General features: G+C 42.1%; 41 protein-coding genes (1 of these 41 only partly in view). 30 read left to right on the forward strand and 11 right to left on the reverse strand.

Features of this window, described 5'->3' with window-relative positions; all coding sequences use genetic code 11:
* From RMZ41_RS13740 to devC, 6 genes are all read left to right on the forward strand, one after another.
* Positions 1-3203, forward strand: a 3203-nt coding sequence (locus tag RMZ41_RS13740; RefSeq protein WP_409875292.1) for an SDR family NAD(P)-dependent oxidoreductase, incomplete at its 5' end; no start/stop codon positions are given.
* Position 3204: 1 nt separating this feature from the next.
* A complete protein-coding gene (locus RMZ41_RS13745; RefSeq protein WP_322644620.1) occupies positions 3205-8916 on the forward strand; it encodes a type I polyketide synthase in 5712 nt (1903 codons plus the stop codon).
* Entirely contained in the window at positions 8913-13106 is a 4194-nt protein-coding gene (locus tag RMZ41_RS13750; RefSeq protein ID WP_322644619.1) for an amino acid adenylation domain-containing protein, read from the forward strand. Before RMZ41_RS13745 ends, RMZ41_RS13750 begins: the two co-directional genes overlap by 4 nt.
* A 246-nt stretch (positions 13107-13352) precedes the next feature.
* Positions 13353-14027, forward strand: a complete 675-nt coding sequence (locus RMZ41_RS13755) for an isoprenylcysteine carboxylmethyltransferase family protein (RefSeq protein WP_322644618.1) — start codon at positions 13353-13355, stop codon at positions 14025-14027.
* Between the two features lie 96 nt (positions 14028-14123).
* Positions 14124-15440 carry an ABC exporter membrane fusion protein gene (locus RMZ41_RS13760; RefSeq protein ID WP_322644617.1) on the forward strand — a complete coding sequence of 439 codons (1317 nt, stop codon included), beginning with the start codon at positions 14124-14126 and terminating at the stop codon, positions 15438-15440.
* Positions 15441-15732: 292 nt separating this feature from the next.
* Positions 15733-16905, forward strand: a complete 1173-nt coding sequence (gene devC, locus RMZ41_RS13765; RefSeq protein WP_322644624.1) for an ABC transporter permease DevC — start codon at positions 15733-15735, stop codon at positions 16903-16905.
* 63 nt (positions 16906-16968) lie between these two features.
* On the opposite strand, the gene RMZ41_RS13770 is transcribed toward devC, so the two are convergent.
* A complete protein-coding gene (locus tag RMZ41_RS13770) occupies positions 16969-17418 on the reverse strand; it encodes an SRPBCC family protein (protein ID WP_322644616.1) in 450 nt (149 codons plus the stop codon).
* Between the two features lie 49 nt (positions 17419-17467).
* On the reverse strand, positions 17468-17911 hold the full coding sequence (locus RMZ41_RS13775) for a YdhR family protein (RefSeq protein ID WP_322644615.1): 444 nt from the start codon (positions 17909-17911) through the stop codon (positions 17468-17470).
* A 121-nt stretch (positions 17912-18032) separates the two neighbouring features.
* Here RMZ41_RS13775 and RMZ41_RS13780 point away from each other — a divergent pair, with 121 nt between their 5' ends.
* Positions 18033-18638, forward strand: a complete 606-nt coding sequence (locus tag RMZ41_RS13780; protein WP_322644614.1) for a TetR/AcrR family transcriptional regulator — start codon at positions 18033-18035, stop codon at positions 18636-18638.
* 320 nt (positions 18639-18958) lie between these two features.
* Here the strand turns inward: RMZ41_RS13780 and treS are convergent, their stop codons facing one another.
* The gene (gene treS / locus RMZ41_RS13785) at positions 18959-22351 is read right to left on the reverse strand and encodes a maltose alpha-D-glucosyltransferase (RefSeq protein WP_322644613.1); all 3393 of its coding nucleotides are present in this window, start codon (positions 22349-22351) and stop codon (positions 18959-18961) included.
* A gap of 408 nt (positions 22352-22759) precedes the next feature.
* On the opposite strand from treS, the gene RMZ41_RS13790 reads away from it, so the two are divergent.
* From RMZ41_RS13790 to RMZ41_RS13890, 21 genes are all read left to right on the forward strand, one after another.
* Positions 22760-28819, forward strand: a complete 6060-nt coding sequence (locus tag RMZ41_RS13790) for an AAA family ATPase (RefSeq protein WP_322644612.1) — start codon at positions 22760-22762, stop codon at positions 28817-28819.
* Positions 28820-28843: 24 nt separating this feature from the next.
* On the forward strand, positions 28844-29212 hold the full coding sequence (locus RMZ41_RS13795) for a four helix bundle protein (protein ID WP_322644611.1): 369 nt from the start codon (positions 28844-28846) through the stop codon (positions 29210-29212).
* Positions 29209-29868, forward strand: coding sequence for a response regulator transcription factor (locus RMZ41_RS13800; protein WP_322644610.1), 660 nt, complete (start codon positions 29209-29211; stop codon positions 29866-29868). Before RMZ41_RS13795 ends, RMZ41_RS13800 begins: the two co-directional genes overlap by 4 nt.
* Positions 29869-30287: 419 nt before the next feature.
* Complete coding sequence (locus RMZ41_RS13805; RefSeq protein WP_322644609.1) at positions 30288-32297, forward strand: AAA-like domain-containing protein; 2010 nt, start codon at positions 30288-30290, stop codon at positions 32295-32297.
* Positions 32298-32683: 386 nt separating this feature from the next.
* Complete coding sequence (locus RMZ41_RS13810) at positions 32684-33241, forward strand: DsbA family protein (protein ID WP_322644608.1); 558 nt, start codon at positions 32684-32686, stop codon at positions 33239-33241.
* Complete coding sequence (locus tag RMZ41_RS13815; protein WP_322644607.1) at positions 33234-34106, forward strand: alpha/beta hydrolase; 873 nt, start codon at positions 33234-33236, stop codon at positions 34104-34106. Before RMZ41_RS13810 ends, RMZ41_RS13815 begins: the two co-directional genes overlap by 8 nt.
* Before the next feature lie 8 nt (positions 34107-34114).
* Positions 34115-34654 carry an SgcJ/EcaC family oxidoreductase gene (locus RMZ41_RS13820; protein WP_322644606.1) on the forward strand — a complete coding sequence of 180 codons (540 nt, stop codon included), beginning with the start codon at positions 34115-34117 and terminating at the stop codon, positions 34652-34654.
* Positions 34655-34915: 261 nt separating this feature from the next.
* Complete coding sequence (locus RMZ41_RS13825; RefSeq protein ID WP_322644623.1) at positions 34916-35665, forward strand: glucose 1-dehydrogenase; 750 nt, start codon at positions 34916-34918, stop codon at positions 35663-35665.
* A gap of 692 nt (positions 35666-36357) precedes the next feature.
* The gene (locus RMZ41_RS13830; protein ID WP_322644605.1) at positions 36358-37797 is read left to right on the forward strand and encodes an FAD-dependent oxidoreductase; all 1440 of its coding nucleotides are present in this window, start codon (positions 36358-36360) and stop codon (positions 37795-37797) included.
* A gap of 162 nt (positions 37798-37959) precedes the next feature.
* Positions 37960-38952, forward strand: coding sequence for an alpha/beta hydrolase (locus RMZ41_RS13835; protein ID WP_322644604.1), 993 nt, complete (start codon positions 37960-37962; stop codon positions 38950-38952).
* 333 nt (positions 38953-39285) lie between these two features.
* Complete coding sequence (locus tag RMZ41_RS13840) at positions 39286-39681, forward strand: DUF6130 family protein (protein WP_322644603.1); 396 nt, start codon at positions 39286-39288, stop codon at positions 39679-39681.
* 114 nt (positions 39682-39795) lie between these two features.
* Entirely contained in the window at positions 39796-40287 is a 492-nt protein-coding gene (locus tag RMZ41_RS13845; RefSeq protein ID WP_322644602.1) for a hypothetical protein, read from the forward strand.
* 161 nt (positions 40288-40448) lie between these two features.
* Positions 40449-41843, forward strand: coding sequence for a mercuric reductase (locus RMZ41_RS13850; protein ID WP_322644601.1), 1395 nt, complete (start codon positions 40449-40451; stop codon positions 41841-41843).
* A gap of 72 nt (positions 41844-41915) precedes the next feature.
* A complete protein-coding gene (locus RMZ41_RS13855) occupies positions 41916-42314 on the forward strand; it encodes a lactate/malate family dehydrogenase (protein WP_322644600.1) in 399 nt (132 codons plus the stop codon).
* Between the two features lie 48 nt (positions 42315-42362).
* Positions 42363-42887: a hypothetical protein gene (locus tag RMZ41_RS13860; RefSeq protein WP_322734423.1), complete on the forward strand. Its 525-nt coding sequence runs from the start codon at positions 42363-42365 to the stop codon at positions 42885-42887.
* 1889 nt (positions 42888-44776) lie between these two features.
* Positions 44777-45109, forward strand: coding sequence for a hypothetical protein (locus RMZ41_RS13865; protein ID WP_322644599.1), 333 nt, complete (start codon positions 44777-44779; stop codon positions 45107-45109).
* A 78-nt stretch (positions 45110-45187) separates the two neighbouring features.
* On the forward strand, positions 45188-45658 hold the full coding sequence (locus RMZ41_RS13870) for a saccharopine dehydrogenase NADP-binding domain-containing protein (RefSeq protein ID WP_322644598.1): 471 nt from the start codon (positions 45188-45190) through the stop codon (positions 45656-45658).
* Positions 45636-45845, forward strand: coding sequence for a hypothetical protein (locus RMZ41_RS13875; RefSeq protein WP_322644597.1), 210 nt, complete (start codon positions 45636-45638; stop codon positions 45843-45845). Before RMZ41_RS13870 ends, RMZ41_RS13875 begins: the two co-directional genes overlap by 23 nt.
* Before the next feature lie 6 nt (positions 45846-45851).
* Positions 45852-46061, forward strand: coding sequence for a hypothetical protein (locus RMZ41_RS13880; protein WP_322644596.1), 210 nt, complete (start codon positions 45852-45854; stop codon positions 46059-46061).
* Positions 46062-46144: 83 nt separating this feature from the next.
* Positions 46145-46357 carry a rhodanese-like domain-containing protein gene (locus tag RMZ41_RS13885; protein WP_322644595.1) on the forward strand — a complete coding sequence of 71 codons (213 nt, stop codon included), beginning with the start codon at positions 46145-46147 and terminating at the stop codon, positions 46355-46357.
* A 5-nt stretch (positions 46358-46362) separates the two neighbouring features.
* Positions 46363-46530 (forward strand): hypothetical protein, encoded by a 168-nt coding sequence (locus RMZ41_RS13890; RefSeq protein WP_322644594.1) that lies wholly within the window; start codon positions 46363-46365, stop codon positions 46528-46530.
* Here the strand turns inward: RMZ41_RS13890 and RMZ41_RS13895 are convergent.
* From RMZ41_RS13895 to RMZ41_RS13915, 5 genes are read right to left on the reverse strand one after another with little or no spacing between them, the layout of a single operon-like run.
* Entirely contained in the window at positions 46503-47735 is a 1233-nt protein-coding gene (locus tag RMZ41_RS13895; protein WP_322644593.1) for a DUF1501 domain-containing protein, read from the reverse strand. The two genes, RMZ41_RS13890 and RMZ41_RS13895, sit on opposite strands and share 28 nt — an antisense overlap.
* A gap of 41 nt (positions 47736-47776) precedes the next feature.
* Positions 47777-49330, reverse strand: a complete 1554-nt coding sequence (locus RMZ41_RS13900) for a DUF1800 domain-containing protein (RefSeq protein WP_322644592.1) — start codon at positions 49328-49330, stop codon at positions 47777-47779.
* A gap of 4 nt (positions 49331-49334) precedes the next feature.
* Positions 49335-49796, reverse strand: a complete 462-nt coding sequence (locus tag RMZ41_RS13905; RefSeq protein WP_322644591.1) for a Spy/CpxP family protein refolding chaperone — start codon at positions 49794-49796, stop codon at positions 49335-49337.
* Positions 49797-49808: 12 nt separating this feature from the next.
* A complete protein-coding gene (locus RMZ41_RS13910; RefSeq protein WP_322644590.1) occupies positions 49809-50153 on the reverse strand; it encodes a hypothetical protein in 345 nt (114 codons plus the stop codon).
* Positions 50150-50746 carry a sigma-70 family RNA polymerase sigma factor gene (locus RMZ41_RS13915; protein WP_322644589.1) on the reverse strand — a complete coding sequence of 199 codons (597 nt, stop codon included), beginning with the start codon at positions 50744-50746 and terminating at the stop codon, positions 50150-50152. The genes RMZ41_RS13910 and RMZ41_RS13915 overlap by 4 nt, the downstream gene beginning before the upstream one ends.
* Positions 50747-51035: 289 nt before the next feature.
* Between RMZ41_RS13915 and RMZ41_RS13920 the strand changes: the two genes are divergently transcribed.
* Positions 51036-51287: a hypothetical protein gene (locus RMZ41_RS13920; protein WP_322644588.1), complete on the forward strand. Its 252-nt coding sequence runs from the start codon at positions 51036-51038 to the stop codon at positions 51285-51287.
* A 566-nt stretch (positions 51288-51853) separates the two neighbouring features.
* Positions 51854-54325, forward strand: a complete 2472-nt coding sequence (locus tag RMZ41_RS13925; RefSeq protein ID WP_322644587.1) for a hypothetical protein — start codon at positions 51854-51856, stop codon at positions 54323-54325.
* A gap of 205 nt (positions 54326-54530) precedes the next feature.
* Here the strand turns inward: RMZ41_RS13925 and RMZ41_RS13930 are convergent, their stop codons facing one another.
* The 3 genes in view from RMZ41_RS13930 to RMZ41_RS13940 are tightly spaced (at most 37 nt apart) and all read right to left on the reverse strand, a layout consistent with a single transcriptional unit that may run on beyond the window.
* The gene (locus RMZ41_RS13930) at positions 54531-54941 is read right to left on the reverse strand and encodes a hypothetical protein (protein WP_322644586.1); all 411 of its coding nucleotides are present in this window, start codon (positions 54939-54941) and stop codon (positions 54531-54533) included.
* Positions 54942-54978: 37 nt separating this feature from the next.
* Positions 54979-56661, reverse strand: coding sequence for a GUN4 domain-containing protein (locus RMZ41_RS13935; protein ID WP_322644585.1), 1683 nt, complete (start codon positions 56659-56661; stop codon positions 54979-54981).
* Between the two features lie 28 nt (positions 56662-56689).
* Positions 56690-57671, reverse strand: partial view of an ABC transporter ATP-binding protein/permease gene (locus RMZ41_RS13940; protein ID WP_322644584.1) — the final stretch only. Its footprint extends 1037 nt past the window's final position; 982 of the gene's 2019 nt are visible here — the last part of the coding sequence; its start codon lies beyond the right edge, outside the window; the stop codon is at positions 56690-56692.

Raw genomic sequence — 57671 nt, forward strand, 5'->3', positions numbered from 1 at the left:
TCTCCAATGTCACAGGCAAGATTGTCAGACAACAGGAAATGTCTAATGCGGCTTACTGGGTAGAACATATCCGAGCGAGTGTGCAATTTGCTGCCAGTATGCAGGCATTGTATGAAGCAGGATATGAGGTGTTTGTGGAGGTTGGGCCGCATCCAACGTTGTTGGGGATGGCACGGCGCGAATGTCCAGAAGTATTGGACGAACAAGGGTTATGGCTGGCTTCCCTACGAAGAAATAAAGAAGATTGGCAGCAGTTATTAGATTCGGTGGCGCAGTTGTATGTAGCTGGGGTGGAGATTGATTGGCAGGGATTTGAGGCTGATTATCTGCATAATAAGGTAATTTTGCCCAATTATCCTTGGCAGCGTCAACGCTATTGGTTGCCTACTACTACCAGCAAGCCAATAGTTAGAGAAATCAGCGAAAACTTGCTGCATCCTTTATTGGGTTATCAATTGCGATCGCCATCTCTTAAGGATATTGTTTTTGAAACTCATTTGAACACAGCTAGTTTACCTTTCCTCGATGACCATCGAATTTATGACACGGTGGTAGTACCGGGAGCTTCGCATATTTCTATGTTGTTGCTTGCAGGTCAAGAAATTCTGGGAACAGGGGCAATTTCGCTGAGTAATATTACATTTAGGGAAGCGCTGACGGTTGGCGATCGCCAGATTATCAATGTACAACTTATTTTGCAACCTGAAGCCGCAGGTAAATATAAATTTGAACTCTTTAGTTTTAATAAACAAATAGATAACTGGTTGGTACACGCTACAGGACGACTCAGCCAAGATGCAGGAGATATTGAAAAACCTTTATCTTGGACTGAGTTACAGACACGCTGTTCCCAAATACTGGCTGGTTCAGATTTCTATGCCCAAGTTAGAGAACAAGGACTGCAACTCGGTCAGCGTTTTCAATGGGTAGAATCTATGTGGCGGTGTGATGGTGAAGCATTGTGCCAAATGCAATTTCCCCAAGAATTTGCAGATGAAATTAACACCTACCTCTTGTATCCGGGATTAATCGATTCCTGTTTTCAGTTCTTAGGCTTTGCTTTACCCCAAGAACAACGAGATAACCAAGTTTACGTACCCTTTAGCATAAATCACTTTTATTTTTGCCAGTCGCCAGATTTTAACAGCCGTTTGTGGTGTTACGGAAAGCTAAATTCTCAAACAAATTCAACAGCAGGAATGTTCACAGGAGATATCTGGCTGCTGAATGAAGCGGGAGAACTAGTAGCCTACATTGAGGGACTTTGCTTAAAGCAAGCACCGCGTCAAGCTTTGCTCAGAACCAACCAAGCACCGACTCAGGAATGGCTGTATCAAATTCAGTGGCAACCAAAATCTAGATTATCAGAACAATTACTTACTATTCCCGGTCGTTGGCTAATTTTCACCGATGCTAATGGTATTGGTAAAGCATTGGCACAAAAATTAGAATATCAAGGCAAAGTTTGCATCCTTGTTTCTGTTGGTGAAATTTATCAACAAATTGGTGAAAGTCAGTTTCAAATCGACCCCAGTCAACCGCAACATTTCCATCAACTCTTGCAAGATGTGGGGTCAGATAATGCACCATTGCACGGTATTATTCATCTCTGGAGTCTGCTGGAAACTCAACAAACAAACTACCTAACTAGTTGCGGTAGTACTATCTACCTGTTGCAAGCCTTATCCAAATTATCAAACTGCCAAGCACGATTGTGGCTGTTCACCCAAGGCAGTCAACCTGTTGGTGATAAATTGACAATGAACAGTCTGACTCAAGCGCCTCTGTGGGGACTTGGGCGAGTAATTGCCATTGAGTATCCAGCAATTTGGGGCGGCTTGATAGATATTGATACTAATAATTCTCCAGAACAGACAGCATTAGTACTAGGGGATATCTTACAACCAGAGTCAGAAGATCATCTGGCTTTTCGCAATGATGAACGTTATGTGGCTCGTTTAGTTCGGGCAAAACCTCAAGTATCAACACAACCTGTAATATTTTCTGCTGATGCTACTTACCTAATTACTGGGGGATTAGGCGCACTGGGGCTAGAAGTTGCTCATTGGATGTGTCAGCAGGGAGTACAAAACTTAGTTTTAGTTGGTCGTCGTTCGCCTTCTGCAACTGCGTTGGATGCTATTCACCAGATGGAACAGGCAGGGGTTCAAGTGCAGGTAATACAGGTAGATATTACCGATTTCAACCAAGTTAAACAACTGCTGGAACCTTGCAAGTCTAGACTACGCGGCATTATCCATGCAGCTGGAGTGTTAAGCGATCGCATTATCTTACAGCAAACCTGGGAAAGTTTGACTCAAGTAATGGCTCCCAAAATTCAAGGAGCCTGGAATTTACACCATTTAACTCAGGATATATCGCTGGATTTCTTTGTAATGTTTTCCTCAGCGGCCTCTTTGTTGGGTGCAGCCGCACAGGGGAACTATGCAGCTGCAAATGCCTTTTTAGATGCCTTCGCCCACTACCGCCATTCTCAAGGACTACCTGCACTCAGTATCAACTGGGGAGCTTGGGCAGAAGTAGGGATGGCAGCAAACTTAGACCACAGTCAGTCTGTAGGAGTGGAACGGATTGGAATTGAACAGGGATTACAGATATTAGAATCGTTGCTGAGTCGAGCCGATATGCCACAAGTAGGTGTGATTCCTGTCAATTGGCAAACCTTCCTCAAACAGTATCGTCCAGGTGAAGTACCGCCACTGCTGCAAGATTTTGCTGAGTATACCCAACCCGAAGAAAAATCACAAACCACCCAAGGCACAATTCTGGAAAAATTGCAACAAGTTTCTGATGACAAACGACAATCTTTGCTGTTAACCCACATCCGCAAACTGGCGGCAAAAGTGTTGCGACTCAACTCTGGGCAAAACCTCGATGCCGACAAACCCTTAATTGAAATGGGTCTCGACTCGCTCATGGCGCTGGAGTTACGAAACGTTCTCGAAAATAGTTTGGCTTGTTCCTTACCAGCCACATTGTTATTTGATTATCCGAGTCTGCAAACTTTAGTGAATCATTTAATCCAAGATGTGCTGTCGTTATCCAAATTAGAGGACTCATCACCTGCACCATCACTAGAGGAGAGTGAACCATTAATCTCCCTAGAGGATTTAACCAGGATGTCGGAAGCAGAAACAGAATTGCTACTCCTGAAAAAACTAGAACTGATAGATGGTAACTGAGATGAGCAAAAGCAACGAGCGAGTTGAGGAATTATCCCCTTTAAAAAGAGCTTTACTGGCACTGGAAACAATGCAAGGCAAGCTGAACCGCCTGGAATCGAAAAAGACAGAACCAATTGCGATCGTTGGGATGGGATGCCGTTTTCCTGGCGGTGTTAATAATCCTCAGACTTTTTGGCAGTGCTTGCGCGATGGTGTGGATGCAATGCAAGAAATTCCTGGCGATCGCTGGGATTTGGAAACATACTACAATGCCGATGCTGATGCTGTTGGCAAAATGTACACTCGTCACGGTGCTTTCGTTGATGACGTTGATAAATTTGATGCTGATTTTTTCAGTATTTCTCCCAGAGAAGCCGCATTTATTGACCCGCAGCAGCGCTTGTTTTTAGAGGTATGTTGGGAAGCCCTAGAGCAGTCAGGAGAACGACCAGACCAACTAGCAGGTAGTCGTACAGGGGTATTTGTCGGTGTGATGTACGCCGATTACTCGCGGTTACAGGGCACTGTCATCGATGCCTACAGTAGTACTGGCAACAGTATGAGTGTGGTATCAGGACGGGTTTCTTACCTGCTGGGTTTGCAAGGGCCTAGTGTAACTTTAGATACAGCTTGTTCTTCTTCCTTGGTGGCGGTACATCTAGCTTGTCAAAGTTTGCGCTCCGGTGAATGTAATTTGGCTTTGGCGGGTGGGGTGAGTCTGATGTTGATTCCCGACAACAACATTACCCTGTGTCGCACCCGCGCTTTATCGCCTACGGGACGTTGTAAAACCTTTGATGCTGATGCTGACGGCTTCGCCCGTGGTGAGGGATGCGGTACGATCGCTCTCAAACGTTTATCAGATGCGATCGCAGATGGCAACCCAATCTTAGCAGTGATTCGCGGTTCTGCCGTTAATCAAGATGGACGCAGCAATGGTTTGACTGCACCCAATGGCCCGGCTCAACAGGCAGTATTACGCGAAGCTTTAGCCAACGCTGGGGTGAAGCCGCATCAAGTCAGTTATGTAGAAGCTCACGGTACAGGTACGCCTTTGGGAGATCCGATTGAGGTGAGTTCGCTGGCGGCTGTTTTGGGTGAAGGGCGATCGCCAGATCATCCCCTAGCTTTGGGTTCAGTTAAAACCAATATTGGACATTTAGAATCAGCAGCTGGTGTGGCAGGTTTAATCAAAGTTGTCCTGGCAATGCAGCATCAGCAGATTCCGCCCCACCTCCACTTCCAAAAATTGAATCCTTACATTTCTTGGGGGAATTTACCAATTTCGATTCCCACAGAACTTACCCCCTGGAATAGTGGTACAGAACGACGCATTGCTGGGGTAAGTTCCTTTGGCTTTAGCGGTACAAATGCTCATGTGATACTCGAAGAAGCACCGCTTTTGCCCACAGAGCCAGCTTTAGCATCAGTAAAAGATTATCTTTTACCTCTATCTGCTAAAAATCCCGCCGCACTCTTGGATATGGCGCAAGCTTACCGAGCTTTTCTTCCAGGTAAAACTAACTTGCTGGATATTGCTTATACTACTAGTGTGCGCCGTCCTCATCACAAGCATCGCATCGCTTTGGTAGGGCAGTCTATCGAGCAATTGACAGCAGCACTTGACGCTTTTATACAAGACCCCAATTTAGTATCTAATCCAGATGATTTATCTGGCCTTGTTTTCGTGTTTTCTGGACAGGGCGCGCAGTGGGTAGGAATGGGACGGCAACTTTTGGCACAGGAGCCTGTGTTTCGAGAGACTATGCAAGAGTGCGATCGCATCTTAAAATCCCTTACTAATTGGTCGCTACTCCAAGAACTAGCAGCACCAGAGAATATTTCTCGCCTCCAAGATACTGAGGTTGCCCAACCTGCAATTTTAGCGATCCAAGTTGCCCTAACTGCCTTATGGCGTTCTTGGGGCATTGAACCTGCGGCGGTTGTGGGTCATAGTCTCGGTGAAATCACTGCTGCTTATGTAGCAGGTGTCTTTACTTTAGAAACAGCTTTGCGGATTGTTGTGCAACGAGCTTCCTTGATGCAGCAGGCTACAGGCAAAGGCAAAATGGCAGCGATTGGGATGCCTTGGCAAGAACTCAAACCCTGGCTAGAGGAATTTCCTGGTTTAGCGATCGCCGCTATCAACAGCCCCACTTCTACCGTCGTTGCTGGTGATGCCACTGCCCTAGAAACTTTGTGTCAACAACTACAAGCCCAGGAAATATTCTGCCGATTACTGCGGGTGAATTATGCCTTTCACTGTCCGCAGATGGATGCCTACAGTCGAGAATTAGAGAAAATTATCCAAGATATTCAGCCAAAATCGCCATATTTGCAGATTTTCTCCACCGTTAGCTGTCAACCAGAAGATTCCCCTCCGCCCCTCTGCCCCCCAGCCCCCCAGCCTCTTTTTGATGCTGCTTATTGGGGGCGGAATATGCGATCGCCTGTGCAATTCAGTCAAGCAATTGAAAACTTGGTATATGAAGGATACACCTGTTTTGTTGAGGTCAGCCCTCACCCCGTCTTATCCCAGAATATTCAAGAATGTTTGCAGCACACAGGCAAAGCCGGAATTGTCCTTGCCTCTATGCACAGAGAGCGACAAGAGCGTTATTTTTTACTCAGCGAACTAGGTCGCCTCTACACCTTGGGCTATCAACCACGATGGCAGGCTTTCTATCCAGAAAATAGAAGGTGCGTTTTACTACCGACTTATCCCTGGCAACATCAACGCTATTGGTTAGAAGGTAGCAATTCTTTACCACCAAGAAAAACATTACAACAGCCCTTATTAGGGGAAGCCTTGCCAAGTCTGGCACACCTGCCAGAAATGCGGATTTGGCAAACACAATTGGATTTGCGATCGCTTCCTTACCTCAACGACCATCGGGTACAAGGTGTGATGGTGTTACCGGGGTCAGCTTATGTAGAAATGGTATTAGCTGCTGCGGCTGAGATATTTGGGGCAGGTAAACATACCCTAGAAGTTTTGCACTTTCAACAAGGTTTATTCATTCCCGAAGCAGAAACTCAGACTGTACAAATTTGCTTGCAACCAGGAAACACACCAGACACTCTCAACTTTGATTGTTACAGCCGTCCTAGTATAAACACACAAGCGAAATGGCGGCATCATGCCAGTGGTACAGTGCGCCGAGGCGACGGGGAAATTACACCCAGCATTCCCGCAATGGTGGCAGAAATTCAAGCCCGTTGTCAGGAAATTATCTCTGGCACACAGCACTATCAACAAATGGCGGAACAAGGTTTACTTTATGGAGCCAGCTTTCAAGGCGTAGAGCAAATCTGGCGACGCGAAGGGGAAGCCCTCGGACGCATCCATTTACCAGCATCTTTACACGCAGAAATCGCCAACTACCAAATTCATCCCGTTCTTTTGGATGCCTGTTTCCAAGTCATAGCTTTGGCCACTCCCTTAGCTAACCCTGATGCTGAGGCAGAAGGAGCTTATTTGCCAGTACGTCTAGACAAACTCCGAATTTATCAGCAACCGGATGCCGCAGGTTTATGGGCACACTTGCAGTTAAAACCTGTAGTAGAAACAGATGCCTTTGCTGCCGAGTTAGTCCTGTTCAACGACCAAGGGCAAAGAATATTAGATGCTGAATGTTTGCGTATTCAGAAACTTGATAGTCAAAGTGAAAATAATTCTAGCGATTGGTTCTATGAGATTGGCTGGGAACGGCTTTTAGAACCCAAGGACACAGCGCCAAGACGCAGCGAAAACCAAGGCTATTGGCTGATATTGGCAGACAGACAGGGAATTGGAGAAAATCTCAGCCAACAATTGCAGCAGCAAGGCGAAAATTGCATCTTGGCTTTTGCAGGTGAAACTTATCAAAAACAGGATTCACAGCATTATCAAATTCAGCCAAATTGTTTAGATGACTTCAAGCAACTTCTACAAACTGTTTCTAGTGAATGCTTGGGAGTAGTGCATCTGTGGAGTTTAGATATCACTCCAGCAGAATTGACTACCCTAGCTTCACTCGCTGGTGAAAGTATAGAAAGTCGGCCACTTAGCGATCGCAATTTGGGATGTATCAGCACTCTCCATTTAGTCCAAGCATTGGCAGAAACAGGTTGGCAAAATACACCCCGTCTCTGGCTAGTTACCCGTGGCGTACAACCTATAGATTCGAGTCCTAGTAGTTCGCCAAGCAAGTTTGGCGGGGAAAAGGGTAAGGGGGAAGGGGGAAAGGGTTTAAATCCCTTACCCTTTTCCCTTTCCCCTTTCCCCAGCCCTCACCCAGCATTTTTGGGTTGCCAGACTACCAGTATTGCCCAATCGCCTCTGTGGGGATTGGGACGCGTGATTGCTCAAGAACATCCAGACTGGCGTTGCTCAATGGTGGATTTAGCATCAGTGCCTAAACCATCAGAAATTGCATCACTTTTACAGCTACTACAAGCAGACGATGTAGAAAATCAAATCGCTCTGCGTGGGGATGTGTCCTACGTTGCTAGACTGAAGCGATATTTACCCAGTTATTCCGAACTACCAAACTTCCACCACCAAGCAACCTACCTCATTGTTGGAGGTTTGCGGGGTCTAGGTTTACAAGTAGCTACTTGGATGGTGGAGAGGGGAGCTAGATATTTGGCACTGATGGCGAGAAGTCAGCCGACACCCGCAGCCTTAGAAGTTTTACAAACTCTGGAAACTGCTGGAGCAAAAATTAAGGTGCTTCAGGCGGATATCAGTCAGTCTGAGGAAGTAGCTAGAGCGATCGCTCAATTAGACCAAGATACGCCACCATTACGGGGTGTAATTCACAGCGCTGCTGTTTTGGATGATGGCATTCTCTTACAATTAACACCGGAACGGTTGCACAAAGTCATGCAACCCAAGATAGAAGGGGCATGGAATCTCCACACACACACCCTCAATAAATCCCTAGATTTCTTTGTGCTGTTTTCTTCAGCTGCTTCACTCCTGGGTTCCGCCGGACAAGGAAACTATGCGGCGGCCAATGCCTTTTTAGATGGGTTAGCTCATTATCGCCAAAGCCAAAATCTGCCTGCACTCAGTATCAACTGGGGTGCGTGGGCAGAAGTAGGTTTAGCAGCAGCCCAGACAAATCGGGGTGATCGCATGGCATCTCTGGGGTTTGGTAGCATTCTTCCACAGCAAGGCTTAGAGATTTTAGGACACCTGCTAACGGATAAAACTGCACAATTAGGTGTGATTCCCATCAATTGGGCAAAAGTCTTGCGTGCTAATCCAGCCGTTATCAAGATACCTTTGTTTCAATTGCTGACGGAGTTCTTTAGTAACTCTGGAGAAATCGAAACTGACGAAAGCACAAATTTTCTTTCCCGTCAAGAACTTTTAGCAACTCCATCAGATGAGCGTCAACTACTTTTGGAAACCTACTTCCACGAACAAGTAGCTAGGGTGCTGCGAATGCCAGCCTCGAAACTCGATCGCCATCAGCCCCTCAACAGCCAAGGATTAGATTCATTAGTGGCGGTGGAGTTAAAGAACAAACTTAAAAACGACTTGGGCGTTGATTTACCGATGATTCGCTTCATTCAAGGCCCTAGTATTGCCCAGTTATCTGCACAAGTACTCACTCAAATTACACAAGAAATGTCGTCAGTATCATCTGTCCTTGTATCTCCTCCTCATCTGAGGAGCAATTCTGCTAAACCTATTGAATTAGCCACCAGTAATCAAGAATGGGAGGACGGCGAACTATGAGCGCGAGTCAACTTCTGGATGATTTGACGCAAAATGGAGTGTATTTGTGGGCTGAAGGCGACAAATTGCGTTTTCGTGCCCCCAAAGGTGTGTTAACGGAAGAACTGCGCGATCGCTTGACTGCTCACAAGTTAGAATTGCTGGCAATTTTGCAAACGCCCATTTCAACGGCAGAATTTACCCTAGTTCACGCGCCAGAGGAACGTTATCAGCCATTCCCGCTCACTGACTTACAACAAGCTTATGCTTTGGGTGGTAGCAATTTTTTCGATTTGGGTAACGTGTCTGCTCATTTCTACGTAGAATTTGCCGTCACTAATCTCGACATCGAGCGATTGAATTTGGCTTGGCAACGTTTAATTGAGCGTCATGAGATGCTGCGGGCGGTAATTTTACCTGATGCCCAACAGCAGATTCTCGAAACTGTGCCTCCCTTTGCTGTGGAAGTCATCGACTTACGCGGTCAAAAAGAGGCAAAGGAGCAAATAGCAGCGATGCGCCAGCAAATGAAGGATAATGGCCCATCACTCGATAAATATCCTTTATTTGAGGTGCGCGTACAATTATTGGATGAGGAGCGATCGCAACTCCACATCAGCATCAGTTTATTAATCTGTGACGCTTTAAGTGGTGGATTTGTCTTCCAAGATTTGTATCAGTTTTACCTCAACCCCCAAGTACAGTTATCAGCCCTGAATCTCTCTTTCCGAGATTACATCCTGACGCTGAATCAACGCCGTCAAACAGCAGCCTACCAAAAAGCCCGTGATTACTGGTGGCCAAGGTTAGCTGAAATTCCCCCAGCCCCGGAATTGCCCCTAGCCAAAAATCCGAGTGCTATTGAGAAACCCACTTTTACCCGTTGGCAAGGGCAATTAGCACCAGCAGTTTGGCAGCAATTCAAAACACGAGTCAGTCAGCTGGGATTAACACCGGCGGCGGCGATTTGTGCTGCTTATGCCACGATCCTCACCACTTGGAGCAAAAACCAAAAACTCACAGTTAATATCCTCTACTTTAACCGCGAACCACTGCATCCACAGGTGTATCAGGTTTTAGGTAACTGTAGTTCTACCCTACTGCTGACAGTTGACCACACCCAAAGCGAAAGCTTCGCCGCCCAAGCCAAACGCTTACAAGAGCAGTTGTGGAGTGATTTGGAACATACTGCGGTGACTGGTGTGGAAGTATTGGGCGAACTCAATCGGATGCAAGGGGGAACTGCTAGAGCCGCCATGCCTTGTACCTTTGCCAGTGCTTTGGGTTTAGGAAACCGCGATACTCAAACTAATGCTGCGGGCGAGCAGGATTGGCAGGTAATTTGTAATGGCTTGTTGCAAACGCCTTTCGTCCTCCTCGACCACCAAATTGTTGAAGAAAACGGCGCTTTGCTCCTGAATTGGGATGCTGTAGAAGAAGCTTTTCCCCCTGATTTAATGGCCCAAATGTTTGATGCTTACCAACTGCTGCTGCATCGTTTGGCTGAGTCAGATAATACTTGGCAAACTACCACAGAATGGTTGATACCTGAAGCACAACTACAACAACGAGCAGCCGTCAATGCTACTAACACCACCATTCCCACCCGGTTGTTGCATGAGTTGTTTGTTGAACAGGCGACTCAACAGCCACAAAAATTAGCGATCGCAACTTCTCAATTGACTTTAACTTACACTGAACTCGATCGCCTATCTAACTACATCGGTAGACAACTGCGAGACTTAGGCGCTCGTCCCAATCAGTTGGTAGCCGTGGTGATGGAAAAAGGTTGGGAGCAGTTAGTCGCTGTTTTGGGAATTCTCAAATCAGGTGCAGCTTACCTACCAATCGACCCCAGCCTACCCCAAGAACGTCTTAACTGGCTGCTCGATAATGCTGAAGTAGCGATCGCTTTTACCCAACCTCGGCTAGAAGCAAATCTCAGCTTCGCCACTCAAGTCAAATGGCTAACAATTGATGACTCAACCCTGGTACAAACCTCTACCAGTCAACCTTTAACATCAATACAAACCCCAAAAGATTTAGCCTACGTCATCTACACCTCTGGCTCAACTGGCACACCCAAAGGTGTCACCATCGACCATCTCGGTGCAGCTAACACCATCCTCGATATCAATCAACGGTTTGGCGTGACAGCAGAGGATCGGGTATTTGCCATTTCCTCCTTGAGCTTTGACTTGTCAGTATATGACATCTTCGGAACGCTCGCAGCTGGTGGTACAATTATCATGCCCGATGCTCAAGGCGGCCGCGACCCGGCGCATTGGCTGGATGTTCTCCAACGGGAGCAGGTGACAATCTGGAACTCTGCACCAGCGTTAATGAAATTGTTAGTCGAATATGCAGGCGATCGCTGCGATCGCTTACCATCTTCCCTCCGGTTGGTGATGATGAGTGGCGATTGGATTCCGGTAACTCTACCGGAGCAAATTCACTCCTTGGGTAACGATGTCCAAGTAATCAGTTTGGGAGGAGCCACAGAAGCTTCCATCTGGTCAATTTTCTATCCTATTGAAACAATTGACCCTAGCTGGACTAGCATCCCCTACGGTAAACCCCTGAGTAACCAAAGCTTCCACATCCTTGATGAAGCCTTGCAACCCCGTCCTGATTGGGTTCCAGGACAAATTTACATTGGTGGTATCGGTTTAGCTCAGGGATATTGGCGAGATGCAGCCAAGACCCAAGCCAGCTTTATTCAGCATCCCCGCACGGGAGAGCGTCTTTATCGCACGGGGGACTTGGGGCGCTATCTGCCGGATGGTAACATCGAGTTTTTAGGAAGAATTGATTTTCAGGTTAAAATTCGCGGTTATCGGATAGAAATAGGCGAAATTGAAACTGTCTTGCAGCAACACCCAGCCATCCGTTCTGTTGCTGTTTCAGCCGTTGGCAAACAACGGGATGAGAAGCAATTGGTAGCTTATATCGTTTTTGAGCAGGAACAATCAATTACTTCATTAGAATTGCGTAACTACCTCCAGCAGAAGTTACCAGAATACATGATTCCCTCAATGTTCATGTTTATGGACAGCTTGCCCTTGTCATCCAACGGTAAAGTCGATCGCCGTGCTTTACCTGACCCAGAACAAAATCAAGCAGATTTAGGGGCAATTGTCGCACCCAGAGACAGCTTAGAGTTACAACTCGTACAAATTTGGCAAGAAATCTTGAACTTGCCGGAGGTAGGTATTACTAATAATTTCTTTGAATTGGGTGGAACTTCTATTCAAGCTGTGCGCTTGATGACGCAAATTCACAAACTCTTTGCTCAGAATTTACCGTTGTCTACGTTGTTCCAAGGCGGGACTGTTGAGCATTTAGCGCGGACTCTGCGGGAATCGTCAGATAGTTCTGTGCCTTGGTCGCCTTTAGTCAGTATCCAGCCTTCTGGTTCTCAGCCGCCTTTCTTCTGCGTTCATCCAGCTGGTGGTAATGTGCTTTGCTATATGGATCTCTCCCGTCGCTTGGGTATAGATCAGCCGTTCTACGGTCTTCAGGCTGTGGGGATGAATGGAGAACAACCACCATTTACCACTATCGAAGATATGGCAGCTTATTATATTGCAGCCATCCGCACCGTTCAACCACAAGGGCCATACTCTATCGGTGGCTGGTCTTTTGGGGGAATTGCGGCCTTAGAAATTGCCCAGCAATTGCGCCAGCAAGGTGAAGAAGTCAATATGCTGGTACTTATCGACTGTCCCGCGCCCTTATCTAGCGAAGATTTGGACGAAGCCACCTTAGCAGCTTGGTTTATCCAAGACTTAGAAGGTCGATTTGATGTTGATGCTACTAGATTGCAGCAGTTGCAGCAGCTAGATACCGCACAACAATTGAACTACATTCTAGAACAAGCCAGACTACTGCACTTAGTTCCGCCAGATGCCGGAGTTGAACAAATCAACTACTTGTTCGAGGTGTTCAAATGCAATATGCGAGCGATCGAATCCTACACACCGCGTCCCTACGAGGGGCTAGTAACATTGCTGCGGGCAGAAAACCAACCACCAGAAAATCCTACCAACCCAGCTTTAGATTGGCACGAATTACTCACCAATCTGGAAGTGCGTTGGATTCCAGGCAACCACTACACGATGGTCAGAGAACCAGATGTACAAACATTGGCAACCCAATTGAGGGCTTGTCTGGCAGTTATGAACAACTGGCAGCCAGGAAAATACAACTAACCCTATCAATTTCTCTGTGCCCTCTGCGTCTCTGTGGTTCAAAAACTCTTTTTTTAACCACAGAGGCACGGAGAACGCAGAGACTAGTAGTACGCCAAGGGAACTTGGCGGGGGAAAGGGTTTAAATCCCTTACCCTTTTCCCTTTCCCCTTTCCCCAGCCCTCACTTAGCATTTTTGGGTTGCCAGACTACTAGAAAGTTATTTGACAGAACTCACGTTACTTTAGGAGTTAACTTGTGGAACTAATGACACAATTTCAGTTTGCAGTGGCTTTCCCAGAACAACTACCACAAGTAGATGTCAAAGCCATTCTCTGCTTGGTTCATTCACTGTATTGGCTATTAATTGTCAATGCATCCATCATTAGACGGCGCAAACTCAATAACCCAGAGTCATTTGTTGACACCTCCACAAAAGAACCAGTTGCTAGTGAGTCATCTATCACTCCTCAAGGCCCACCAGCCCTATTTCTCACTAGTGCTACCTACGGTATCTTTTACATTTTGCTAGCAATTTGGTGGGCAAATCCCGATGCGCTAGGATTTTTTGTATTTCAACCGACTTTTCCGATTCAAGCTCTAGGAATTGCTATTCTTGGTTTGGCATTAATTGTAAAAGTATGGTCTTTTTGGGTTTTTCGCAGTTGGCGGTTATTTCCTCACATCGATCCCGGTCATCAACTTGTGACCAAAGGGCCTTATAGTTTTGTTAGACATCCACTTTACTTCGCTTTTCAACTTCTGTTTTTTGGTTCGTTTCTAATTGTTCCAAGACTAGGATTTTTACTGCAAGTAATTGCTAACTTTTTAGCTCATGACTTTCGCTGCCGAGTTGAAGAAAGAATCTTGCTGCAAGCTTTTGATAATGCATACGAGGCATATAAAAAACGCACTCGTCGTTTATTGCCTTGGGTGTATTAATATAGTCTAATGGTGTAGGGATATATTTTTAAAAATATATCCCTTGACTAAGTTATTAGCTTTGTCAGAGTAGACTTTATAGATTTAAGTTAAATTATGAAATATCAGTTTTTTACCAAACCTCTAGACTGGAGATTTGTTGTAATTTTAGGCGTTGCGGCTTTAGCTACTTGTGCTACTTCATTTTATTTAGTTTTAAATAATCAACTAGAAAATCAAAAGCGATCGCAACAGGCTATTGCAGCTAATAATAAAATTCAAGCAAGTCCCAGTGCGGTTGCTGCTAGAGGATATCTAGAGCCTAAAGGAGAAGTAATTAAGCTATCTGCTCCTACTTCTATACAAGGTGAAGGTGTACGAGTTGCAAAGCTACTTGTCAAACAAGGAGACAAGGTAAAAATAGGTCAAGTAGTGGCAATTCTAGATAACCAAGAACGCCTGCAAGCAGCTTTGGAACAGGCAAAAACTGAAGTTAATGTTGCTCAAGCTAAACTAGAACAAACTAAAGCAGGTGCGAAAACAGGAGATATTAACGCTCAAACGGCAAAATATCAACAAACAAGAGCAGAATTAGAAGGTCAACTCACAATTCAAAGGGCAACTATTGCTAATTTAGCGGCTCAGTTACAAGGAGAAAAGAATTCTCAAGCCGCAACAATTAAGAGGATTCAAGCTGAATTGCAATATGCTCAAACTGAATGCGATCGCTATAATTCTTTGTATCAAAAAGGAGTAGTTTCAGCTTCTCAACGAGATAGCACTTGTTTACAAAACAATACTGCTCAAGAACAACTTGCAGAAGCCGAATCTAATTTACAGAAAATTATTAGTACTAGAACGGAACAAGTCAAAGAAGCACAAGCCAATTTCAATCGCACATTAGCAACCTTAAAAAAGGAAGTTGAAGAAGCCAAAGCGACTCTAAATGCTACCGCAGAAGTCCGTCCTGTAGATGTCAGTGTAGCAGAATCAGAGGTAGAAAATGCCCAGGCTGCTGTGAAAAAAGCTCAAGCAGATTTAAATTTGGCTTATGTGCGATCGCCTAAAAATGGACAAGTTTTAAAAATTCACACATGGGCTGGCGAAGTGATTAACAACGATGGAATTATTGAGTTAGGTCAGACAGAACAAATGTACGCGATCGCAGAAGTTTATGAAACCGATATTAGTAAAGTTCGTTTTGGTCAACAAGCAACTGTTACCAGTGGTGGATTAATCGAAGAACTTAAAGGCAATGTAGATGAAGTTGGTTTAAAAGTTGGCGTTTTAAATGCTTTAGGAACCGATCCTGTTGCGGATGCAGATACTAGAGTTGTCGAAGTGAAAATTCGTCTGTCTCCACAAGATAGCCGAAGAGTTGCTAACCTAACTAATTTAGAAGTCAATGTCATGATTAATACTGAATCACCATAAAAAGGAGTCAGGAGTCAGAATACTCCACCCATGAAGGGATGAAGTTTTAAGGCGACAATATTTTAATTTTTGCTCACTATTTCACTCGCTTTTAACCAATATTCAGACGCTCGTGAACTCGCACTCTGCAAGCTATCAACCACTCGTACAGAATTAATGCTGTTAGCGATTAGCTAAGGTTTAGCCCATTCTGACCGGAGGCGAAGCGTCTCCGGCTCCGCTCCTGAATTCTTATTATAAATCTTACGTTTATCTCTTTTTTAAGTTCTTGTAAACTTTAAATATAAACATGATGCGTAGCAAAAAAATACCAGTAGCTTGGTTGCAACTTAGATATCAGAAAGCAAGATTAATTATTGCTTTATTAGGAGTAATTTTTGCTGTAGTAATTGTCTTCATCCAATTAGGCATTCGAGATGCTTTATTTGACAGTGCTGTTCGTTTGCACCAAGGTTTACAAGGAGATTGTTTTTTAATTAGTCCTCGCTCTACAGCTTTAATTGCTATGGAAAGTTTTCCAGAACGACGTTTATCTCAGTCTTTAGCATTTCCAGAAGTTAATTATGTTGCACCGATATATTTAGGCTTTGGTCAATGGAAAAATCCTGAAACTAAAGATTATTGGCGAAATATATTTGTGATTGGTTTTGATATTCGTTATCAGGTCGTAGATTTTGCTGGAGTTGAGGAAAATATCAACAAACTAAAAATTCCAAATGTGGTTTTATTTGATCGCAGTTCTCGCGCTGAATTTGGGCCTGTAGTTGCAGATTTTGAGCAAAAAGGTAATGTAGAAACAGAAATTGGAAATCGTTCTTCAAATCGCCGGGTTAAAGTAGTTGGGCTATTTAATCTAGGTACATCTTTTGGTTCTGATGGAAATTTAGTCACCAGTCATCTTAACTTCTTAAGGATTTTTAGCTCTCGTTATAAAGGATTAATTGATATTGGTTTAATCAAATTAAAACCAGGATATAATGTCCAAGAGTTTACAGAAAAATTAAAAACCTTTTTACCTAAAGATGTAAAAGTATTATCAAAAGAACAATTTATTGCTTTTGAAAAAAATTACTGGCAAACTAGTACAGCTATTGGATTTATTTTTAACTTAGGGGTAGGATTGGGAATTGTTGTAGGTATTGTAGTCGTATATCAAATTCTCTATACCAATGTTTCTGAACATTTACCCCAATATGCCACTTTAAAAGCAATTGGTTATCAACAAAGATACCTTTTATCTATAGTTTTACAGCAAGCATTATTAATTGCAATTTTAGGCTACATACCGGGTTTTTTAATTTCTATTATTCAGTATGAATTTGCTAAAAAAGCAACACTTCTACCTATTGTAATGACAATAGATAGAGCTGGTTTTGTGTTGATAGCAACTGTTATTATGTGTTTTGTTTCGGGTGCAACAGCTGTGAGAAAACTCAAACAAGCAGATCCGGCTGATATTTTTTAGTAGAGATGTTACAATGCAACATCTCTACAGGATTTATACGCATCGTGATTAATGTGAAATAGATTAGTCTGCTGTTTTTTCTAAGTAACCTTGTCCAATACTTTCAGCTTCAGCTATTTCTCTGATATTCTCCATAACTCTCGGTAAAACTTTTTTAAACTTTTTGCCGAGAAGCCAACTAAATAAAAATGCCAAGGCTCCTTTAAATGACACTTCATGAGTAAATGATGTACTACCTACATAGGTATTCAAGTAGCGATGTACATTTAACTTGCAAAATGGTAACTGAATTGTGAATGTATAACTCTTACCTGGGCTAAACTGCGAAATTGTAAATTTAGAAGTTGTACCCGTTTTCGGTGTTAATTTACCTATCGCACCAAGCTTAAAAGGACTCTCAAGATATGAATCACATAGTTCGGTATCCCATGCTGACCAATTATCTACATCAGTCCAAATCGCCCAAATTTTTTCAGGTGTGGCAAACGTTGTGACAGTATTGCTAAACTTCATCTTACTCTCTCATTTGGTTAGATACAATGCAGCATGCAAGTTTTTGAGATTATTTAAGCTGACTGATAGGGCCTCGTGTAACGATCGTAGGATCTTCAAGAATATTGAACTTTTTGACTACGATATTACTAATTGCTGAGTTATTTCTCATTCCAACATTGAAAATATTTTCGACATAGTTGTTCAGAGATTTTTCATCTTCAAACAGATAAAACCCACTAGCTTCTTTGTTACCTTCATCAATTGACCAAATTTTCCAGCGTAGTCCTGGAGCTTTGGCGATACGAGGCGCAACATCCTTCATCTGCTTTTTAAAGTCAGACGTGGAATTGTTGTATTTGAAATTAATCTGAAGGATACGACTAGAAGTTGATGGAGTTGTCTGATTTTGGGCCAATAAATTTTGCGAAGTGACACTCGTCGCACCAGCAAAAGATCCTGCTAGTCCAACTGTACCAACCACAAACATTAAGCGAAGCAATCTCTTTAGCATATTTTTTGCCTTTTAATCGAGATTTGGCAACATTTTAGACACAAAGAACAAACTGTCGTGAAAAAGTACTATATTGACATTGCCAATATGACATTAAATATTGTCACTGTCAATATGAGCTATGAAACCAACAGATAAATATCATCACGGTAATTTACGTAACAAATTAATTGCAATTGCAACAGAACTTCTGTCAGAAGAAGGCGCTCATAGTTTGAGTTTGCGGAAGATTTCTCAAAGAGCAGGAGTCAGCCATAACGCTCCGTATATGCACTTTGCAGATAAAGAGGCAGTTTTAGCAGCGATCGCAGAAGAAGGTTTTCGGTTGCTGTCAACACAAGTAGAAACAGCAGTAGACAAAGTTAATAAAAATACTAAGCAGCAGTTAATTGCCGCTAGCAGTGCATACGTTAACTTCGCATTACAGCATTCAAATCATTTACAAGTAATGTTCTGTTACTACAATCCAGAGAAATATCCTAGTTTGATCGAGGTTTCACAGGCATCCCTAGATCAATTATTTAAAATTGTCCAAGCAGGACAGAAAGACGGAACGCTGATTGCGGGCAATCCCCATGAAATAACCAAAACAATTTGGGCATTGGTACATGGCGTAGCAGCGATTTCTATTGCTTATGAATCAAAAATTCTACTTCCAGAAAAAAATTCAGCACAAGAGGTAGTATCCACATTTGTGACGCTGTTGCTGAATGGATTAGCCACATGAAGTAACCAACCGAGGGTGTCATATCATGTCCGCCTAATTAGTTATAATGCCCGCATCTGTGCAAAAAGCGCAAAAGCCTCTTTCTCCCAGCTAATAGCCCCCAGCAAGAACTGCGGTCTAAATAATAACCCGGATTTCTCACCACATCTCGATTAAACCTTGTGCAGGGCAGCAGGGGAGAGTTCAATTGCCAAGTTCAATCTCCTCTGCTCCCCTGCCCCCCTGCCCCTAGAGCCGCCACCCTTCAGCTTAACTTAGTGCCATTCCAGTCCGAACTGAATGTCTTACGAATGGGTTAAATCTGATTTAGGATTGCGATCTCAAAAACTGTGATTAGCAGTTTTACTTAATAATTGCATAATAAATTGGAGTGGAATTTCTACCCGATCAGAGCGATTATTTAATTCATAGCCTAGTGCATCAATCGCTTGTTCTAGAAGATAGGCAAAAAGCAGCACATCTAGTTCTTGTGTTGTCTTGGGAAGGAAAGATTCTTGACTAGCAGTTTCTAAATAAGAATTCAAAAAGCTAGTACTAACCCAGGTATACCAAAACTGTCCCCATTGTTCTATAAGGGGTAAATTTTCAGCCCGGATCATTCCAGATTTTTTTTGATAGCCCAGAGCTTCGTTAACTGCGTAGTTGAAAGATAGCAACATTCCTGCTACATCTTGTAGAGGCGATCGCTTTATGCGTCGTTCGCTAAAACTACGATCTGCTTTGCCTTCAAAATCAGGAATAATAAAGTCTTTTCCTGTGTAAAATACTTGCGATAAATGGTAGTTTCCATGATGACGAGTACGCAATGCAGTAATTTTTTGCCCGACAACTAACTGAAAGCATTCTAAGATTTTCTCTTGGCTATTCAGAACTTCTAATGCTAATGGTTGAGTATCGGTTGGCAAAGATTTTAATCGTTCTTTTAACAACCGAAATACTTGTCCGGTTAAGTTACGTGCATTTTGATATATTGAACGTTGATAAAGTGATGAAAAAGATTCTGGAGCCAAGTCTGAGCTATCTATATTTGTAGCCAGCGCTATATGGAATTCTGCTGTGGATTTACCCAATAGCTCAACACTTTGCAAGTAAGAAGTGATAGTTGCAATTGCCAATTCTGGAATCTCAATTCTCTGTAAATCAAACAAGTAACCTGATGGCAGAGGCACTTCGGTAATAGTGGCGTGTTCTGTGGTAACTAAATCAAAGTACTTTTGCAAACTATCAAGGGTGTAATCCCAACCACTGCGGATATCTGGAATAAACTCTTGTAATATGCCTATAGTCGTGGCTTGGGCAGTTTTATTGCTTGTTTTATTTCCACGGCGGTACTCTAAAGCACCAGCTAGGAAAACTGACTGTTGCAAGCGTTTTTTCTGGTATAGTAAACGCCGGATTTCTAAATCTGGGTGCAAACCCTCCTCGACTTTGCGGAAGAGTTTTAACAACAAGCGATCGCCATAAATTATATAAGTATTGGTTTGTTCTTCTTTATTCAGAACAGTCGGCTCATGATTGGTTAACTGTCGGCGCAATTCGGAGAATGAATCAGTAGTAGTGCCAAATAATTCTCCGGTTATCCCTTTATAAGAGTGATGATTAGCGATCGCATCTAGCAGTGAGGTGAGAAAGTTTTTGTCTGCTAAAGCATCAAATAAAATTCCAACTTCTTGAGTATCGGGCAAAGAAGTATCTATTTTGCCTTGCACCCCAAGGCGCGCAATCACAGCTTGCGGCATTTCTGCTAAAAGATGTGTTGCTTGCTCACCTTCTGCATAGGCGAGAAACAACAGGTAAGTTTCGTGGTTTCCCTGGATATAATCTACCTGCAACCAAACAATTTGAGCTATCTGCTGGTTATAGGGTAAAGAAATCGCTTCAATGATTTGTACTGATTGTATCTGAGTTTTGCCGCCAAACCAGCTACAGGTATAGAGGTAATTCCGCAGTGTTGATTCTAGAATGCTTTGTGACTCTCGTTGCCAAATCACATTCTGCCATGAACCATTTACCGACAGATAGCTCAAGTCTGCTTGGGGTTTAGGGGGTTGAGTTGAACTAAGTTTACCTTGTAAGGTGAACCAGTAAAACCCGTAAGGACTTAAGCTAAGGAAATAGGGCGATTCTGTTATCGGCGGGAACTCAGTGGAACCAAAAATTTCTACTGGTACTAGCCCATTGAAGGCTGATAAATCTAAAGTCACCGTTTGCACGTAACGAGATAAATTTGCTACTACCAAGACATATTCTTCAGAGGTAATACGGCTGAAGGCAAAAACTTTACGATTATTAGACTGTAGCAATTCAAAACGCCCTTCACCCAATGCCGTAAACCGTTTGCGAGTAGCGAGTAAACGTTTCATCCAATACCAAAGAGAATTGCTATTAGTCCGTTGTGCCTCGACGTTGAGTGCTTCGTAATGATATTCTGAGTCAACGATGACGGGTAGATACATGCGTTGCGGGTTGGCGCGACTAAAACCAGCGTTGCGGTCAGAACTCCACTGCATAGGTGTGCGAACACCATTGCGATCGCCTAGATAAACATTATCTCCCATGCCAATTTCATCACCGTAGTAAAGTACGGGGGTTCCTGGTAGAGATAATAGTAAACTATTGAGTAACTCAATTTGGCGGCGATCGTTACCCAAAAGCGGCGCTAATCGGCGACGGATGCCTAAATTTACCCGCATCATCGGGTCTTGTGCGTAGGCCCCATACATAAAATCGCGGTCTTCATCTGTCACCATTTCTAGAGTCAGTTCGTCATGGTTGCGGAGGAACAATGCCCACTGACAGTTATCAGGAATCGATGGAGTTTGCTGGAGAATATCTACAATCGGGAAATTATCTTCCATCCGCACTGCCATAAACAAGCGCGGCATTAGGGGAAAATGAAAGTTCATGTGACACTCATCTCCCGCACCGTAATACTCGGCTGCATCTTCAGGCCATTGGTTTGCCTCAGCTAGTAACATCCGGTTAGGAAATTTCGCGTCGATGTGCGATCGCAACTCCTTCAAAAACGCATGGGTTTCGGGTAAGTTTTCGCAGTTCGTTCCTTCCCGTTCGTAGAGATAAGGTACAGCATCCATACGTAGTCCATCTACACCCATCTCCAACCAAAAATCTAGAACATCAAATACTGCCTGACGCACCAAGGGATTATCATAATTCAAATCAGGCTGATGGGAATAGAAACGATGCCAACAATAAGCTTGGGCAACTGAATCCCAAGCCCAGTTAGAGGTTTCAAAATCTTGGAAGATAATTCGCGCTTCTTGGTATTTCTCAGGAGTATCACTCCAAACATAAAAATCTCGCTCCTGACTGCCTTTTGGTGCGCGACGCGCTTTTTGAAACCAAGGATGTTGGTCAGAGGTATGGTTAATAATTAACTCAATAATTACACGAATACCACGTTGATGAGCAGCTGTCAAAAACACTTTAAAGTCTTCTAAAGTGCCATAGATAGGATTAACACTAGTGTAATCGGCAATATCGTAACCATCATCCCTGAGTGGGGAAGGGAAAAAAGGTAACAACCAGATGGCAGTAATACCTAAATCTTGTAAGTAGTCTAGTTTTTCTGTCAGTCCTTGAAAATCACCAATACCATCACCATTACTGTCAGCAAAGGTGCGAACCCCTAGTTCGTAGATAATTGCATTTTTGAACCATAAGGGGTCATCTTTCAAGTTAAAATTTGACATTTTAAAGAGATATGCGATTGCATATCTAATAGAACTATATTTTTCCTTGATACAATCGCTAAGACGATCAGCTTATTTAGCTTACACAAATCATGTATACATTTTCTTGCTTAAGTCATGAAACTACCAAACGAGCTATATCTAGTGACAAATAATCATATCAACTGCGTTCTGGACTTTTTGCTTTATAAAATATCCCAGCCAGATCAGGCATAGTCCAAGCCTACTGGAAATAGCTTCTGTAGGGTCTAAGAGTCGCAACTAAAAGTTGCACAATCAGCATTAAGGAGATTTCCTGCTTTCCTCAAACTTATTTTCGATGGGAGCAGATAGCAAGTAATTATTCTCAGTATGAGAATTACTGTATAGTTTGAGGTATTGCCAGATTATCCTCTCAAGAGTTGCTTTATGATTACTCTACCTGGTATTGCCATTCAAAACAAGATATACGAAAGTTCTAATTCTCTAGTTTATCGGGGCATTAGAGAGGATGGAGTAGGGATAGTCGTAAAAATGCTAAAGCTTGATTATCCTTCTTCCCAAGAACTGACTCGCTACAGACAGGAATATAAAATTATCCGCTCCCTAAAATTAGAAGGAGTTATCAAAGCATACAGCCAGCAGGACTATCAACGTACTCTGGTGATTATCTTAGAAGATTTTGGGGGAGAGTCCCTAGAGAAATGGATGCACAAGTACCCAGATATCTTCTGCCCCATGCCTTTATCCACTTTTCTTGGTGTTGCGATCGCCATCACCGACATTCTAGGCAGAATCCATGCAGCCAATATCATTCATAAAGATATCAACCCTGGAAATATAGTTCTCAATCTGGATACTGGCGTTATCAAAATTATTGACTTTGGAATTGCTACCCAATTTAACCGCACGAATCCGACTTTCAAAAGTCCTCATGTTTTAGAAGGAACCCTCGCCTACCTATCTCCAGAGCAAACCGGGCGGATGAACCGTTTACTCGATTACCGCACCGATTTTTACTCCCTTGGTGTGACATTTTACGAACTGCTAACCGGACATCTGCCGTTTTCAACAACGGATATGCTGGAACTAGTCCATTGTCATATTGCTAAACAGCCTGTTCCACCTGATGAAATAAATACAACGATTCCCAAACCAGTTTCAGATATCATTCTCAAACTGATGGCGAAAAATGCAGAAGATCGCTATCAGAGCGCTTGGGGAATCAAAGCGGATTTAGAAATCTGTGCTGAACAATTAGCAGAAATCGGTCAAATATCTAGCATTAAACTGGCGCTTCAAGACGTTTCTGAGCAATTTCAAATTCCCCAAAAACTGTATGGACGGGACAAGGAAGTTGCAATGTTACTGGCGGCGTTTAATCGCATCGCGTGTCCAGAGTCAAATTCCGTTGCTGCTTTACCAAACAATTCAGAAACAACTTTACAAACCCAACAAACAGGCAAACCAAAATTCCAAGTCGAAATGATGTTGGTATCTGGCTATGCTGGCATTGGTAAATCTGCGTTAGTGCAGGAAATTTATAAACCAATCACCCAAAAGCGCGGTTATTTTATCTCTGGTAAATTCGATCAATTTCAGCGCAATATTCCCTACAGTGCGATCGCCCATGCCCTGCAAAAATTGGTGCAGCAATTGCTCAGTGAACCAGACGAACAAGTGCAACAGTGGCGATCGCTCTTACTTACAGCTTTGGGAAACAACGCACAAATCATCATTGATGTGATCCCGGAAGTTGAATTGATTGTTGGCAAGCAGCCACCCGTACCAGAAGTGGGAGCAACTGAAGCTCAAAATCGCTTTCATCGAATCTTTGGGCAGTTTGTGCGGGTGTTTTGTTCAGAATCACATCCCCTGGCGATTTTCTTAGATGATTTGCAGTGGATAGACTCAGCAACGCTGAAGTTAATCGAGTTGATGCTGCTGGATGAGCAAACCAAATCACTATTTTTAATTGGAGCTTATCGAGATAATGAAGTAAATCCAACGCATCCATTAGCATTAATGCTAGAGAGACTGCAAAAACAAGGGGCAGTGCTTCAAGAAATTATCTTAGCACCCTTAACGCTGGGCCCGTTGAGTCAGTTGATTGCCGAGACGCTACATCGAAATGCAGACACCGTTCGTCCCTTAGCTGAGTTGGTGTTGCGTAAAACTGAGGGCAATCCCTTCTTTGTCAGTGAATTTTTGAGAATGCTGCATAGCGAAAATTTATTGACCTTTGACCCCCCTCAATCCCCCCTTAGTAAGGGGGGAAGTAAAAGGGGGTGGGAGTGGAACATAGCTCAGATCGAAGCCCAAGATATCACTGATAATGTTGTGGAGTTGATGCTTCACAAGTTGAAGAAACTGCCAGAGAATACACAGCAAATTCTCCGGTTAGCTGCTTGCGTTGGCGCTGAGTTTAATTTAGATACTCTATCGATTGTTTGCGAACAACCACCTGAAACGATTTTTCAAGATTTACTAGAAGCTATACAAGTTGGATTAATTCAACCACTATCTGAATTAGATGAAAACTTGTTAATTCAAGAGTATAAGTTTTTGCACGATCGCGTGCAGCAAGCCTCATACACCTTAATCGATGAGTCGCAAAAACAAATTGTTCATTTACAAATTGGTCGCAATCTCCTCGAAAAAACTTTGCCGGAGCGACTATCAGACCGACTGTTTGAAATTGTCGATCATCTTAATCATGGAATTGAGCTTGTCACAGATCGAGTAGAACGCAATGAAATTGCTAGATTAAATTTAATCACAGGACAGAAAGCAAAAGCTGCGATCGCCTATAGTATGGCTAAAAAATATTTAGCCACATCAAGAGTTTTGCTAGCAGCTTCTAGTTGGCAAACAAACTATGACTTAACATTAGATTTATATTTAGAAACAACAGAAGTTGCGTATTTGTGTGGCGATTTTGAGCAAGTAGAATCGTGGGCGGCGATCGTTCTACAATCAGCCAAAACCATTTTCGACATCGTGAAAGTTTATGAAGTCAAAATTCAAACCGATATCGCGCAGAACCAGCCATTAGAAGCAATCAACACTGGATTGCAAGTTTTGCAGCAACTAGGAATCAGTTTTCCTGAAACGCCAACTCAGTCAGACATTCAGCTTGAGCTAGACGCGATCGCATCACTCATTGGCGAGATGGCGATTGAAAGGTTGAGTAATTTGCCCCAAATGGTCGAACCAGACAAGTTAGAAGCAATGAAAATCCTATCAAGGATAACAACCATTGCCCAAGTTGCGGCTCCTAATTTGATGCCTCTATTTGCGTCTAAACAAGTCAGCTTGTCAATTCAGTATGGAAATGCGTCTACATCTCCTGTTGCATACGCCAACTTTGGGGTAATTCTCTGTGGGATAGTTGGAAACATCGAATCTGGTTACAGGTTTGGGCAGCTTGCCCTAAGACTTTTGTCACAGCCATTTACTCATGGAATCAAATCTCGGACTGTAACAATTGTAAGTAGCTTTATTATCCTTTGGAAGAAACATGTCAGGGAAACCTTGCCACGATTTCTAGAAGGCTATCAAATTGGGCTTGAAACTGGAGATTTAGAGTTTGCTGCCTATTGCGCTCATTGTTATTGCTTTCACTCCTTTGCTGTCGGGAAAGAACTCGTGGAACTTGAAGGTGAAATGACAAAACATGGTGAAGCAATCCGTCAAATTAAACAAGAAATAGCACTTACCTGGAATCAGGTATATCAGCAGTCTATCTTGAATTTAATCGGACGCTCAGTTAATCCATGCCGTCTAATTGGAGAAGTATACAACGAGGAAAGCAAACTGCCACAGCATAAAATAGCAAATGATGGATTTGCAATCTTCAGTGTGCATTTTAATAAGCTTTTCCTATGCTATTTATTTTATGAGTACAATCAAGCACTTCATAACTCAGATATAGCAGAAAATTATTTGCTCCAGATGACAGCTACCTTTGCCAAGGTTTTGTATTATTTCTATGATTCTTTAACTAGACTCGCAATATATCCTGAAATCTCTGCTCAAGCACAGACAGAAATCCTCAAAAAAGTTGCGGCTCATCAAAAAGAAATGAAACACTGGGCACAGTATGCTCCGATGAATTATTTGCATAAGTATTATCTAATTGAGGCAGAGAAAGCGCGAGTTTTAGGGCGGTTATTTGACGCAGAAGAGTTCTACGAACAAGCAATTCTCGGTGCTAGAGACAATAACTATCTTCAAGAAGAAGCATTAGCTTATGAATTAGCTGCCAAATTTTACCTATCTCGCGGTCGGGAAAAGTTTGCTCAAACCTACATAAAAGAAGCTCACTACTTCTATGAGCGGTGGGGAGCAATTGCGAAAGTAAGAGATTTAGAAACTCGCTATCCACAGCTATTTCCTCAATCGTCGGATGCGGCTTCGCCAACCCCTAAAACTTCTGTCACCACCTCCAATCACTCACCCATTGCTTTCGATTTAGCTGCGGTCATGAAAGCGTCACAAGCAATTTTAAGTGAAATTGAACTGGATAATTTACTCAGATCATTAATGAAGATTTTAATCGAAAATGCTGGCGCACAAACAGGATTTTTGATTTTAGAGAACTCAGGAAAATGGGTGATTGAAGCGTCTGGTGAACTTAATGAAGGTGAGAATATATATGCTACACAAGTACTGCAATCTATCCCTATTAGAAATCATCTGCCTGAATCAATTATTAATTATGTTATTCGTACTCATGAAAGTGTAATTTTAAGTGACGCTACTCGTGAAAGTAATTTTATCAATGAGCCATATATTCAACACTATCAGCCTCAATCCATTTTGTGTTTACCACTGCTGAATCAAAATCGGCTTGTTGGTGTGTTATATCTGGAAAATCGGTTAGCTGCTGGGGCATTTACAGCAGAGCGAACGCAGGTCTTAAATCTGTTATCATCCCAGGCAACGATCGCGATCGAAAATGCCAAACTCTATGCAAAGCTACGTGAGAGCGAAAGCAGGATGACTCAATTTCTAGAAGCAGTTCCGGTAGGCATTGGCATCGTCAATGCAGAGGGTTGCCCTTATTACGCCAATCAACGAGGCATTCAACTCATGGGTAAAGGGATTGATCCTGCTGTGTTGGCGGAGGAAATCTCAGAGGCTTATCAATTTTATGTGACGGGAACGGATCAAATCTATTCCACTGAAAAACTGCCAGTTATCCGGGCGTTGAGCGGCGAATGCACCACCGTTGATGACATGGAAATTCGCCAAAATAACGCAACAATTCCAGTTGAGGTTTGGGGCACTCCAGTCTTTGACGAACAGGGCAAGGTAACTTATGCGATTGTAGCCTTTCAAGATATCACCCAGCGCAAACAAGCAGAGAAACTTTTAGCTGACTACAACCAAACGTTAGAACAGCAAATTACTGAGCGGACTTTGCTCCTTTCGCAGGAAATTGAAGAGCGCCAACGAGTGGAGAATGCTTTGCGACAAAGTGAAGAGCAACGCAGGCTGACAATGGACTTCACGTACATCGGCAGTTGGAACTGGAATATCACAGAGAACACAGTAAATTGGAACGACAATCATACTCGATTGCTGGGGTTAGTTCCTGGTGAGGTGGAGAGCAGCTATCAAGTATGGCGCGATCGCGTTTATCCAGAAGATATTAATCGGGTTGAACAAGCGGTTACAGTAGCTCTAGAAACTCATACTGATTTTGAAGCTGAATACCGAGTGATTCATCCAGATGGCAGTATTCATTGGTTGGTAGGTCGAGGTCGAGGAATTTATGACACAGCCGGACAGCCTGTGCAGATGCTAGGAATAATTCTTGACATCAGCGAACAGCGAAACGCTGCATTGCGCGAACGCAAACGCGCCCAACAAGCCTCCATTCTGGAAGAACGCAACCGGATAGCACGAGAAATTCATGATACACTAGCTCAATCTTTCACAGGTATTCTGCTTCAAGTTGGAGCAGTAACACAAGTGCTGGCGGATGACCCAGAGGCAACCCAAGTACATCTGGAAATGATTGAGGAACTAGCACGCGCTGGGCTGGCAGGGGCACGGCGATCCGTATCAGCACTCCGTCCGCGGCTACTAGAAGAAGGTAATTTAGAGAGTGCCTTGCATCGTATAGTGGCTCAAATGCGATCGACGACCGACACGGTTCTGATTTGCGAAACTCAGGGTATAGCCTATTCCTTACCAACCGAAGTGGAGAATAACTTACTCAGAATTGGGCAGGAAGCATTAACCAATGCGGTTAAATACGCTTGTGCTGGCGAAATTCGGGTTGAGTTAGTGTATAACAAAACACAGTGTATCTTACGGGTTAAAGACGATGGCAGGGGGTTTGGAGTAGGTAGCATTCCTTTGAGCGGTGGGTTTGGCTTATTAGGAATGAGCGAACGGGCAGAGCGTATTGGCGCACAGCTAACGATTCAAAGCCAACCAGGTCAAGGAACACAAATTGTGGTGATAATTGGGGTGTAGGGTGTAGGGTGTGGGGTGTGGGGTGTGAGTAAGTTGGAGAGTTACCGCGATCTGGAGGTTTGGAAAGTATCGATGCGATTAGCAAAGCAGGTTTATCAGGTAACAGAGGTAATGCCAAAGCATGAAATCTATGGATTAACTTCGCAGATTCGTAGAGCCTGTGTTTCTGTGCCTGCCAATATTGCTGAAGGGTATGGACGGAATCATCGTAAGGAGTATCTTCAGTTCCTTGGTATCGCCAATGGAAGCCTCAAAGAGTTAGAAACCTTGCTTCTTCTTGCAAATAATTTGAATTACATTGATGACATTACTGAATTAATGAGTTTATGTGACAGTACAGGACGCTTACTGAATCGTCTGCGTCAAAGCCTTCAAAGGGGGATAGATAATTGACTTCTCCACACCCCACACCCCATACCCCACACCCCAACACTACGATTCGGGTGCTAATTGTTGATGACCACGCCATAGTCAGAAAGGGTCTAGCAACCATCATTAACCGCGATCCAGAAATGACAGCGATCGCTCAAGCTGAAGATGGGCAACAGGCGATCGCCGCGTTTCGAGAATACCAACCTGATGTCACACTAATGGATTTACGAATGCCCAAAATGGGAGGTGTTGAAGCTATTATGGCGATTTGTGCTGAATTTAAGCAGGCTCGGATCGCCGTACTCACAACCTACGATGGCGATGAAGATATCTATCGCGGTTTACAGGCGGGCGCTCAAGGCTATCTGCTTAAGGATTCTAAACTTGGCGAGCTTTTGAATGCGATTCGCGCCATTCATAATGGTCAGAAATACATTCCGCCAGAGGTGGGCGCAAAATTATTGCAGCGAATGAGCAATCCAGAACTGAGTGAACGAGAGTTGGAAGTGTTGCGTTTGATGGCACAAGGAATGGGTAATCAGGAAATTGGGACTACTTTGATTATTGGTGAAAGTACCGTCAAATCGCATGTGAATCACATTTTGAGCAAACTGGGAGTGAGCGATCGCACTCAAGCCGTAATTACTGCTGTTAAGCGTGGGATTGTCAGTTTGTAAGTGGGGAAAAAGTTCACAAGGGTCAAGGTGTGGGAGTAGAGATCGCACCTCGCTTGGTGTAAGGTATTCTCTAGACCTGTAATGCTTGTTGGGTAGACGAGTTGGGGGTGGTGGCCTCATTTAATCCTGGTGATAGTGTCCGGTGTACGCGACAAATTATGGACACTCCCCATTCTCCCAAATCCCCATGACTTCGTGAAGCACTACCCCAAAACTGACCACAGTTAAGCTAAACTTATCTTTCAATCGTCCGAAAATTCTCTACACCATGCGATTGATAAGGATGGATTATATAAGGTAATAAGGCACTGTAAAAAGCTTCAGGAAGAATTTTTACGGTGGGTAAATGCAATTAATCATATTTGATGCCTAAATGGGAACCCTAATAAAGGAAGCTACTACCATTCTCTGCCTTAAACATGAAAGAAAGAACATCTCCATATCCAGGAATTCATCCAAATTTTCCTTTACAAAACTTTTCTAAAGATATACAGTGCATTGTAAATACTTTAAAAAGAGAGTTTTTTATTACTAGTGGTTCTAAAATTCAAGTTGGGGCTAGTAGCGAGTACGAATATATATTAGTAGAGCCAACGGATGAATATAGAGAAACATTTAATCTTCAAAAAGAAATTGTTATTTTATTTAGTAAGTACCAAACTCTACAAGCTAGAACTCTGGATGTATTTGAGAGAATAAACAAAACGTATTCTACTTTAAGATTAGAGAAAATTTGTGGTGTTTTAATAAGTAACGACCCGAAAATTGAGCATTCTTTACTTAACTTAACTAAGAGTGAACCTGAATCTCAGATTATTATACCTTTTATATATAGTGAATTCAAAGGAAAAGTAGAAGTTAACTTTTTTATAAATAGATTTAAAAAGTATTTATATGACAGAGACTTATTTGCATTTGAAGCTCCTCTCAAAAAAGATTTATACTTCTTCGGGCGCAATGATTTAATTTTAACTATTATTGATAGATACAAGCGTGGAGAGAACTCAGGTCTTTTTGGATTACGAAAAACAGGTAAAACATCAGTAATTTATGGTATAGAACGTTCTTTAAGTAGAGATGGTATAGTACCAGTAGTAATCGATTGCCAAAATCCATCTTTTAATCAAAAAAGATGGTTTCAAGCTTTGTATTTTATTTGTAAAGAAACTAAAGCAAGACTCAAACTCAATCAAGTTAGGCTTGCATTAGAAAATGAATTTAATGAACAAAATGCGGCTTCATATACAAAAACATTTTTTCAGAGATGTAAAGACAGCAATCAAAATGATTGGCCACTTTTTTTCATTTTTGATGAAATTGAAAATATTTCACTCAAGACATCTCCTTGCGAACACTGGAGTCAAGGCACTGATTTTATTCCTTTTTGGCAAGCATTGAGAAGTATTTTTGAAAAAAATAACAATTTAATTTCTTATTTAGTAGTAGGAACAAATCCTTCCTGCATAGAAGTTCCTACTATTGGAAATATAGATAACCCTCTTTTTAACCACTTTACCCCTTTATATATACCAGGATTTCAGCTTAATGATACAGAAGATATGGTTAAAAAGTTAGGTAGACCAATGGGGTTAAAATTTGAGGATACTATTTATGCAAAACTAACAGAAGATTTTGGTGGACATCCATTTTTAATTCGACATTTATGCAGTTTTATTCATAAAGAAGTTCATAATAGGCATAAAACCGTAACAGTTGATAAAAAATTATACCAAACAGCCAAAACCGAGTTTATTAAAAAATTTAGTAACTATTTAGAAATGATTCTATTGGTTGTTATGAAGTTTTATCCAGATGAGTACGAAATGCTAATTTATTTGGCTAAAAACGAAATATCAACTTTTAATGAAATGGCGGAGTATCATCCTTCTTATACTTCTCATCTTATAGGTTATAGTTTAATAAAAAAGGGTATATCTGGATATGATTTTCAAATAGATTCTGTTAAAGAATATCTATTAATGCAGAATAAATATAAAAGAATTGGTTTAACAACTGAAGAGAAATGGGAAGAAATATCTGCTAGAAGGAATCGCGCAGAAATTAAATTAAGAAAAATAGTTAAAATGCAGTTACGCGCGAATACAAAAAACATCGATGAAGCTAAACAAGTCATGTTAGATATCTTTGGTGGAAAAAGACAATATGAATTATCACACTTAGGATACAACGATATTTTTGATCCTAATAAGGGCGAAATATATTTTTTAGACTTAGCTAAAGTCATTAGTAAGAAATGGGAAATGTTTGAAAATATTTTTTCTCACTCAAAAAAAGGAACATTTGAAAAGCTAGAATTCATCAACAAGTCTAGGGCTGATGCACACGCAAAGGATATTACCGAAGAACTATTTCAATATTTCCGTATCTGTATGAGTGATATTGAGAAAGACTTAGAAGATTTGATGTAATCAGTTTGTAGCTTAAATTAAGTAAGTCTAATGACACTCAAACGAGATGGTAAAGCAGTTTGGAATTTTGCAGCATAAGCATTTTTTACTTTTTATTTATGATATCAACTGCAATACCACAATCACGTCAACCTCATCATCTCTTGATGCCCCGACGAACTGGGTACACTTCGTTTAGAGCGGGTGGTGTCAGGGACGAGCAGAAATCCACCTAAAGTTGGAGACAACTTTCCACTGCGAGATGGACGGGTTCATCCATCACTAGATTGGATAAAAATGTCAACTCAGAGTGGACGACAACAGAGGGTCAATTGTCTATATTAAATCCATAGCAACGTTAGCGCAGTTGGGTTGTAAGGCTTAGTTTGCTTAATACAAACCGAAACATGACTTCCGACCGTGATAATCGTTCTTTATTCGTTCTGCCTTCAACCCAGGATCATATTCAAGGTGTATTGAATGCTGCTGTAGTATTCGTTATGTATGGAGATTATGAATGTTTTCAAAGTGCCAACGTCTATCGATTGATTAAAGTTGCCGGGCAGCAATTGAAGGTTTCGTTTGGAGAAAACAATTTAGGTTTTATCTTCCGTCATTTTCCTCAGATACAGATTCATCCACATGCTCAACGGGCAGCAGAAGCAGCAGTTGCCGCAGCAACTCAAGGGCTGTTTTGGCAAATGCATGAGATATTGTTCATTCATCAACAAGAGTTAGAGAATGGCTATCTAGTAGAGTACGCCAATCGTTTAGGACTTGATATTTCTCAATTTTTGCAGGATTTATCCAGGGGAAGGTATGTCGTTCGGATCAATGCAGATATCGAAGGTGGATTGCGAAGTGGAGTGGAGGCTGCACCCGCTTTGTTTATTAATGGAATTCGCTATCTCGATCGCTGGACTGTTGAGCAGATAATGGCAGCCAGTGTTGCTGCAAATGATTAACGGCAAGAATCAGAAATTTCAGCAATTTAGCAAGAATACAGAGGCGATCGCAATGATAGTTTTTACATGGAAAAAAGTTCAAAAATTGTTGATGTGGTTATTTGCATTAAGTGTTGTTGTTGTCATATCAATGCATCCAACACCAGCCACTTCCAAGGAATTACCTCAAGCGTCCAACTCTAAACCTGCGATCGTTCTCGTTCATGGGGCTTATGCTGATGGTACATCATGGCAACACGTTATTCCATTGTTAGAGCAGGATGGCTACAGAGTGACTGCTGTGCAGATTCCGCTCACCTCGCTTGCTGATGATGTGGCAACGACGAAGCGGGTGATTGAGGCTCAAAAGGGTTCTGTTGTAGTAGTTGGACATTCCTATGCTGGAAATGTAATCACAGGTGCGGCAGCTGGCAATCCACAGGTGAAAGCTCTGGTTTATGTTAATGCTTTCGCACCAGATGTTGGTGAAAAGACGAGTGATTTGAATAAAAGGTACGCAGCCCCTCCGATTAGTACGGCAATCGTGTCTGATGCTGCAAACTTTCTCTATGTAGATCGCGAGAAGTTTCACGAATTTTTTGCCCAAGACGTATCAAAGGCTGAGGCGCGAGTAATGGCAGCAACCCAAAAGCCGATCGCCAGCGCAGCCTTTGAGCAATCAGTCAATGAAATCGCCTGGAAAACAATTCCTTCTTGGTTTATCGTGACTCAAAGCGATCGCGCCATCAACCCTGAACTTCAACGTTTTATGGCAAAACGGATTAATGCTAAGACAACCGAAGTTAACTCCAGCCATGTTCCTTTTATCTCTCATCCAAAAGAAGTTACCAAAGTAATTGAAGCAGCAAGCACTGCTGTGAAGTAATCCTAACTATGAATTTACTAACAGATCAAACCACCACTACTGCTGACGAGTCGGCAATCCGTGCTTTCCATCGCCAGATGATTGATGCTTGGAATCGAGGTAGCGGCAAAGGCTTCGCTGCCCCGTTCAGCGAAACTGCCGATTTCATCACGTTCGAGGGCACGCATCTCAAGGGTCGAAAAGAAATCGCTGTATTTCATCAGCAAGCGTTCGACACAGTTGTAAAAGGAACACGCCTGGAGGGTGAGGTGGATTTTGTCCGCTTCGTGAACTCGCAACTCGCGCTCATGCTCGTAGTTATCAGGGTAATACTGCCCGGACAAACCGAAACTTCACCGTCACGAGATTCGCTGCCGCTATACGTTGTAACGAAAGGCGATGAAGGTTGGCAGATCGAAGGGTTACTCAATACCCGGAAGTTAACGCTAGAACGTCAATTCTTCTTAGACGACTTTGATTCACTGAGCGCAGAGGCTCAAGGTCAAGTGACCGACCTCATTTCAAGTCTCAAGCAGCCCCATCAAGCAGATCGATCAAAGGAGATGTAAGGAATGACACGCTTGTTAAGATACAAAAGACGATCGCCCTAGTAGTCTGCCAACCAAAAATGCTAAGTGAGGGCTGGGGAAAGGGGAAAGGGAAAAGGGTAAGGGATTTAAACCCTTTCCCCCTTCACCCTTACCCTTTACCCCGCCAAGTTCCCTTGGCGTACTACTAGTTCCCCAATACGGGCTGACTATTCTTCCTGCTGACTCCACTCTCCATTAGTAACTGACCGCTTTAAACCCAACAATCAAAGGATTCGCATGATAAGAAAACTAGAAGGAAAAATCGCCCTTGTCACGGGTGGCAACAGTGGTATCGGTCTTGCCACTGCCAAACAGTTTGTTGCTGAAGGTGCCTATGTCTACATCACGGGTCGTCGCCAAGTCGAACTGGATGCTGCTGTAGAAGCCATTGGTAAAAATGTTACGGCTGTGCAGAGCGATGTTTCTAATCTGGCAGACCTCGATCGCCTGTTTGCCACCATTAAGCAAGAGCAAGGACACCTCGATATCATCTTTGCTAATGCTGGAGGTGGACAAATTGCCCCACTTGGAGCAATCACTGAGGAACACTTTGACAAAACATTCAACGTAAACGTCAAAGGTCTGCTGTTCACCGTACAAAAAGCGCTGCCACTGTTGCCAGAGGGTGCTTCTATTATCCTGAATGCTTCGATTACTTCTATAAAAGGTACGCCAGCATTCAGTGTTTACAGCGCTACCAAAGCCGCTGTGAGATCGTTCGCTCGGAATTGGATACTCGACCTCAGAGAACGCAAGATCCGAGTGAATGCCATTAGCCCTGGTGTAGTTCCGACTCCTGGTTACGATCATTTGGGATTGAATGACCAGCAGTTGCAAGAATTCGTGGACAGCCAAGCCAGCACTATTCCACTGGGGCGAGTCGGCACACCCGATGAGATTGCCAAAGCTGTTGTCTTTCTTGCTTCAGATGACAGCAGCTTTGTGAACGGCATTGAGTTGTTTGTCGATGGTGGTATGGCACAGATTTGAAGTCCAAAAGGAGTTAAAGACACGAACCCTTTTCTAGCTTTTGGCAGTTGTTTATAACACGCTCTAGCGAATCCAAACCCACGAACAAAAACCTACTAATACCAATTCTTTATGAAGGCGCACAGAAAAACCCCACCGCCTGCGGCACTTCCCCTTAGCAAGCTACCGTGTACACACAAGTCTTTTAGAGTTGTTGCGTAACGTAGGATAAGTTCATTTTTGCAAAGCGATGCAACAAAGGTGCAGGGCGATGCAACAAAGGTGCAGGGCGATGCATCAAAGGTGTAAGTCAATGCAACAAAGGTGCAGGTCAATGCAACAAAGGTGCAGGTCAATGCAACAAAGATGCAGGTCAATGCAACAAAGGTGCAGGTCAATGCAACAAAGATGCAGGTCAAGAGACTTGTGTATATACCGTAGCCTTAGCAAGGGGAGGTTGAGAGGGGTCAAAATAATATGCAGCTTCACAGAGAATTGGTATAAGCTGTTACGCATTTAAGTCACACATCAACTGGTGAGATTGTCCTTTCTCCTTAGTAAACACAAATGACTAATGACTAATGACAAATGACTAATGACTAATGACGGTCTACACAGAAAATAGTGCAATATGTAGGCGCGTTAGCTTAACAGCTTAATTGTCTACTATTCGGATTTTTTCATCCATCGCAACGATATATGAGGAGATCGACATGACAACAACGAGCAATTCCGATTTTGCTGCTTGCGAGGCACTACGTCTGCTCGGCCCCGATCCCGAAAACTGGGTGCCCGATCGCCCTGGCATCGATCACAATGTCACTATAATCGGTGGTAGCGGTAGCGGTAGCACTTTTGTATTTGCGCTACGGCGTGCTGGGATCGGTCGCGTAACGGAAATCGATGCAGCCGATGACGAGGCTCATGCAGGCGTGTGGTTGACGCGAGCGCGGATGAGAACACTCCGCACACCGAAACATCTGCCTGGGCCAGAATTAGGCATCCCAGAATTGTCCTTTCAAGCCTGGTACGAAGCGCGGCACGGTGCGGCAGCTTACGCGAAGATCGATCGCATTGAGCGAGTGACTTGGGCTGAGTACCTCAGTTGGTATCGGCATTTCCTGGGTATCCAGGTTCGTTACCAGACGAAGTTGGTGCGGATTGAACCAGCCGCAGGTTTCTTCCGCCTACACCTTGAGGTAAATGGTGTGCCGCTCTTAGAAACTACGCGCAAAATTATCTTCGCCAATGGCGTGGCTGGCACGGGTGGCCCGAACATACCTCCAATACTGGCTGACTTACCCCGCACGTTGTACGCACATACCGCCGATGCCATCGATTTTGAAGCACTGCGCGGTAAGACTGTGGCGGTGCTGGGTGCGGCGGCTTCAGCTTTCGATGCAGCAGCAGTGGCGCTGGAATCGGGAGCTAAGGCAGTACATCTATTTGTACGGCGATCGGCGATCGCATCTCTGTCACTCCTTCGGATACGGGATTACCCTGGTGCTTACGACAACTATCCCCAATTACCCGATGCAGCACGCTGGCTCCAGGCTTGGCGCTTTCATCAAGCAGGCACCGCGCCACCCCCAAACTCGATTGAGCGAGCGATCGCTTTCCCGAACTTTCACATCCATCTATCTGCACCTTGGAAATCGGCACGGAAACTGGGCGAACGCATTGCCATCCAGGTGAACGATGATGTTTTCGAGTTTGATTTTGCGATCGCTGGCACTGGTTACTTCGTTGACCCAACCAAGCGTCCCGAACTAGCCGACTTTGCCCAACATATTGCCCTCTGGCGCGATCGCTACCAGCCACCAGAAGACCTACGTGACGACGGTTTGGCGGCACATCCTTACCTCGGTAGTGCCCACGAATACCAAGAAAAAGTACCTGGTACTGCCCCTTATCTGAAAGACATTCACGTATTTAATCCTGCTGGTTTGGTCAGCTTCGGATTGCCAGTTGGTGACATCCATAGCATCCGCCGCGACGTACCTGCAATAGTATCGCGCATCAGTCACGACTTGTTCTTTAAGGACTGGGCACATCATGAGGCACGGATCGCAGGCGATATCGCCCCCGATTTTGAGGACTCACTCTATGCTGCTGCGGTGTGGAAACAACCGATCGAGGCAGCGACCCGCTAGTAGTCTGCCAACCCAAAAATGCTGGGTGAGGGCTGGGGAAAGGGGAAGGGATTTAAAACCTTTCCCCCTTACCCTTTACCCTTTACCCCGCCAAGTTCACTTGGCGAACTACTAGGAGTCCCATTTCAACAGATTGTTTACTAATTATCAAAGGAGAATGTCATGGTTGCTCAAGTAAATTCACAAGCAAAGATTTTGGAAGTTGCAGAAGATCCACGTCTTTCTAAAGAAGTGAAGGCATTTTTGAAAGTGCTGAACTCAGGAGGTGTGCCTCTAGAGACATTACCTCCACTCGAAGCGCGTCAAGTTCTCGTGGATGCACAGGCTTCCGTTCCAGTAGACCTTTCAGGCATTGAAGAGTCTGAGAAGACAATTACTGCTGACGGTTATTCGATTACGCTCAACATCGTGCGACCGGAAGGCATCAAAGGCACATTGCCTGTTTTCATCTTTATTCATGGTGGTGGTTGGGTGTTGGGTGATTATCCAACACACAAGCGCATGGTTCGCGATCTGGTTGTGCTTTCAGGGTTTGCAGGGGTCTTTGTCAACTACACGCGCACGCCAGATGCTCAGTACCCACAGGCGATCGATGAGATTTATGCTGCAACCAAATGGGTTGCCGAGCATGGTGAGGAAATTGGCGTGGATGGCAAGAATCTGGCAGTGGTCGGCAACAGTGTCGGCGGAAATATGACAGCAGTCACGGCTTTGAAGGCGAAAGAAAACGGAGGGCCACACATCAAGCTACATATCATGATGTGGCCGATCGTAGACGCTAGTTTTGAAACAGAGTCGTATCACCAATTTGGTGAGAAGCGTTTTCTGACTACACCGTTGATGAAGTGGATGTATGACATGTACATAGCTGATCCAGAAAAACGCCAAGATATCTATGCCTCGCCCTTACAAGCTACGGTTGAGCAATTGCAAGGCTTGCCTCCAGCACTCATTCAGGTTGCCGAAAGCGATATTCTGCGAGATGGCGGCGAAGCCTATGGGCGCAAGCTGGATGAAGCTGGGGTAAAAGTAACCACCGTGCGTTACAACGGCATGATTCATGACTTTGGGCTACTCAATGGGTTAGCCGAGGTTCCGGCAGTCCGTTCTCTGTTTGTCCACGCCGCCGCTGAATTGAAAAAGTATCTCCAATAGGATGCGATCGATGTTTTTGGGGAAAGGAAAAGACACTCTTCCATCGCTTTGCTGCTTACTGAGTTAGCGTAGAGGAAAAGGGTAAAGCGAAATGGTACTAAGTTAAGACACAGCCCTTGCCGTGGTTCCCAGCCTCCAGGCTAGGAACTAATTCTGAGAGCCTCCGCCTCCAAAGGCTCGATCGGAGGCAGAGCCTCTCGAAATACATTCCCAGCCTACAGGCTGGGAACGAGGTGAAACAAGACTTTCGGCTTATCTTAGTGCCATTCGACTCTGCGCCGTTTCACCTTTAAATGGATCGTAATACAAACTACTCTCAGGTAATTACCTGCTATGAACAGCCACATACCGAGCGCTAGGGACATTATTGGATCATCACCGTTGATTGCGATTGAAAACGAAGCACCACCCAAGCTGATTGTCGATCCACCGCTTCCCGAACCACTGGCACAGGGACGCGTCTTTATCCAGTACCGGACGGAGAATTTGCGCGTGTTGCCGGTGTTCGGCAAAAGTGCCCTCGAAGTATCGCCGCGCATCGGTCATATCCACATCACCGTTGACGATTTGCCGTGGCACTTTGTCGATGCTAGTGGGGAAACGATCATCCTGGTCGGACTAGAACCTGGCGTACACAAGGTGCTGATCGAACTAGCTGACCCCACGCACAAAGTAATCATTAGCGAAACTGTAGAGTTCACGCTGCCCGATCCTCAGAAATCATCATGAAAAAACTAGAGGGAAAAATTGCAGTTGTGACGGGGGCATCTGGGGAAACGCTGTACATCGCGGGTGGTTTTTAAGAAAGAGAACAGTGAAAATCAACAAGCAAGGAGAAAAACCATGAACATCAACAAGAATGACATTGCAGTAGTTGTCATCGCTCCGCAAAACGATGTCTTGAACGAAAAAAGGGTTTTTTGGGATTTGGCAGGTAAGAATGTCAAACTTATTAATTTTACAAAACTCATGAAAACATCCGCGTTACTTCTTGCTCTGCCAATAAGTATCTTAGCTAATTTTTCCTTAAGAGCTTCTGCTGATTCTACTGCTGGCATCGTCCTGAGTACGAAATGCCGGGGCGGATACAACGTAAATATTTGGCAGAAATATACGAACGGTGAACTGCTTTATCGCGCCACTAGTCCCAACGGTAATTTAAGTTTGGGCAAAGGAACTAGCCAAGCGACAGAAGGTGTTCGAGTGTATAAGTTTCGGAGTGGAATTTATCAATACTGGGTGTGGGATGGCACGTTGGATAACCCGCAGTCTGGAACTTTAGAGGTGTATAAAAACAACCGTATCTTGATGAAGCAAGCTTGTAGAAAAAGTTGAATCTTCTAGCAGGTGTTATATACTTTTTGTCAACCCTTCTGGGGCAAGCATCTTGAGTTACGCTTGCCAAATACATTATTGCTAAAACCCTCTTAGTCAGTTTTTTCTGAAATTCATAACACCTTCTAGAAATCGTATTCACCTTATCAAACTCAAAGGATATGGAAGCGAACGCTCAACATTATGACGATATTATTATCGGCGGCGGCAAAGCGGGTAAAACACTAGCACCAGCGTTAGTCGCTGACGGACGTAAAACCGCTCTGGTTGAACGCAGTTTAAATATGATTGGTGGTGGGTGCATTAATATTGCCTGCATTCCTACTAAAACTATGGTGGCGAGTGCCAGTGTCGCAAATACAGTGCGAAATAGTGCCGCTTATGGTGTTAAAGCTAATACGCCCATCGTTAATTTAGTGGAGGTGATCCAACGAAAACGAACGGTTGTGCAATCTGCGCGTGAAATAAACTTGCACAATTTAGAAACGGCTCTCGATCGCAACTTGATTATTGGCGAAGCAAGGTTTGTTGCTCCTAAAACAATTGAAGTAACGACGAGTGAGGGGAACAATCGCTTACTTACCGCCGAACGCTTATTTATTAATACAGGCACACGACCGTTAATTCCAGCCATCCCCGGACTCACAGAAGTTGAGTTTTTAACTAGTGAGTCAATTATGGAGCTAGAACACCTGCCTGAACACCTGATCGTTCTCGGTAGTGGCTATATTAGTTTAGAGTTTGCCCAGATGTTTCGGCGCTTTGGCTGTCGTGTTACTGTTATTGGGCAAAGTGAGCAAATCCTGTCACAGCAAGATTCAGATATAGCGATCGCAGTTCAAACACTGCTAGAACAAGATGGTATTGAATTCTTGCTGAAGGCGAAGGTGTTGAAGGTTGATCGCACTGGTAATGAAACCATCCTGCAAATCCAAGTTGGCGATCGTGAAATCACCCTCCAAGGGTCGCATTTGCTCGTCGCCGTTGGTCGTGCGCCCAATAGCGAGAGCTTAAATTTAGCTGCTGCTGGTGTGGCAACCGATACACGCGGATTTATTCAAGTTAATGAACGCCTAGAGACAAACATACCGGGGATTTGGGCGTTAGGCGATATTAATGGCGGCCCGCAATACACCCATATATCGCTCGACGATTATCGCATTATCAAAGCCAATTTAATTGATGGGGGCAACAGGAGTACAGGCGATCGATTGCTTCCATCGTGTCTATTCATCGAGCCAGAACTGGCTCATGTAGGTTTGACTGAAACTGAAGCACAGCAACAAGGATATGCCATCCGCGTGGCGAAAATCGATGCGTCAGCCGTTCCTAGAGCAAGAACACTCGGTCAAACCGATGGACTTCTGAAGGCGATCGTGGATGTAGATACAGGTCGTATTCTAGGGTGTTCTCTGTTGTGTCATGAAGCGGGTGAAGTGATTTCGACGGTGCAGATGGTGATGCAAGCTCAGATGCCCTACACCGTTTTGCGCGATGGTATTTTGACTCATCCCACGATGACCGAGGGGTTAAATATATTGTTTTCCAAGTTGTAAAAAGACAGCAATTGCAGACCCAAGGACTTACCAAATAAACGACATTTCACTCTTGAAAAAAGTAGATATAGCATGATGAGTAAAACATCTAAAGTCGGTATTATTGGTGCAGGTAATGTAGGTGCAAACGTTGCAAATGCTTTAGTTTTACTCGGTAGATGCGTAAGGGTTGTCCTTTTTGACCGAACCTTATCAAAAGCTGAAGGACAAGTATGGGATATTGAAGACAGCATTCCCCTACTTAAAGAGATGGAGATTTTACCATCAAATCAGTATGAAGATTTAGCTGATTCAGATATTATTATTGTGACTGTTGGGGTACAGCCAAAACAAGGACAGAGCAGATTAGATATATTGAACGAGAATGCAGAGATTATGTGTTCGACAATCAAAGAATTGGATCGAGTTGCACCGAATTCAATCATAATTATCGTTAGCAATCCAGTGGATGTACTAACGCGGATTGCGTAGGCGTAGCCCGTCGTAGACATCGCTACTTCTACCAGAGCAGAAAATCTAATTTTCGGTTCGGGAACCGTTCTTGATACTGCTAGACTGAGATATCAACTTGGAAAGCGACTGAATGTTGCAAAACAAGACGTTCATGCTTATGTGATTGGAGAGCATGGAGACAGTGAATTTGTCGTTTGGTCTAGTGCATTTATTGGGGGAATTCTGTTAACTGAATTTCCGATACCACAAGGAGCAACGCTAGAACAAATTCAACAAGAGTACGCACAGTTAACTCGTAAACGAGGCTATAACATTTTTGAACGCAAAGGAAATACAAGCTATGGTATATCAACGGTAGTTTGTCAGTTAGTTGATACCATACTGCGAGATGAAAAGCAAATATTTCCAGTATCGGCTAAAGCAGATTCTAACTATGGAGTTGGCAGTGAAGTTGTTCTTGGACTTCCATGTATCATTGGCTCAAAAGGTATTGAGCGCCAACTGCTGTTATCAAGAAATGCTCATGAACAACGCTTATTAGAAGAATCAGCCAACAAACTCAATGAAGCCTATAATTCTTTGCATAATTAAAATCAAATGCCATAAGTTCTACTCCCAATATGTTTTGGAAAAATGAACGATCGCTTTCCCGCTTTGTATATCTGCAATAATTTTGTTACGCTGATTTGTCTTCATGCTCCCATATTGAGAATTTAGGGGCGAATATTTTCATCTAAGTGGCTAACAAAGGAACGTATTTTCTCTACCTGGTCAAATGCCAGTGCTTTCAAGTTAAAGAATACTAAAGCTGATTTATCCTTTAGACACTCGTGAATGATTGGAATGAGAAAAGAGATACTTTTACCACGTGGGCTATCGATTCACCCTTGAACACGGCTTGATTCAAGCAATGGAAGTCTATTCACTTACTAGACATCAGCTAAGTTGGGGTTGATTTGTAGTGCTTGGTTAAAATCAGCGATCGCTTGTGAGTTTGCTACTCTCCTTTTTAATTGATCGCTTCATAAGTCAATTCAAGTCTTAGAACTTTAAAGTTGGACTTGTTTAGATAAATGCCTCTCTCTTAAGTATGATTTCTACATCGGACACGATCGCGCTTTTAATGCTTCTGCTATCTTCACTGACTGAATCTATGAAAAAAGGTTGTTTTTCGGAAAGGTCGTGCTATGGTAGAAGTGTTTACATTAAGTTAAAAAACTCAAATTGCTAGTGACATGAATGTTGATGTTCACCGATGTTTGAATATTGCTTCAAACATTGTTCTTATTTCAAATAATTATTTCGCCGCTTGCTATTGGGAAAGAACAGTTAAGCAAAAGCTGCTTCGCTCGCTACGTTGAGGCAATATTTGCTGAATCTTTTTTTTCAGACACTAAGGTTTTTGCCCTATTTCTAGTCAAGGTTTCTACTGCAACCTATTTCTTGCAGTTATAGGTCGGTGCAGGTATTTGCTGCCGATAGATTCATGTTTGCTTAGATTTCTAATTAGCCCAATGCGTCTAATCCAAATTGAGTTAGAAGTTCCAATCGGGCTGCTTCGTAAATACGACATAGCTATGCTTTTAGGCTAGTTGATAACCTTTCTACGAAAGGAGGCAACTATTTGACTCAAGGCATTGCAGTGAAAATGTAGTCAATATTCCTCTTTTGAAAGAGGAGCTAACAAACGATGCTGACAACTTATCAGGCAGCAATCGTAATTGTTCTAGCTATGGCTGCAATTGTTGGTTTGTTTAACTACTAAACCAAGAAATAGCAACACTCAATTGAACACAATTCGCCAAGAACGTTCATCTAAGATTAGAATGATGGAGTTTTTAGAATCATGGATGCTCATGTTCACCAATACTTGAACTCTGGTTCAATTACCTCTTCAACTTCTGAACATTTTATTGATCGGCATTGGGAAAGAACGATCAAGCAAAAGCTGCTTCGCTGGCTACGTTGAGATAACACTTACTGATTCTTTCAAAAACTAAAATCTTTGTTCTGATTCTAATTAAAATCTCTACTCTAAGCCAAGGTTTCTTTGACGGTGGCTTAACGCATCTGTCCAACGCTGGTACAGATTGCGCCTGTTTTTTAATTAGCTCAATTCGTTCAACTCTAAATTGAATTATGAGTTTTGATTGCAATGAAATTCAAACATCGCACACAAAGACCACACCGAAAAATTGTCTTTGCTGTTCTCACCAATTACTACGTCATATTCGTGGTCAACGAATCTATTGGTTCTGTCGAAATTGCTGGCAAGAAATGTATTTTCTAGAAGAAACATCTTTTAGAAGAGACTTAAAAAGTATCTCACATTACCAATGTTAAAAAGCTTTTTGACGTTTGAACTCAAACTAAGTTTCTGTAGCAATAAATTATTTCAGATGTGCTAACAGGTATTACGCCCATCTAAGTTTTCAGTTTGATCGTCTTGTTCAATTCAAATTAAATCAGGAGTTTCAATCATGATGCTCTTAGTTCGACGCACAGAAAAGACTGTGTGGGCACAGTTTTGCAATTATGGTGTTTGCTTCAAGCGATGGTCGTCATCTTTCTGGTTTAATATTTTTGCTATTGCAATTGTGTTAATCGCTACTTTGATTTACCTTCTAGCATTTGTTAATGCACCATTCTCTCAAATCAGTAGTGACGATTATCAACCGATTTTAAGCACCTTGTTTTTGAACAATGGGATGAGCAACAGCACTACACTTCAGTTCTCTGGCTACCGATTAGCACTCTTGTATGACTTTGGCAGATGGCTTGGTGTACAAGTAATTCGGCTGTTGTCTAACTGAGTTTATAACCGTGGTTTGAAGACCTTAATTAAATGATGGTTTTTCTTTAGATATATTGTCGTAATTCGTAGCAAAGAAATGACACAGCAAGTTCTAATTTTGGGTGGAAGTGGAAGGATTGGGAGTCAAGTCGCCGCAGACTTGCTCACCCATACAGCGGTAAATGTAACAATTGCAGGGTGCAATCCAGAAATAGGGGAAAAAGCCTGTCAGTCATTGGTTAATTCAATTGGAGAAACGACTCCCCAACGCTGTCAGTTCGTCTCAATTTACTTAGATGATTTGAGAAGACTACAAGATACAATCGCGCAATTAGATTTGGTAGTTCACTGCGCGGGGCCGTTTCATCATCGAAATGCTAGTGTTTTGAAACTCTGCATTGATTCTGGTGTGAACTATGTCGATGTCAGCGATCATGCCTCTTTCACTTGTAAAGCAATCGCACTCCAGGCAGAAGCCCAAGCCGCAGGAATCACCGCCAATACGGTTCGGATAAGCATTTTTCATTTTCCTTGTGGTCTGGGGAATGGGTTTGCGGGTAAAGGGTAAAGGATGTATTCAAAACCTTTTCCCTTTCCCCTTTAACCGAACCGTATTGGGAGTGTGGACACCAGAACAAGTCCTCTCAACGCCAATGTTTGAAAAGGCAATGAGCGATCGAGAAATGGAAATTCATCAACAGTTGCTTCCCAATTCGATTGATTATTCCTTTGAAACTTCTATTGCTGAGTGTTAATTTGCAATGTTATCTCTTCCTTTTCTAGTAGCCCTTTCGATCGCCTGCTTTGCAATCTATGTGGCAAATGTAGCAAAAGAAGAAATGGTTGAAATTTTTGCTGCGATCGTTGCAATTCTAAGTTTTGTTGCCAGTTTGATACTAGCGCCTTGGTTTATCCAAATAGCGCTGCTAATTTTTGTAGGGGTGTTTTGGCGTACCCCAATCCTGCGATAGACCTATTGTTAACTCTCTACCATTTGAGCAGAAATCCATCATTATTAGATATTTGTTGGTTTTCATTGGCATCAGTACACTAATTGGAGTTTGCATTTCTAGCTTCTTCTGTTGTTCCTAAATCACATCGTCTGAATGTCGATACTTTGCTCAAAGACCTTCCCAAAACGCAACCCATTCTGTTGACTTGTCTCACTGGGCAACGCAGTTTTACTGCGGCTCAACAATTGGTTCAAAAGGGCTATGACGCTATCTATGTTCTAAGGGGCGGCGTGAAGATAATGCGATCGCGTTAGCCGCATTGTCTCAATCCTTGCAAAATTTGATAGCAGTGGAAGCGATCGCTAATCTCAATCATAATTTGACACAGCTTCAGCAACCAACTTATTCTAGTTTGAGGGTTGGCACAGAAGACTCATCAAAGATAATGGTCAAAATTGCTTACTTGACAATTAATGCTACTTTCTGAGTAGATGCATAATTTGGCAACACTTGATTCAATTTTGCTTCATTAAGATGTAAATGATCTTCTAACACAGCAGAGATAACATCCCGAAAATCAGTGGTAATAGCCAAGTCCCTACCTTGATAAAGTTGGGCTGTAGATAGGCCAGGCCATTCACCGTAAACTTTACCGCCGCGAATTTGACCGCCCAAAACCCACATAACATTCCCATGACCGTGGTCAGTACCACCGTTATCATTTTGCTTGACTGTACGACCAAACTCGGACATTACAACAATTATTGTATTCTGGTAAACGCTCCCCAAACTTTTGACTAAAGTTGCCAAACCATTACCCAGTTTTTTTAAGTTCCGAGCTAACTGTCCTTGAGTGCTGCCTTGATTGACATGAGTATCCCAACCCCCCAAAGCCATAAACCCTAACTCGATTCTGGGGTCTTTAAGCATTAGTTGCGCCAATCGTTGGGCATCGCCAGCGAAGCCATCAGGTGAAGGCGCACCATTATTCGCCATTTTCATTTCACTATCCAGGTCATTCACGATCGCCTGACGCGCCATTCGTCCTTGGCGATAGGTCTGACTTAAAGCATCATTACTGCTATAAAGTCGATCGAATGCTGCTGCTAATTGAGGACGATCTATTGGCAGAGGTCTGCTAGCGTTTCTCCCTGATGCAATGTTAGCTACAGGCATTCGGCCAGAAAAAATCCAGGGTGTTGTTTCTCCAACACTTACTGCTTGAATGGGTGTTTTTTGAGAAATCACCCCTAGTAAACGATTCATCCAACCATCCTGAGTATGCTTGTCGCCAGGAGTAGCGTTTTCCATATATTGTTGAGCATCAAAGTGAGAGCGAGTTGGATCGGGAGAACCACAAGCATGAACAAATGCCAAGCTGTTCTGCTGCCATTCGGGTATCAAAGTAGCTAATGCTGGATGTAGCCCAAAGCGTCCATCTAAATCTATTACTCCCCCTTCCTTCCCTGGTTGAGGAATAGCAATTTGCGGTCGGGCTTGATAGTAAGCTGTCTCTGAGTAAGGAACTACGATGTTTAAACCGTCTACCGCGCCACGAAGGAAAATTACAATCAACCGCTTCTGGTTACTATTTTGGGTAGCGGATCTAGCCACCCAAGCATTGCTAGCTATAGCTGCGATCGCAGAAGTGGAAAAAATTCCACTTTGGATTAAGAAGTCACGTCTTTTCATAATTAAAATTACTGAAGTTTTATAACTCCACAATTGTGTAACTAACGATACATAAATTCTGGACTGCCCAAAATTAAAGCACTATGAATTTGAGGGGAACTAGAGGCGATCGCTTTCTGCGTTTTCATTGACAAAGAATTGCCCAATGTATTAATTAGTTGCCAAGGGTCTATATGCATATTAGGAGAATTTTGTAAAGGTATTTGCCCTGTATAAATTGTCTCTTGTCCCGGTGTTTTATCCCTCTCTTCCATATTTGTGGGGATGCTTGATAGGGGTAAATTTCCACTAGCGATCGCCTCAGCAAAACTGAGACGGCGATTCATGGCATCAGGATTTAACCACACATCTGCTGTATTTTTGTAACCGTCTGGAGTTTGGCAACCGTATAGGGGCATTCCTAACTGTTGCAGCAGATTAGAGATTGGTTTTGTGTTATTTACTTCCACACCTGTGGCTCGTACCGCAGAGATAGCGAATTGAAGTGGTGTTTTAAACTTGGCATTAAAATTTTTTGCATCCCAGAATTCCCGGCTGTGGAATAGAGTGTTGAGAAGCTCACGAATATTGCCATCAGTGGCAAGATAACGTTGTGTTAGATTGTTTACTAGAGTAGTTGGGGGAACATCGCTAACAAAATATTGAGCTATCTGATAGCTAATGTGATGTGCAGTCGCCGGACTACGGGCCAAAATATCTAAAGCTTCCTCGCCTTGGGCTTCACCACCGCTTTTTATTGTGTGTCCCAGAAAAACTTTGTCGCTAAAATCATGACGCTTTGGATTGAAATAAAATCCGAAATTATTATCTGTCTGCTGACCGGGACGACTGAAGCCCCAACCACTTAAAATTCGCGCCAGAGCAATCACATCTTGTTGAGTATACCCTCCGTCTACGCCGAGAGTGTGTAGCTCCATCAGTTCGCGGGCATAGTTCTCATTCAAACCTCGAATATTACCTTGGGCATCAGGGCGGCTATCAGCCCGATTTTGGAAGTTGTCTAGATAATACTGCATAGCTGGATGATGAGCGGTTGCTCCTAATAAGTCACGAAAGCGGCCCAAAGCGTAAGGTCGAATTGCCTGTTGTTCATAAGCTCCCACCCAGAGGCGATCGCGTCCTTTAGCAGCATCCACATTAAAATGGTTGTACCAAAAGTCCACCATCACTTCCTGGAGTTGTCGCTGACTGCTAGTTGCCTCTAATAATCGCGCCTGGACTGCTCGATCTAGCACCTGTTTAGCCTTTTGGTTGGCAGCTTTTCTTTCAGACTGGGTGGGTTTTTGTCCTGGAAGATTTGTTGTGCCATATTCTAAAAGTTCCACCGGATTCAAGTGGAGAGTATCTAGCTGCTTTAGTTGGCTGGTGAGACTTTGCGGTTCGGGAATCGATTCGGGTGAGAGTTGCTCCTGAATGTATCGCTCTACACCCATAGACTGCACTCTTTGCACGTCTCCCGGACGAGGGCCAAAACTGAGGCGATTAATTATATGTAATACCTTTGGATCAACAGGTGTGGAGGCTGCATTACTGGGGGCAATTCCTCCTAGTAAGAGCAACAGCAACACCACCCAATATTTCGGCTTTACAGTCATAGAGTTAATTTTGTCGTGCTGGAGGATTTTTCTTATACATGCGATCGGCAAATTTCTGCCGTTGCTCTGGGTTCAAGATTTCCCGGATGGCAAGGGTATTTTCAAACTGCATATCAGCAAGTTGCTGCTTTACAAGCTTAATTTGGTTATATTTACCCCTGACTTGCTCTTTAGTAGCTGTCCCTACTATCAAATCGTGTAATTCCTGTTGTCCTTGACGTATCTCTTGTGATTTTTGGGCTATCTGCTGTTTAGATTGATTGCGAATTTCCTTAATCTGTTGCAGTTGTTGAGATGTCAAATTTAAATCCTTGAGCCATCCCACTGATTTACCAGGATTTGGATGAGGTATAGTGGGGGTTTGGGCAATGACTTGGCGTGAAAGTAAAGTTGGCTTGGCCAGAGCAATAGTGCTACCAAGTGCAACCATCGCCACCGTCAAAATGGAAACACGACGGATTAACATTAAAGCGATCTCCTATTCAGTATCTAAGTCTGTAGAATGCCATACATCACTTTCCAGATGTTGGTTACTGACTGTACCTTGCCAATTACTTTCAATAAAGGCTTCTAATGTAGCAAGTTCAGCCGGACTCGGTTGAGCCGGTATAAAGGCACGGTAGCCAACTATGGCAGCGACTAATCCAGCAGCAACAGGCAGAACTAACCTCAACCTTGAATAGTGGCGTAAGGGTGACAAAGGCCAAGCTTTCACCTGTTGTAAAATTTGTTGTTCTAAATCCGGCGAGGCTGGCGGAACTTCTTGGCGATGTTGGCGCAGAAAATTAATTAGGTCAGAATCGTCATTAGGCAACTTTGTCATAGCTGTACTCCTTGGTTTTGGAGAAATTGACGCATGGCAGCACGAGCATGAAATAGGCGTGATTTAACTGTTCCTAGTGGAATGTCTAGGATTTGTGCAATCTCTTTTTGAGGTACTTCTTCCAAATCATGCAAAACCAATATCGTGCGATGGTCAAAACTTAGGTTTGCTAGTCCCCGTTGCACAAGGTCTTGATAATGCAGATTCATTAACTCTGGGGCTTCTTGTTGGGTAGGAGTTTTTTCAGTCAGAATCTGTAACTGAGTTCGCCTTTTAATATCTGCCTGTCGTTGGTCACAAGCCACGTTCCAAGCGATTCGGTACAGCCAAGTGGAAAATTTTGCTGTTTGGCGAAACTTGGGCAATCCCTTCCAGGCTTGCAGAAACACTTCCTGCACCAGATCGTCCAGACTGGCAGAAGTACAGAGTTTGTAGAGGATTGACCTCACTCTTTGCTGATGGCGACGGTAAAGCTGACCGTAGCTTTGGGTATCACCTCGCAGACACTGCTGCACTAGATAACTGTCAGATTCGCTTTCTGATTCACCAATCAATGAATTTGCTTTTGAAACCTCGGCGGGCACAACTAACACTTGAGGCGTTCTCCTCTATTCGTTTGTTGCTTGTATTTATTTAGACCGGATGAATGTGAAAAAGGTTCAAATGAGTTAGAAGTTGGAAAAAACAAAACTATGTTAAGAAAGTCCAATTGAACTAAAACCCTTTTTTCTTCTGCCTTCTGCCTGATCCCAACTAAAAATATTTACGCAGTTATACTTATCTGCTTAGTATTTTTTGAAAGCCTTATCTGCTAATTGAACCTTTTGTAAAAGCAAGAAGTCTAAAACTATAGATTTCTGGTTCAATCAAAGGTATATCTTTATGAACATGAAAAGAATTCTCTCATCTTGTTTGTTAGGCGTTTTGCTAACTTCGAGTGTTTTAGCAGAGCGTGCATCTGCTCAAGTAGAAGTAATTTTGGGAAACAATCACCAACATGAGTGGCGCGAACGAGAACAAAGGAGGCTAGCATGGCAACGTAGAGAGCGCGAAGAACGTGAGCGCCGTGAATGGCAACGTAGACAACATGAGAAACGGGAATGGCGCTTCAGACATGAGTATGACTATCGATAAGAACTCACGCTCAGTTAAGAGATTAGCACTTAATACACTAGCTCGATAAAGAGTAGAAGGGAAGTTACTGCTTCCCTTCTTTGCGATATAGGGTATGAGGCATTCCTTTGCCACGCTTTTCTGGCTCCTTGGGAAACATATCCTCAAATAACTTCGTAATCTTTAGACTCGGTGTTAGAGGTAGAAGCTGCGGCTTTCTTCTCACTAATGTACAGTCAAGGCTGATTTTTGCGATCGCCAAAAGGTGAATGCACCGTGTCTTGAAATTTTTCTTCGCCTTTTGATGATTAAAGTTATGCGCTAAAAATAAGAATCAACTTTCTGAAGGGAGACATACCAAGGAGTTAGTGTAATATATTAAGGAATTTGGGGAGATGCGATAATTTTTATTGAAGTTTATAGTTAAGTTTCTACAAGATTATCTAGCGTTAATTATTTACGCTTGGTGGAATTGACAATTTTCACCTGTGGATAAATTTTTTGTGAGACTTAAGTAGAGATTCTAAACGCTTTGCTATAAATAACCTCTAAACCAATCTGTTAAACACATTTACATCAAATTACTTATGACTAATAGCATTGATTTAACAGAAATTACTTTACCTAAAACTATCAAATTAAAACTGGGATTTTCAGATGATATACATTTAGTCTCCTCAAGTTCAGGAACTTATTTAGATTTTGACCAGGATTTGCAGTTAAATTTAGACAAAATTTTTAGCATTCATAGTACAGTTTCGTACATAAACGTGGCACTTGATAGAATCATTGTTGAAGTATTTGGCAAACATGAAATTAGAATATCTTCACCAAAATATAAAATTCATAAAACTTCTCAAGAAGTAGAACTCAGCTTTAAAGGATTACTAAATAACCAAAGTATTGAATTATTTTTTGGCAAGCAAACCACATTAAAATATAAATTAGACGAAGATTTTATTTTTAGTAACCTAGCGAGTCAACTTCCTATTATCAACGATTTAAAATTAAGCAACCCAGAGCTAATTATCACTGAGACTGAATATTCCTTTAAACATTCAAAATTGGGTTGCATTAACTTAAGCAGAGGATTCAACTTTATTGGAAATATTGATTTCAATAATCTCCAGACAAATTTCAGCAGTTTTATTCATAGAAGCTTAGGAATTGGGTGCTTAGGAGCGGTAATTAACTTTAATCCGGCAGGACAGGTTAGTTTAACAGGTAATATTGCAGGCGATATTCAGCTATTTTCCCAGCAACAATTTAAAGCTACTTTTAATAACTTGCTCATAGGGTTAAATATTGGGGCTGATTTAGAGCCAAACTTTGGATTAACTGGAAATTTGATTCTGCAAGGCTACGATCCCACCCAAGAAAAAGAACCTAAGTTATTTCTCTCTGGTAGTCTATCTCTCGAACCTGAATCTTTAACAGCATACTTTTGTCAACAAGGTGAAAAATCTTGGTGTAATCCCTATGGATTGGTAGGAACTGAACTTCGCAATATCAGGTTTCAAGGAGGCGGAACGTATTTACCTCCTTACTTTGATAACTTTGGCTTCATTGGTGATTTGAAATGGGAAAAAATAGACATTGAGGTAGCTTTTCTAATGGACACTAATGATCCTGAAAGATTAGCTTTAATTTTAAATCCCAAGGAAGCGGTTAGCTTAATAGATTTGTGGCGGGGGCCAGTCGCTTCCTTTCTTAGGAAACAAGTAGGTTATTCAACCGATTTAATTAACAAAGCACTAGGGTTTTTAGAAAGCTTAGTGAACTTAAATATCGAATCAATTGATGGGGATGGAGACGGAAAAATTAATGCTTTAATTAAATATGTTCCTTTTCCAACAATAATTGCGGCTCAAGCGATATCAGAAGGTTTAGAAATTAATGGCAAAATTAATGCTTGGGGGCATGAGGCAATCTTAATCCTTCAAGGAGATAAAAGTTTTAATAATATCTCTGGTTCATTAAAAGTTCTAGAAATTGATTTAGGATTTCTGAAAATTAAGGGAACGGATGACGATAGCTTAGATTTATCTTTAAAGGTAACGCCTAGTGAGCAGTATCTTCAAGGAGATGGTTATCTAGAAATCCTTGACAACGAAATTGCGAATGTTGAATTTAAAATTACCCCTACCAATACTACCTTTAAAAACTTTGACCTGAGTTTAGGAAATCTGTTGAGTATTGATGTTGATGCTTTGAGTCTCGACATAAAATCTGGTAGCGGTAGTGGTTTAGGAACAATTTCAGTTTTTGGGAATACCCTAGCTGGCATTATCTTTGATGTTACTCAAAATAGTGTCAATCTGAGGGATGTTCGGCTGAGTTTAGCAGGTTTTTTGACTTTGACTATTCCGAACCTCACAGTTAATTTGAAGAATCAAAGTGCAACAGGAACAGCAAATATTATTGCTTTTAATCAATCTTTGGGTAGCGGCACTTTATCATTTAACACTCAGAACGTTTCAATTAATAATGTAGCTCTTAATTTAGGCAATATTATAAAGCTTAATGTTCCGAGTTTTAAACTTGATTTAACTAATAAAAAGGTTTTTGGTTTAGGCGATGTTACTCTCTTAGGCAAACAATTCACGGCGTTAGGTATCAGCCTGAACGAGAGCGGATTTCAAGCTACAAGTAATTTCAATTTTAGCATTTTAGCTTTTAACGGCGCTACAGTCACTTTGAGCAAAGGAGCTAATGGTAATATCAATAATTCTGCCAGTATTGCAGGAAGCCTCAAGTTTTTAGGCTACACCTTTGCCAATATCACGGCTAGCATTACTAGCAGCCAATTAATTGCATCGGGTAGTTTTAATTTTGGTGGTATTGTAATACTTAAAGGAGCAAATAATCGAAGGAATGCGACAATAACGCTTAACAGAGCAAAAAACGGACTGTACAATTGGGTTACTATTATGGGTAGCTTTTATGTGTTGGGTCAGGAGTTAACATCACTCACTATCAGTCACAATAATAATACTTTAAAAATTTTAGGTATGCACATTATCAGAAAGCCCAACCATTCAAAAGGAATACATAAGTAAAGTAAAAACAAGTTAAATTTAAGATAACTTATACAGACTTATACCAATTTAATGTGAAGCTGCACTAAATGAGTAACTCTCTATTCTTCTTGGCGCTCTTGGCGTCCTTGGCGGTTCGTTTAATATTCTGTACATCTTCATACAGAATTGGTATTAATATTTTCCCTAGATTTTTTAAGTTACTATTACAAGCATGAAAAAAGTATTAATTGATTTTTGTACCAGCAATTCTCTGATTTTTGTCGCTTATTAAAAATTTTAATTTATCAATTTCAATAATTTCATAATTCTCTATTATAAATATAGAGTATATGCTAGCTATCATATCTGCCAAATCTACTCTAGATAATATCAGTAATTGCAAATTGAAAAATGATTTAGGAACAGTTTTAACAATTAAACATAATCTTCTATCATTTACGTGCCATACACCAGTAAATTTATTACCCGTGATAAATTCGCTGGGTTTAGATAAAAGAAACGTTTGAATTCTAGTTTGCTCATAAGTCATATTATCTTTAAATTCAATAGAAATTTTTTCCCAATTTGTATTAAAACGCCATTTTCCAAAAAGTAAAATTTCTATTTCTGTATCAGACAGATTCATATTATTCATTGGCTTTCTTCCCTATATTAAATAATGTGCGATTCACTCATGGTAAAGTTTCATGACAAGTTTTGGCACGAGTAAAAAATAAATGCATTTGCCATACTAGCCAAGATCCAACTCGCCAAGCTGCCATTGATAGGGGGGCTGTAGATGAATGTGAAGGTATGTCTAATATATTTTGGTCATAATGTAACCATTTAACTGGTAGATGTCCCATCGGTGTCGTTGGGGATAATTTAAAAGTTAGTTGGTCGTAATTTAACCAGTTTCCCTCTTTTCGCCAACCCAGGCGATCGCCAAGTCTTTTTTCTGTTTCATAATCTATTTGACCGCCTATTTCGTTCCAAATACTTTGCTGAACACTAAAGCCAAAGTAACCATGACTGTATTGTTGCCAAAGTCGATCAATTTTATGAAAAGCTTCACATGAAAAGTTAAGAATATCCTGTTTATAAACTTCATTCCAATCATTCTTACCCATGACTTGTAGGATTAATTTAGCTGTTTCAATATCAGCTTCTTGCCACTTGTACTGCGTAAGAAGGTTTTGCAATTTACTGTAATCAATATTCCAATTATTTTGAAATTCTGTGGTAAGCTCAATATGAATATTAGGTTGTTCCGTCAATTCTGTTCTCTCTATGAAAAGTTGAGAATAATCAGAAATAATATCTGTTTCTTCTATCCCTAGAACTTTTTTTTGAGCAACCAGTTGAGTAGACATATAATTAGATATTAGGTAAATCGCTTGATTTAAAGTTATCTCATCTTTACTTAAATCAAAGTCATGAGCCTGCAAATCTAATAGTTTTGACTGAAAAAAAGCATCTTGCAGTCTATCTTTTTTATCATAACTTGCCACTAATAAATTGAGTATGTCATGAGATATCGTACTAGTATCTTGTATCGTTAATAAATTAGCTTGGGAATTTAGAGTACTACTTGCTAAATTTTGAATTTCTCCTACAATTGCGTAAAAATCTGCATCTACTTTTACTACATCATCTATTAAAGATTGAAACGGACTAAAGTAATCTTGTAGAGACTTTTCTAGATTAATTGCTGTTTCAGCTATTTTTGCTATTTCTTGACGAATTTTTGTAGCTTTGACTTGGTATTCATAAATTTCTTGATATACCTCTATATCTTTAAGTATTTTCTGAATAGCTTGCTTTTGATTTTTGGTATCTTCCGCTAAATTTTTAATTCCTTCACTGAGTAACTTTACTTTTTCTAAAATTAAAAAGTTAGTATTGCTTAACAGCAAAATAGATTTTAAATTTTCTTCTTCTTCCCATTTTAACTTGTCAATTATTTGAGAATTTTTATAATTTTTTATCTCTAGCTTATTTCTTTCTTCATTTACTTTTTTAATTTCATCATATTTTTGGTTAAACAAATTTTTCCAGTCGTCTATAAATTTTAATAAAAAATTTTGATAACTAGTTTTATAATTTTCTAAAAAATCCAGAAGTTGAGTATAATCTCTAATTAATAATTTAACCTCCGCTAAAGTTTCTCCTTGACTAATTTCTTTTTTCCATTTGATTATTCCCCAAAAATAAGAATGATATTTAGTGCCTTCTTTAATTAAGCTTTGGTATTTTCTAATCTCCCTTTGAACTTTTTTTATTTTTGGGTTTTTTAAAGTAGGAAATTTGTAATGTGTTTCATAAATCGTAATAGATTCATAAGTAACTAATTGTTTTTGCTTTCTAGTTAGCATCACTTATTTTGAAATGTACAAATAGTTACTAAACTCTTACCCATTTCAATACCTCCGGGTTTTTGTTATAGTGGTAGGTTACACCATCCTTAGTAGTCACAGACTTTTCTTGACTAGCCTTGCTTCTGATCGTAGTAAGAGAATAGTCTGTTAATGTCTGAAGCTCTTTATGAGAAAGTCCTATAATTGTAGCGTTTACTGCTGATCCTAGCTTTATTTTGAGTTCATCTTTCGGATAAATCTCTATCGTAATTTGCTCCTTTTCAACTGGTTTAATAATAATCCCTTTTTGCAATTGATAATCTGGCATAGAAACAAGTTGCCAATTAGATTCTTGTGAAAGTTCTAACACCCATTGATGATAATTAAATAAGCTTTCTCTATGACCAACGCTGATAAAAGTTGTTTTTGTTGATTGTAACTGTTGATATAAATTACCTTCGTTATTTAAATCTAAAGCGCTTGTTGCTTCATCTAAGATAGTGAAACTAGGGTGTGTAATTAATAGTCGTGCAAAAGCGAGGCGTTGTTGTTCTCCTAACGACAATATATTTTCCCAAGGAACTTCTGTATCAAGGCCATCGACGCGGGTAAGTAAGTGTTGCAGGTTAACTTGTTGCAAAATGTGTTCAAGTTCGCGATCGCTCATTTTCTTATCTGTGTGAGGATAGAGCAACTGTTGGCGCAAAGACCCTAAAATGATATAAGGGCGCTGGGGTAAGAATAATACTTCTTTTAAGGGAGGACGCACTAGACGACCAGTTCCCGCATTCCATAAACCAGCGATCGCTCTCAACAAGGAACTTTTTCCCCTACCACTTGGCCCAACAATCAATAACCCTTCGCCTCGCTCAACAACAAATGACAAATTTTCAACAATCACCTGTTCATAATTTGGTGTTTGTAAAGTGACATTCTCAAAAGCTAAACGTTCTTCTTCTAGAATTTGAATAGTACTGACGTTCTCTGGTTGTTTGTTAGCAGCGTGTAGTGCATCTGAAAATTCCGCT

Source organism: Nostoc sp. DedVER02 (genome assembly GCF_034530675.2).
In the GTDB taxonomy this organism is placed as follows: Bacteria; Cyanobacteriota; Cyanobacteriia; order Cyanobacteriales; family Nostocaceae; genus Nostoc.

What these genes read in the sequence shown, in the direction of transcription:
- RMZ41_RS13835 (WP_322644604.1), top strand. Translation starts at nt 37,960, where the DNA reads ATGGTTGCTCAAGTAAATTCACAAGCAAAGATTTTGGAAGTTGCAGAA.
- RMZ41_RS13820 (WP_322644606.1), top strand. Translation starts at nt 34,115, where the DNA reads ATGAATTTACTAACAGATCAAACCACCACTACTGCTGACGAGTCGGCA.
- RMZ41_RS13875 (WP_322644597.1), top strand. Translation starts at nt 45,636, where the DNA reads ATGGGTTTGCGGGTAAAGGGTAAAGGATGTATTCAAAACCTTTTCCCT.
- RMZ41_RS13815 (WP_322644607.1), top strand. Translation starts at nt 33,234, where the DNA reads ATGATTAACGGCAAGAATCAGAAATTTCAGCAATTTAGCAAGAATACA.
- RMZ41_RS13790 (WP_322644612.1), top strand. Translation starts at nt 22,760, where the DNA reads ATGATTACTCTACCTGGTATTGCCATTCAAAACAAGATATACGAAAGT.
- RMZ41_RS13745 (WP_322644620.1), top strand. Translation starts at nt 3,205, where the DNA reads ATGAGCAAAAGCAACGAGCGAGTTGAGGAATTATCCCCTTTAAAAAGA.
- devC (WP_322644624.1), top strand. Translation starts at nt 15,733, where the DNA reads ATGCGTAGCAAAAAAATACCAGTAGCTTGGTTGCAACTTAGATATCAG.
- RMZ41_RS13760 (WP_322644617.1), top strand. Translation starts at nt 14,124, where the DNA reads ATGAAATATCAGTTTTTTACCAAACCTCTAGACTGGAGATTTGTTGTA.
- RMZ41_RS13900 (WP_322644592.1), bottom strand. Translation starts at nt 49,330, where the DNA reads ATGACTGTAAAGCCGAAATATTGGGTGGTGTTGCTGTTGCTCTTACTA.
- RMZ41_RS13810 (WP_322644608.1), top strand. Translation starts at nt 32,684, where the DNA reads ATGACTTCCGACCGTGATAATCGTTCTTTATTCGTTCTGCCTTCAACC.
- RMZ41_RS13755 (WP_322644618.1), top strand. Translation starts at nt 13,353, where the DNA reads ATGACACAATTTCAGTTTGCAGTGGCTTTCCCAGAACAACTACCACAA.
- RMZ41_RS13845 (WP_322644602.1), top strand. Translation starts at nt 39,796, where the DNA reads ATGAACATCAACAAGAATGACATTGCAGTAGTTGTCATCGCTCCGCAA.
- RMZ41_RS13905 (WP_322644591.1), bottom strand. Translation starts at nt 49,796, where the DNA reads ATGTTAATCCGTCGTGTTTCCATTTTGACGGTGGCGATGGTTGCACTT.
- treS (WP_322644613.1), bottom strand. Translation starts at nt 22,351, where the DNA reads ATGTCAAATTTTAACTTGAAAGATGACCCCTTATGGTTCAAAAATGCA.
- RMZ41_RS13880 (WP_322644596.1), top strand. Translation starts at nt 45,852, where the DNA reads ATGTTATCTCTTCCTTTTCTAGTAGCCCTTTCGATCGCCTGCTTTGCA.
- RMZ41_RS13830 (WP_322644605.1), top strand. Translation starts at nt 36,358, where the DNA reads ATGACAACAACGAGCAATTCCGATTTTGCTGCTTGCGAGGCACTACGT.
- RMZ41_RS13775 (WP_322644615.1), bottom strand. Translation starts at nt 17,911, where the DNA reads ATGCTAAAGAGATTGCTTCGCTTAATGTTTGTGGTTGGTACAGTTGGA.
- RMZ41_RS13855 (WP_322644600.1), top strand. Translation starts at nt 41,916, where the DNA reads ATGATGAGTAAAACATCTAAAGTCGGTATTATTGGTGCAGGTAATGTA.
- RMZ41_RS13865 (WP_322644599.1), top strand. Translation starts at nt 44,777, where the DNA reads ATGATGCTCTTAGTTCGACGCACAGAAAAGACTGTGTGGGCACAGTTT.
- RMZ41_RS13910 (WP_322644590.1), bottom strand. Translation starts at nt 50,153, where the DNA reads ATGACAAAGTTGCCTAATGACGATTCTGACCTAATTAATTTTCTGCGC.
- RMZ41_RS13870 (WP_322644598.1), top strand. Translation starts at nt 45,188, where the DNA reads ATGACACAGCAAGTTCTAATTTTGGGTGGAAGTGGAAGGATTGGGAGT.
- RMZ41_RS13920 (WP_322644588.1), top strand. Translation starts at nt 51,036, where the DNA reads ATGAACATGAAAAGAATTCTCTCATCTTGTTTGTTAGGCGTTTTGCTA.
- RMZ41_RS13750 (WP_322644619.1), top strand. Translation starts at nt 8,913, where the DNA reads ATGAGCGCGAGTCAACTTCTGGATGATTTGACGCAAAATGGAGTGTAT.
- RMZ41_RS13770 (WP_322644616.1), bottom strand. Translation starts at nt 17,418, where the DNA reads ATGAAGTTTAGCAATACTGTCACAACGTTTGCCACACCTGAAAAAATT.
- RMZ41_RS13840 (WP_322644603.1), top strand. Translation starts at nt 39,286, where the DNA reads ATGAACAGCCACATACCGAGCGCTAGGGACATTATTGGATCATCACCG.
- RMZ41_RS13895 (WP_322644593.1), bottom strand. Translation starts at nt 47,735, where the DNA reads ATGAAAAGACGTGACTTCTTAATCCAAAGTGGAATTTTTTCCACTTCT.
- RMZ41_RS13850 (WP_322644601.1), top strand. Translation starts at nt 40,449, where the DNA reads ATGGAAGCGAACGCTCAACATTATGACGATATTATTATCGGCGGCGGC.
- RMZ41_RS13805 (WP_322644609.1), top strand. Translation starts at nt 30,288, where the DNA reads ATGAAAGAAAGAACATCTCCATATCCAGGAATTCATCCAAATTTTCCT.
- RMZ41_RS13780 (WP_322644614.1), top strand. Translation starts at nt 18,033, where the DNA reads ATGAAACCAACAGATAAATATCATCACGGTAATTTACGTAACAAATTA.
- RMZ41_RS13935 (WP_322644585.1), bottom strand. Translation starts at nt 56,661, where the DNA reads ATGCTAACTAGAAAGCAAAAACAATTAGTTACTTATGAATCTATTACG.
- RMZ41_RS13930 (WP_322644586.1), bottom strand. Translation starts at nt 54,941, where the DNA reads ATGAATAATATGAATCTGTCTGATACAGAAATAGAAATTTTACTTTTT.
- RMZ41_RS13925 (WP_322644587.1), top strand. Translation starts at nt 51,854, where the DNA reads ATGACTAATAGCATTGATTTAACAGAAATTACTTTACCTAAAACTATC.